At 68.8% G+C, this 55,267-nt stretch carries 54 protein-coding genes (1 of these 54 cut by a window edge); 30 read left to right on the top strand and 24 right to left on the bottom strand.

The genetic code is table 11. The annotated features are described in order from the left end of the window. The 4 genes from mch to fae form a co-directional block, all read left to right on the top strand. Window positions 1–193: the 3' portion of a methenyltetrahydromethanopterin cyclohydrolase gene (gene mch / locus J2851_RS30245; protein ID WP_209771229.1), read on the top strand. 797 nt of this gene lie to the left of the window's left edge; only the last 193 of its 990 coding nucleotides appear in the window; the start codon falls outside the window, past its left edge; the stop codon is at window positions 191–193. Next, entirely contained in the window at window positions 183–1,088 is a 906-nt protein-coding gene (locus J2851_RS30240; RefSeq protein WP_209771227.1) for an ATP-grasp domain-containing protein, read from the top strand. The genes mch and J2851_RS30240 overlap by 11 nt, the downstream gene beginning before the upstream one ends. Next, complete coding sequence (locus J2851_RS30235; RefSeq protein WP_209771225.1) at window positions 1,085–1,948, top strand: triphosphoribosyl-dephospho-CoA synthase; 864 nt, start codon at window positions 1,085–1,087, stop codon at window positions 1,946–1,948. Before J2851_RS30240 ends, J2851_RS30235 begins: the two co-directional genes overlap by 4 nt. Before the next feature lie 74 nt (window positions 1,949–2,022). Further along, window positions 2,023–2,550, top strand: a complete 528-nt coding sequence (fae, locus tag J2851_RS30230; protein ID WP_281416110.1) for a formaldehyde-activating enzyme — start codon at window positions 2,023–2,025, stop codon at window positions 2,548–2,550. 5 nt (window positions 2,551–2,555) lie between these two features. Here the strand turns inward: fae and J2851_RS30225 are convergent, their stop codons facing one another. Continuing rightward, the gene (locus tag J2851_RS30225) at window positions 2,556–3,257 is read right to left on the bottom strand and encodes a HisA/HisF-related TIM barrel protein (RefSeq protein ID WP_209771223.1); all 702 of its coding nucleotides are present in this window, start codon (window positions 3,255–3,257) and stop codon (window positions 2,556–2,558) included. A gap of 35 nt (window positions 3,258–3,292) precedes the next feature. On the opposite strand from J2851_RS30225, the gene J2851_RS30220 reads away from it, so the two are divergent. From J2851_RS30220 to J2851_RS30205, 4 genes are all read left to right on the top strand, one after another. Then, complete coding sequence (locus J2851_RS30220) at window positions 3,293–4,291, top strand: ATP-grasp domain-containing protein (RefSeq protein ID WP_209771221.1); 999 nt, start codon at window positions 3,293–3,295, stop codon at window positions 4,289–4,291. A gap of 3 nt (window positions 4,292–4,294) precedes the next feature. Beyond that, window positions 4,295–5,356: a hydantoinase/oxoprolinase family protein gene (locus tag J2851_RS30215; RefSeq protein WP_246501037.1), complete on the top strand. Its 1,062-nt coding sequence runs from the start codon at window positions 4,295–4,297 to the stop codon at window positions 5,354–5,356. A gap of 109 nt (window positions 5,357–5,465) precedes the next feature. Next, the gene (locus tag J2851_RS30210) at window positions 5,466–6,410 is read left to right on the top strand and encodes a quinoprotein relay system zinc metallohydrolase 2 (protein WP_246501036.1); all 945 of its coding nucleotides are present in this window, start codon (window positions 5,466–5,468) and stop codon (window positions 6,408–6,410) included. Between the two features lie 14 nt (window positions 6,411–6,424). Further along, entirely contained in the window at window positions 6,425–7,258 is an 834-nt protein-coding gene (locus J2851_RS30205; RefSeq protein ID WP_209771217.1) for a quinoprotein dehydrogenase-associated SoxYZ-like carrier, read from the top strand. Between the two features lie 27 nt (window positions 7,259–7,285). Here J2851_RS30205 and J2851_RS30200 read toward each other — a convergent pair whose 3' ends face one another. Beyond that, entirely contained in the window at window positions 7,286–7,627 is a 342-nt protein-coding gene (locus J2851_RS30200) for a hypothetical protein (RefSeq protein ID WP_209771215.1), read from the bottom strand. Window positions 7,628–8,078: 451 nt separating this feature from the next. Here J2851_RS30200 and pqqA point away from each other — a divergent pair, with 451 nt between their 5' ends. The 3 genes from pqqA to J2851_RS30185 all read left to right on the top strand — a co-directional run bounded on the left by pqqA (window position 8,079) and on the right by J2851_RS30185 (window position 10,619). Continuing rightward, window positions 8,079–8,192, top strand: a complete 114-nt coding sequence (pqqA, locus tag J2851_RS30195) for a pyrroloquinoline quinone precursor peptide PqqA (RefSeq protein ID WP_246501035.1) — start codon at window positions 8,079–8,081, stop codon at window positions 8,190–8,192. Window positions 8,193–8,264: 72 nt separating this feature from the next. Then, window positions 8,265–9,350, top strand: a complete 1,086-nt coding sequence (pqqE, locus tag J2851_RS30190; protein ID WP_209771212.1) for a pyrroloquinoline quinone biosynthesis protein PqqE — start codon at window positions 8,265–8,267, stop codon at window positions 9,348–9,350. Between the two features lie 81 nt (window positions 9,351–9,431). Beyond that, window positions 9,432–10,619 carry an ABC transporter substrate-binding protein gene (locus J2851_RS30185; protein ID WP_209771209.1) on the top strand — a complete coding sequence of 396 codons (1,188 nt, stop codon included), beginning with the start codon at window positions 9,432–9,434 and terminating at the stop codon, window positions 10,617–10,619. A 2-nt stretch (window positions 10,620–10,621) separates the two neighbouring features. Here the strand turns inward: J2851_RS30185 and J2851_RS30180 are convergent, their stop codons facing one another. Both J2851_RS30180 and J2851_RS30175 read right to left on the bottom strand, forming a co-directional pair. After that, window positions 10,622–11,410, bottom strand: a complete 789-nt coding sequence (locus tag J2851_RS30180; RefSeq protein ID WP_246501034.1) for a RibD family protein — start codon at window positions 11,408–11,410, stop codon at window positions 10,622–10,624. A gap of 120 nt (window positions 11,411–11,530) precedes the next feature. After that, window positions 11,531–11,998, bottom strand: a complete 468-nt coding sequence (locus tag J2851_RS30175) for an Rrf2 family transcriptional regulator (protein ID WP_209771204.1) — start codon at window positions 11,996–11,998, stop codon at window positions 11,531–11,533. Between the two features lie 201 nt (window positions 11,999–12,199). Here J2851_RS30175 and J2851_RS30170 point away from each other — a divergent pair, with 201 nt between their 5' ends. Beyond that, window positions 12,200–13,276: an alkene reductase gene (locus J2851_RS30170; protein WP_209771201.1), complete on the top strand. Its 1,077-nt coding sequence runs from the start codon at window positions 12,200–12,202 to the stop codon at window positions 13,274–13,276. Between the two features lie 46 nt (window positions 13,277–13,322). Here the strand turns inward: J2851_RS30170 and J2851_RS30165 are convergent, their stop codons facing one another. Next, entirely contained in the window at window positions 13,323–13,751 is a 429-nt protein-coding gene (locus tag J2851_RS30165; protein ID WP_209771197.1) for a VOC family protein, read from the bottom strand. A 122-nt stretch (window positions 13,752–13,873) separates the two neighbouring features. Here J2851_RS30165 and gcvA point away from each other — a divergent pair, with 122 nt between their 5' ends. Then, the gene (gene gcvA / locus J2851_RS30160; RefSeq protein WP_246501033.1) at window positions 13,874–14,776 is read left to right on the top strand and encodes a transcriptional regulator GcvA; all 903 of its coding nucleotides are present in this window, start codon (window positions 13,874–13,876) and stop codon (window positions 14,774–14,776) included. 511 nt (window positions 14,777–15,287) lie between these two features. On the opposite strand, the gene J2851_RS30155 is transcribed toward gcvA, so the two are convergent. Beyond that, window positions 15,288–16,220 carry a dihydrodipicolinate synthase family protein gene (locus tag J2851_RS30155; RefSeq protein WP_307420621.1) on the bottom strand — a complete coding sequence of 311 codons (933 nt, stop codon included), beginning with the start codon at window positions 16,218–16,220 and terminating at the stop codon, window positions 15,288–15,290. Window positions 16,221–16,366: 146 nt separating this feature from the next. On the opposite strand from J2851_RS30155, the gene J2851_RS30150 reads away from it, so the two are divergent. From J2851_RS30150 to J2851_RS30125, 6 genes are all read left to right on the top strand, one after another. Further along, window positions 16,367–17,377, top strand: a complete 1,011-nt coding sequence (locus J2851_RS30150; protein ID WP_209771194.1) for a LysR family transcriptional regulator — start codon at window positions 16,367–16,369, stop codon at window positions 17,375–17,377. 90 nt (window positions 17,378–17,467) lie between these two features. Next, window positions 17,468–18,541, top strand: coding sequence for a multiple monosaccharide ABC transporter substrate-binding protein (chvE, locus tag J2851_RS30145; protein ID WP_209771191.1), 1,074 nt, complete (start codon window positions 17,468–17,470; stop codon window positions 18,539–18,541). Window positions 18,542–18,708: 167 nt separating this feature from the next. After that, window positions 18,709–20,292 (top strand): multiple monosaccharide ABC transporter ATP-binding protein, encoded by a 1,584-nt coding sequence (gene mmsA, locus J2851_RS30140; RefSeq protein ID WP_209771188.1) that lies wholly within the window; start codon window positions 18,709–18,711, stop codon window positions 20,290–20,292. Further along, window positions 20,289–21,500 (top strand): multiple monosaccharide ABC transporter permease, encoded by a 1,212-nt coding sequence (mmsB, locus tag J2851_RS30135; protein WP_209771185.1) that lies wholly within the window; start codon window positions 20,289–20,291, stop codon window positions 21,498–21,500. The genes mmsA and mmsB overlap by 4 nt, the downstream gene beginning before the upstream one ends. 8 nt (window positions 21,501–21,508) lie before the next feature. Then, complete coding sequence (locus J2851_RS30130; protein WP_209771184.1) at window positions 21,509–22,462, top strand: Gfo/Idh/MocA family protein; 954 nt, start codon at window positions 21,509–21,511, stop codon at window positions 22,460–22,462. Between the two features lie 65 nt (window positions 22,463–22,527). Then, on the top strand, window positions 22,528–24,354 hold the full coding sequence (locus J2851_RS30125; RefSeq protein WP_209771182.1) for an IlvD/Edd family dehydratase: 1,827 nt from the start codon (window positions 22,528–22,530) through the stop codon (window positions 24,352–24,354). 74 nt (window positions 24,355–24,428) lie between these two features. Here J2851_RS30125 and J2851_RS30120 read toward each other — a convergent pair whose 3' ends face one another. From J2851_RS30120 to J2851_RS30095, 6 genes are all read right to left on the bottom strand, one after another. Continuing rightward, window positions 24,429–25,052: a cysteine hydrolase family protein gene (locus J2851_RS30120; RefSeq protein ID WP_209771180.1), complete on the bottom strand. Its 624-nt coding sequence runs from the start codon at window positions 25,050–25,052 to the stop codon at window positions 24,429–24,431. Between the two features lie 33 nt (window positions 25,053–25,085). Then, the gene (locus J2851_RS30115) at window positions 25,086–25,616 is read right to left on the bottom strand and encodes a hypothetical protein (RefSeq protein WP_209771178.1); all 531 of its coding nucleotides are present in this window, start codon (window positions 25,614–25,616) and stop codon (window positions 25,086–25,088) included. Between the two features lie 38 nt (window positions 25,617–25,654). Next, window positions 25,655–26,704 (bottom strand): alpha/beta fold hydrolase, encoded by a 1,050-nt coding sequence (locus tag J2851_RS30110; protein WP_209771176.1) that lies wholly within the window; start codon window positions 26,702–26,704, stop codon window positions 25,655–25,657. Between the two features lie 51 nt (window positions 26,705–26,755). Further along, window positions 26,756–28,075 (bottom strand): epoxide hydrolase family protein, encoded by a 1,320-nt coding sequence (locus tag J2851_RS30105; protein ID WP_209771174.1) that lies wholly within the window; start codon window positions 28,073–28,075, stop codon window positions 26,756–26,758. Between the two features lie 115 nt (window positions 28,076–28,190). Then, complete coding sequence (locus J2851_RS30100) at window positions 28,191–28,610, bottom strand: organic hydroperoxide resistance protein (RefSeq protein WP_209771171.1); 420 nt, start codon at window positions 28,608–28,610, stop codon at window positions 28,191–28,193. A 381-nt stretch (window positions 28,611–28,991) separates the two neighbouring features. Then, the gene (locus J2851_RS30095; RefSeq protein WP_209771169.1) at window positions 28,992–32,558 is read right to left on the bottom strand and encodes a DEAD/DEAH box helicase; all 3,567 of its coding nucleotides are present in this window, start codon (window positions 32,556–32,558) and stop codon (window positions 28,992–28,994) included. Window positions 32,559–32,873: 315 nt separating this feature from the next. On the opposite strand from J2851_RS30095, the gene J2851_RS30090 reads away from it, so the two are divergent. Next, entirely contained in the window at window positions 32,874–33,371 is a 498-nt protein-coding gene (locus tag J2851_RS30090) for a hypothetical protein (protein WP_209771167.1), read from the top strand. Between the two features lie 52 nt (window positions 33,372–33,423). On the opposite strand, the gene J2851_RS30085 is transcribed toward J2851_RS30090, so the two are convergent. The 4 genes from J2851_RS30085 to J2851_RS30070 all read right to left on the bottom strand — a co-directional run bounded on the left by J2851_RS30085 (window position 33,424) and on the right by J2851_RS30070 (window position 36,540). After that, window positions 33,424–34,428 carry a c-type cytochrome gene (locus tag J2851_RS30085; RefSeq protein WP_209771165.1) on the bottom strand — a complete coding sequence of 335 codons (1,005 nt, stop codon included), beginning with the start codon at window positions 34,426–34,428 and terminating at the stop codon, window positions 33,424–33,426. Window positions 34,429–34,485: 57 nt separating this feature from the next. Next, entirely contained in the window at window positions 34,486–35,781 is a 1,296-nt protein-coding gene (locus J2851_RS30080; protein ID WP_209771164.1) for an NAD(P)/FAD-dependent oxidoreductase, read from the bottom strand. 211 nt (window positions 35,782–35,992) lie between these two features. Next, on the bottom strand, window positions 35,993–36,196 hold the full coding sequence (locus tag J2851_RS30075; protein ID WP_209771161.1) for a YgaP family membrane protein: 204 nt from the start codon (window positions 36,194–36,196) through the stop codon (window positions 35,993–35,995). Beyond that, complete coding sequence (locus J2851_RS30070) at window positions 36,193–36,540, bottom strand: ArsR/SmtB family transcription factor (protein ID WP_209771159.1); 348 nt, start codon at window positions 36,538–36,540, stop codon at window positions 36,193–36,195. Before J2851_RS30070 ends, J2851_RS30075 begins: the two co-directional genes overlap by 4 nt. Window positions 36,541–36,653: 113 nt before the next feature. Here J2851_RS30070 and J2851_RS30065 point away from each other — a divergent pair, with 113 nt between their 5' ends. From J2851_RS30065 to J2851_RS30055, 3 genes are read left to right on the top strand one after another with little or no spacing between them, the layout of a single operon-like run. Continuing rightward, on the top strand, window positions 36,654–37,718 hold the full coding sequence (locus tag J2851_RS30065) for an efflux RND transporter periplasmic adaptor subunit (protein WP_209771157.1): 1,065 nt from the start codon (window positions 36,654–36,656) through the stop codon (window positions 37,716–37,718). A gap of 13 nt (window positions 37,719–37,731) precedes the next feature. Next, window positions 37,732–41,040, top strand: a complete 3,309-nt coding sequence (locus J2851_RS30060) for an efflux RND transporter permease subunit (RefSeq protein ID WP_209771155.1) — start codon at window positions 37,732–37,734, stop codon at window positions 41,038–41,040. 54 nt (window positions 41,041–41,094) lie between these two features. Beyond that, window positions 41,095–41,418 (top strand): rhodanese-like domain-containing protein, encoded by a 324-nt coding sequence (locus tag J2851_RS30055; RefSeq protein WP_246501032.1) that lies wholly within the window; start codon window positions 41,095–41,097, stop codon window positions 41,416–41,418. A 112-nt stretch (window positions 41,419–41,530) separates the two neighbouring features. On the opposite strand, the gene J2851_RS30050 is transcribed toward J2851_RS30055, so the two are convergent. Continuing rightward, entirely contained in the window at window positions 41,531–42,394 is an 864-nt protein-coding gene (locus J2851_RS30050; protein ID WP_209771152.1) for an MBL fold metallo-hydrolase, read from the bottom strand. 103 nt (window positions 42,395–42,497) lie between these two features. On the opposite strand from J2851_RS30050, the gene J2851_RS30045 reads away from it, so the two are divergent. Continuing rightward, window positions 42,498–42,833 (top strand): ArsR/SmtB family transcription factor, encoded by a 336-nt coding sequence (locus J2851_RS30045; RefSeq protein WP_246501031.1) that lies wholly within the window; start codon window positions 42,498–42,500, stop codon window positions 42,831–42,833. A gap of 7 nt (window positions 42,834–42,840) precedes the next feature. Then, window positions 42,841–43,617 carry a sulfite exporter TauE/SafE family protein gene (locus J2851_RS30040; RefSeq protein ID WP_209771150.1) on the top strand — a complete coding sequence of 259 codons (777 nt, stop codon included), beginning with the start codon at window positions 42,841–42,843 and terminating at the stop codon, window positions 43,615–43,617. Between the two features lie 131 nt (window positions 43,618–43,748). Here J2851_RS30040 and J2851_RS30035 read toward each other — a convergent pair whose 3' ends face one another. From J2851_RS30035 to J2851_RS30025, 3 genes are all read right to left on the bottom strand, one after another. Then, complete coding sequence (locus J2851_RS30035) at window positions 43,749–44,963, bottom strand: zinc-dependent alcohol dehydrogenase (RefSeq protein WP_209771148.1); 1,215 nt, start codon at window positions 44,961–44,963, stop codon at window positions 43,749–43,751. A gap of 128 nt (window positions 44,964–45,091) precedes the next feature. Continuing rightward, a complete protein-coding gene (locus tag J2851_RS30030) occupies window positions 45,092–45,403 on the bottom strand; it encodes a hypothetical protein (protein WP_209771145.1) in 312 nt (103 codons plus the stop codon). Beyond that, complete coding sequence (locus tag J2851_RS30025; RefSeq protein WP_209771142.1) at window positions 45,400–45,522, bottom strand: DUF3008 family protein; 123 nt, start codon at window positions 45,520–45,522, stop codon at window positions 45,400–45,402. The genes J2851_RS30030 and J2851_RS30025 overlap by 4 nt, the downstream gene beginning before the upstream one ends. Before the next feature lie 121 nt (window positions 45,523–45,643). Between J2851_RS30025 and J2851_RS30020 the strand changes: the two genes are divergently transcribed. The 3 genes from J2851_RS30020 to J2851_RS30010 all read left to right on the top strand — a co-directional run bounded on the left by J2851_RS30020 (window position 45,644) and on the right by J2851_RS30010 (window position 48,136). Further along, a complete protein-coding gene (locus J2851_RS30020) occupies window positions 45,644–45,931 on the top strand; it encodes a hypothetical protein (protein ID WP_209771139.1) in 288 nt (95 codons plus the stop codon). Continuing rightward, the gene (locus J2851_RS30015; protein WP_209771137.1) at window positions 45,921–46,988 is read left to right on the top strand and encodes an NAD(P)H-dependent oxidoreductase; all 1,068 of its coding nucleotides are present in this window, start codon (window positions 45,921–45,923) and stop codon (window positions 46,986–46,988) included. Before J2851_RS30020 ends, J2851_RS30015 begins: the two co-directional genes overlap by 11 nt. Before the next feature lie 299 nt (window positions 46,989–47,287). Continuing rightward, window positions 47,288–48,136, top strand: a complete 849-nt coding sequence (locus J2851_RS30010; protein WP_209771135.1) for an isocitrate lyase/PEP mutase family protein — start codon at window positions 47,288–47,290, stop codon at window positions 48,134–48,136. Between the two features lie 216 nt (window positions 48,137–48,352). Here the strand turns inward: J2851_RS30010 and J2851_RS30005 are convergent, their stop codons facing one another. Beyond that, a complete protein-coding gene (locus J2851_RS30005) occupies window positions 48,353–48,808 on the bottom strand; it encodes a carboxymuconolactone decarboxylase family protein (RefSeq protein WP_209771133.1) in 456 nt (151 codons plus the stop codon). Between the two features lie 199 nt (window positions 48,809–49,007). On the opposite strand from J2851_RS30005, the gene sigJ reads away from it, so the two are divergent. Together sigJ and J2851_RS29995 are read left to right on the top strand one after the other, a co-directional pair. Beyond that, window positions 49,008–49,916: an RNA polymerase sigma factor SigJ gene (gene sigJ / locus J2851_RS30000; protein ID WP_246501030.1), complete on the top strand. Its 909-nt coding sequence runs from the start codon at window positions 49,008–49,010 to the stop codon at window positions 49,914–49,916. Between the two features lie 310 nt (window positions 49,917–50,226). Then, the gene (locus J2851_RS29995) at window positions 50,227–50,796 is read left to right on the top strand and encodes a DUF305 domain-containing protein (RefSeq protein WP_246501029.1); all 570 of its coding nucleotides are present in this window, start codon (window positions 50,227–50,229) and stop codon (window positions 50,794–50,796) included. A gap of 166 nt (window positions 50,797–50,962) precedes the next feature. On the opposite strand, the gene J2851_RS29990 is transcribed toward J2851_RS29995, so the two are convergent. From J2851_RS29990 to J2851_RS29980, 3 genes are read right to left on the bottom strand one after another with little or no spacing between them, the layout of a single operon-like run. After that, the gene (locus J2851_RS29990; protein WP_209771131.1) at window positions 50,963–53,251 is read right to left on the bottom strand and encodes a xanthine dehydrogenase family protein molybdopterin-binding subunit; all 2,289 of its coding nucleotides are present in this window, start codon (window positions 53,249–53,251) and stop codon (window positions 50,963–50,965) included. Beyond that, window positions 53,248–54,240 carry an FAD binding domain-containing protein gene (locus J2851_RS29985; RefSeq protein ID WP_209771129.1) on the bottom strand — a complete coding sequence of 331 codons (993 nt, stop codon included), beginning with the start codon at window positions 54,238–54,240 and terminating at the stop codon, window positions 53,248–53,250. The genes J2851_RS29990 and J2851_RS29985 overlap by 4 nt, the downstream gene beginning before the upstream one ends. Then, complete coding sequence (locus J2851_RS29980) at window positions 54,237–54,761, bottom strand: (2Fe-2S)-binding protein (protein ID WP_209771127.1); 525 nt, start codon at window positions 54,759–54,761, stop codon at window positions 54,237–54,239. Before J2851_RS29980 ends, J2851_RS29985 begins: the two co-directional genes overlap by 4 nt. Window positions 54,762–55,267 lie beyond the last annotated feature (506 nt).

Below are 55,267 nucleotides of genomic sequence, written 5' to 3'. Positions count from 1 at the left end.
CTCCGCCTCCCGCGACCACGGGCGCCCCTTCGCGGAGGTCTTCGCGGCCGTGAAGGGCGACTTCTACGCCATCGACTCCATGCTGTTCAGCCCGGCCCGCGTGATCGTCACCGCCATCGACAGCGGGCGGAGCTTCCACGGCGGGGCGCTGACGCCGGATTTGGTGGAGCGCTCGTTCCGCGATGTCCGGTGAGCGCACCGCCCTGATCCTCACCGAACGGCCGGACTGGCACACGCCGCGCCTCGTCCGGGCTATCGAGGCGCGCGGCCTGCCCTGCCGCTGCGTCTCGCCGCGGCGCTGCGGGATTGCCGCCGGCTACACCGCCACGGGGCTGCTGATCCCCGGCTTCGAGGACGAGCTTCCGGCCGGCGTGTTCGTCCGCGCGGTGGGCCAGGGCAGTTTCGAGCAGGTGACCCTGCGCCTGGGCGTGCTCCACGCGCTGCGCGAGTTTGGGGTTCCCGTCTACAACGACGCGCGGGCCATCGAGCGCTGCGTGGACAAGAGCATGACCAGCCTCCTCCTCGCCCGAGCCGGCCTGCCGACCCCGCCCGCGCTCGCGACACAAGACGCCGAGCCGGCGCGGCGCATCCTGGAGGACACGCCCGAGCAGGTCCTGAAGCCGCTGTTCGGCGCGCAGGGGCGCGGCCTGCTGCGGCTGGACGGGCCGGAGGCGTTGCCCGACGCCGACAGCGTGGCCGGGGTCTACTACCTCCAGCCCTTCATCCCGCCGCGGCAGGAGGGCGCGTGGCGGGACCGGCGGGTGTTCGTGGCCGGCGGGCGGGCGGTCGCCGCGATGACCCGGCACGGCCGGACCTGGGTCACCAACGTCCACCAGGGTGCGGCCTGCGAAGCCGCCCCCGCCGACGACGAGGCCGCAAGCCTCGCCGTCCGCGCCGCGCGGGCGGTCGGGGCCGGCTACGCCGGGGTCGACCTGATCCAGGACCGGGCGGGGCGCTGGCTGGTGCTGGAGGTCAACAGCATGCCAGCGTGGCAGGGGCTGCAACGCGTCAGCGCGGTGGACATCGCCGACGCCCTGGCCGCCGACTTCGTGGAGCGGGTGAACACGCATGATCAGCCACATAAATGACTGACTGGGCGCCCATCCCCCCTGACCGCGGGTCCGGCATCGCCGGCGCCTACCGCGCCGCCTGCCACCTGGAACTGCGCGCGCTGAAGCCCGGCAACGTCCACATCCACGCGGACGGGCACGGCATGACCGTTAGCCAGTTCCTGGCCAGCGCCGACGCCACCGCGCCGATCCTCGCCCGGCCGGGCTTGAGCGTCGGAGAACGGATTTTCGAGGCGGTCGCCGCCACGCGGGCGGCCGTCGGCTGCAACACCAACCTCGGCATCCTGCTGCTCGCCGCACCCCTGGCCCAGGCTGCCCTGACCGGCGGCGGTCCGTTGCGCGACCGGCTGGGCCGTGTCCTCGCCGACCTGACGGTGGAGGACGCGGAGCTGACCTTCCGGGCCATCGCGCTGGCCGAACCCGCCGGACTGGGCCGGGTGGAGGGGGCGGACGTGCACGCCCCGGCGACGGTGACCCTCCTCGCCGCCATGCGGGAGGCGCAGGACCGCGACCGGATCGCCCGGCAATACGCGACGGACTTCGCCGACCTGTTCGAGACGGGCGTGCCGCGCCTCCGGTACTGGCTGAAGGCCGCGGCGAGTTACGAAGAGGCCACGGAACGGCTGTACCTGTTTTTTCTCTCCACCGTGCTCGACAGCCATGTAGCCCGCAAGTACGGGTTAGAGCGCGCTGAATGGTTACGCGGACGGGCATCGGAATTGAGTGAAAACGTGGCCCCGGATCGTGCATTCACGCTAACGCGTTCGCGCTTGGGGGAACTGGACCGGGAACTCAAATACAATGGCGTCAATCCGGGGACGACCGCGGATATTGTTGTGGGCTGCCTGCTTGCGCACTGGCTCATGCAATCGCCATAGCAGTCCATAATAACGGGGGCTCGTCGAGAAAGACGCGCTGCACAAATAACGTCTGAAAGCTAGGGAGAAAGGACATGCCGATGTGGGGAGGACAATCCACCAAGATCAACCGCGTGCTTGTCGGCGAGTCGCTGGTCGGTGATGGGAACGAGGTCGCCCACATCGACCTGATCATGGGGCCGCGCGGCAGCGCCGTGGAAACGGCCTTCTGCAACGCGTTGACCAACAACAAGGACGGCTTCACGTCCCTTCTCGCCGTGGTCGCGCCCAACCTGATGTGCAAGCCGGCCACCATCCTGTTCAACAAGGTGACGATCAAGGGCGCGGAGCAGGCGGTGCAGATGTTCGGCCCCGCCCAGCACGCCGTCGCCAAGGCCGTGGCCGACTGCGTGGCGGAAGGCACGATCCCGCAGGAGGAGATCGACAACATCTTCATCTGCGTCGGCGTCTTCATCCATTGGGAGGCCAAGGACAACGCCAAGATCCAGGACTACAACTACCGCGCCACGAAGGAGGCCATCGAACGCGCGGTCGCCAGCTTCCCCAGCGCGCAGGACCTTATGAGCCAGAAGGACAAGGTGAAGCACCCCTTCGCCGCGTGATCCCTTCACAGCGCCTGCAAATCCGCGCGGCCGATGCGGCCGTCGTGCAGCGCCGTTGCCACCAGGGCACCGGCGCTGCCCCGCGCGGCCAGCGCCATCAAGTCGCCGCCGTCGCGCACGCCGCCGGCGGCGAACACCGCCGCTTGCGGCTTGGCCCGGGCGATGTCGGCGAGGCGATCCCAGTCCGGTCCCTCGCCGGATCCGACGCGGGCGAGCGTCATGGCGATGACCCGCCGCGGCCACAGGTCGGTGCGGTCCAGCAGTTCGGGCGGCCCGACGAAGCGGTCGCGAAAGTCGAGCGAGAGAACGGTGCGCGCCCACGCGGCCTCGGCCCTCAACCGTTCCAGTTCCTCGATCCCCGACAGGCTCTCGCTGCCAATCACCGCGTCGCCGATGCCCGACGCGACGAAGCCGCGCACCGCGTCCGCGCTGCGGAAACCGGCGTCGACCCAGAATCCGGTTTCCGGATACGCCGCGCGCAGCCGCGCCAGCGCGGACCGGTTGTCCCCCGTCCCTTCGATGGCGTCGAGATCGGCCACATAGACGACCCGGAACGGGTGCAGGCCGAGGAGGCCGCCGACCACCGCAACCGGGTCGTTGCCGCTGCACAGGGGCGAGCGCAGCGGCGGGTACCGGCCCCGGTCGCCGCGCCGGGCGTGCACCACGCCGCCATCCCGCAGATCGATCACCGGAACGACTTGGAACACCTCTTCCTCCTCTGGCTTCCCATCGGGCGGACACCATGCGCATCCTGGTCTGTGAGTTCGTGACCGGTGGCGGCATGCCCCCGGACGCCCCGATCCCCGCCAGCCTCGCCCGCGAGGGCGACCTGATGCTCCGCGCGCTGGTTGGCGACCTGCTGGAGGTCCCCGGCGTGGAGGTGACGGTCACGCGCGATGCCCGCCTTCCGCCAATGCACCCACCCGTGCGCAGCATAACCATCGACGACCCCCGGACGTCCTGGGCCCATTGGGAGGATCTCGCCCGGGAAGCAGACGCCGTCTGGCCCATCGCGCCGGAGACGGAGGGTGCGCTGGAGCGCTTCAGCCGCATGGTCGAATCCGCCGGGCGCCGCCTGCTCAACAGCGCGGCCGACGCGGTGGCCGTCGCGTCCAGCAAGGCGGCGACCGCCGCCGCCCTGTCCGCCGCCGGGCTGCCCGTCGTGCCGGGCTGGCCGGTCGGCGGCCTTGGTGCGGACGGACCACGGGGTGACGGCCCGTGGGTGGTCAAGCCCGACGACGGGGCGGGGTGCGTCGACACCCGGCTGATCCGCGACCGCAGCGAATGGACAGCGTGGCTGGAAGAGGCCGACCGCGCCGGCTTCGTGGCGCAGCCCTTCCAGCCCGGCACGCCCGCCAGCCTGTCGATGCTGTGCCGCGACGGGCGGGCCTGGCTGCTGACCGTCAACCGCCAGGACGTCTGCCTGTCCGGCCGGTTCTTCGCCTATGGCGGGGGAATTGTCGGCGGGATGCCAACAACGCCGCCCCTGGCCGACCTCGCCCGGGGGGTCGCGGCGGCGCTGCCCGGCCTGTTCGGCTATGTCGGGGTGGATGTCATCGCTGGACCGGACGGCCCGACGATCCTGGAGGTCAACCCGCGCCTCACCAGCTCCTACGTGGGCCTGCGGCGCGCGACCGGACTGAACATCGCCGCCGCGGTGCTGGACCTGGCGCGCGATCCGCCTGTCCCGCCGTCGCCGCTGGAGCGGGTCGAACCCGTTCATCTGAACCTTGAGGGCTGACGCATGGAACGCGGCGGATTGATCGGGCTGGGATTGATCGGTCTGGACATCGGCGGCGCCCACCTGAAGGCGGCGCTGTTCGACGAGGCGGGGACGCTGCGGGACCTCGACCAATGGCCTTGCCCGCTCTGGCAAGGCCTCGACCGGCTGGAGGCGGCCATCGCGACGGCGCTCGACCGCTGGGGCAGGCCGCAGCGCGTCGCCGCGACCATGACCGGCGAACTGGCGGACCTGTTCGACGACCGGGCGGACGGTGTCCGCCGCATCGCCGCGACGCTGCGGACCGCCCTGCCCGGCGCGACCCTCGCCGTCTTCGCCGGCCCCCGCGGGCTGGTGCCGGTCGAGGCCGTCGCGGACTGCGCGGACGCTGTGGCCTCGGCCAACTGGTACGCAACGGCGCTGGTGGCCGCCGAGGCCGGGGACGGAGTCCTGGTCGATGTCGGCAGCACGACGACCGACATCGTCCCGCTCGTCGGCGGCGGCCCGCGCCACGCCGGCTATTCCGACGCGGAGCGGCTGGAGAGCGGAGAGCTGGTCTACACGGGCCTTGTGCGCACCCCGGTCATGGCCGTGGCCCGCGCCGTTCCCCACGCCGGACGTTGGCGCACGCTGATGGCGGAGCTGTTCGCGACCATGGCCGACGTGCACCGCCTGACGGGAACGCTGCCGGACGGCGCCGACCAGCACCCGACGGCGGACGGGCGCGACCACGGCGACATGGCCAGCGCGCGGCGGCTGCTGCGCATGGTGGGCGACGACCTGGGGCCGGACGGCCTTCCAGCGGCGCGCCGGCTCGCCCGCCATCTCGCCGAACGCCAGCTTCGGCAGATCGAGGACGCGCTCGACCAGGTTCTGTCGCGGGGCGGGGCGGCGGACGCTCCTCCGCTCGTCGGTGCCGGGGTCGGCCGCGGCCTGGTGCGCCGGCTGGCGGAGCGCCGGGCCCTGCCCTACCGGGACTTCGAGGCGCACCTGCCCATCGCGCCGGACCTGCGGGAGCGCGTCGGCTGGTTCGCGCCGGCCGTCAGCGTGGGCTGGCTGGCCCTGCACCGCGCTTCCCCGACCTGAGATCCCGCAAAGCCCAGGCGGTTGCGCCGCACAAACACTTTTGCTCGGTTGCCGCGCCCTTTGGTGCCGCCCCATACTCGCGGGAATGGACAAAGCGCGGGAACGGACGATGGCGGGCGCGACCCTGCTGGGCGTCTGGCTGTTGGGCGTCTGGCTGGCCTGGGCGCCGTCGGCGGCGGCCGACACATTGCCCGTGACCGAGGTCGCCCCCGGGGTCTTCGTGCATGCGGGCCTTCACGAGGAAACCGACGCGGCCAACGCCGGCGACATCGCCAATTGCGGGTTCATCGTGGGGGACGACGCCGTCGCGGTGATCGACACCGGCGGATCCCCGGCGGTCGGCCGGCGGCTGCGCGAGGCCATCCGCGCCCGCACCAACCGGCCGATCCGCTACGTCGTCAACACCCACATGCACCCGGACCATGCGCTGGGCAACGCGGCCTTCCTGGCGGACCAGCTGGAGGCGGGCCAGCCGGACTTCGTGGCGCACCGCAACTTCCAGGCGGCGCTGATGGGGCGCGGCAGCCACTACCTTCACGCCTTCGACGCCGCGGTCGGCCCGGAGGCCGCTGCGGAGGTGCGGATCGTGCCGCCGACGGTCACCGTGGCCGACCGGCTGGAACTGGACCTGGGCCGGCGCGTGGTGGAACTGGTGGCGCGGCCGGTGGCGCACACGGACAACGACCTGACGGTGTTCGACCGGCAGACGGCGACGCTCTGGACCGGCGACCTGTTGTTCATGGAGCGGGCGCCGGCCATCGACGGCTCGGTGCTCGGCTGGCTCCGCCTGCTCGACGGCTTGGCGGCGGAGCCCGCGGCGCGCGTCGTCCCCGGCCACGGCCCGCCCTCGGCCCCTTGGCCGGAAGCGGCAACCGACCTGCGCCGGTATCTGGACCGGGTGGTGACCGGCGTCCGTGCGATCCAGTCCGCGCACGGCACCATCCAGCAGGCGGTCGACACGGTCGCCGCCGACGAGGCGCCGCGCTGGCGGCTGTTCGACGCGTACAACCCGCGCAACGTGACGGCGGCCTTCGCCGAACTGGAATGGGAATGAAACGGGAGGATCCAATGACGACACCGCAGCGGAGCTTGGGCCTTCGGGCCGGCACGGGTATGGCGCTGGTGGGGGCGGCATGGCTGTGCCTCGGCGCCGGCACTGCGCTGGCAGCCCCTCAGGACGAGCGCTGGGACATGCTGCGCGACATGTATTTCTCCGGACGGGCGGTCGAGGACGCCGGACCGCTCCTCAGCCTGGAGGCGCCGACGCGCGCCAACGACGCCGCCCTCGTGCCGATCCGGATCGCGACGGCTCCCGGCGCCGATGTCCAGGTGAACGCGGTCCACCTCATCGTCGACCAGAATCCGGTGCCGATGGCCGCGACCTTCCGGTTTGCCGAGGGTGGCAGCCCGCAGTCGGTCGAGACCCGCGTGCGCGTCAACGCCTACACCAACGTCACCGCCGTCGCGGAGACCAGCGACGGGCGGCTGCTCCGCACCGTGCGCTTCGTCAAGGCGTCCGGGGGCTGTTCGGCGCCGGCCCTGAAAAACGCGCAGCTGGCCGTGGCCCGCATGGGCAAGATGAAGCTGAACCTGCCCGACACCATTGTCGCCGGCAAGCCGGTGACCGCGCAGCTGCTGATCAGCCACCCCAACTACACCGGGATGCAGTACGACCAGCTGAACTACTATTTCATTCCCGCCCACTATGTGAAGACCATCGACATCCGCTACAACGGGACGCCCGTGCTCTCCGTGCAGTCCGACATCTCGTTGAGCGAGGATCCCAGCGTGCATTTCTCCCTGGTGCCGGACGAGCAGGGCACGCTTGAGGTCACGGCCGAGGATTCGAACGGACGCGTCTTCAAGGACAGCTGGCCGATCAAGGCCCTTCCGGGATCGTAGGCGGACAGGGCGGCAAAGCCCGAATGGTCAGAAGCACTTCAGGTCGGCGGCGACCTGGATCTGCCGGAACTCGTCCAGCAGATCCTTGACCCACCCCACACCGCGCATGAGGGAGGCGCGCTCGCCGGGCATGTCCTGCAACGTCCGTGCGGTCTCCATCGCCACGTAGCTGTCGTAGGGGAAATGCGCGGCGATCTCGTCGATGCTGCACGAGCATTTGCGCATGACGTCCGGCCCCTGGCCGTTGGACATCATGCAGCCGAGAACGTAATCGACGCGGGCGTAGGTGGGATACCCGTCGTCGGCGCGCGCCGTACTGAGGCCGGCCAGGAACGCGGCCAGCGCAACCGGAACAACAATTCTCGTCATGGGCCTCGTCATCGGTAGAGTCCACGCTGTTCTGCCCAAATCCTCCGGTCATGGTGTGGCGATCCAACGATCCGCCTCAAGCACGCATTCGGAGACGGCCGGAGGGATGGCGCAACGCCGACCTGGGATGCGCATTACCCCGGCGTCTCCGAGGAGGAGGAGCGAAGCCCGCGAGTCCCGACCATTTTAGCGCTGGATCGCCACCCCCGGAATCGTCAACGATGAGCGAGGCACAAGACTAAAACAAAGTAAGCATTCGCCTTTGATTCGATGTCCACGCGGAATCAGCGCGGTATCTTTTTAATTTTTCCAATTACAAACCGGCGAAAACGGCATATTTGCTTTTGCAATGCAGCAATTCTATCCGTATTTTCCATGACGCTACCCATAAGTATCATGGTCGCGCCAGGGTCGCGCCGATAGGCTTCCTTCAAGAGGGCCGAAACCGCAGATGGTCCTCGGCATCCATCGGAGGGAGCGCACCATGAAGACCTGGCGCAAACCGAAAATTCGCGAGATCGCCGTCGGCACCGAAATCAACGCCTACGCCTGCGCCCAGCTGTAACGGCGCACAGGGCGGCAGCGGGGTCGAACCGGCCCGCTGCCGCCGCATGCGCCACGGAGGACTCCCCACGTCATGACGGCGCCCGAGCCGCCCTATGCCGTTCTGGCCGAACTGACCCACCGCTGCCCGCTGGCCTGCCCCTACTGCTCCAACCCGCTGGAGTTGGAAACCAGGGCCGGCGAACTGGACACCGACAGCTGGAAGCGCGTGCTGATTGAGGCTGCCGAGATCGGGGTCCTGCAAGTCCATTTCTCCGGCGGGGAGCCCTGCGCCCGCACCGACCTGGAAGCGCTGGTGGAACACGCCACGCAGGCCGGGCTGTACACGAACCTCATCACCTCGGCCGTCACGCTCGACCGCCGCCGGCTGGACCGGCTGAAGGCGGCGGGCCTCCAGCACGTGCAGATCAGCTTTCAGGACACGCGTCCGGAGGGGAACGACCGCGTCGCCGGCTTCCCCGGCGCCCATGAGCGCAAGCGCCGCGCCGCCCGCGACGTGGTCGCGGCGGGCTTGGCGCTGACGGTGAACGCCGTGGTGCACCGGCACAACATCGACCACGCGGACGAGTTCTTCGACCTCGCCCTCGACCTGGGCGCCGGCCGCATCGAGGTGGCCAACGTGCAATATTACGGCTGGGGGCTGCTGAACCGCGCGGCGCTCATGCCGACGCGCGACCAGCTGCTGCGCATGGACGCCGTGGTCCGCGAGCGGATCCCCGGCCTCAAGGGGCGGCTGGTGGTCGACTACGTCGTTCCCGACTATTACGCCCACCGGCCGAAGGCCTGCATGGGCGGGTGGGGGCGCCGCTTCATCAACATCACGCCGTCCGGCAAGGTCCTGCCCTGCCACGCCGCCGAGACGATCCCCGGCCTGGCGTTCGAGACGGTGCGCGACCGCCCCCTCGGCGCCATCTGGCGCGATTCGCCGGCCTTCGAGCGGTTCCGCGGAACCGGCTGGATGCCGCCGCCCTGCCGCGACTGCGACCGCCGGGAGATCGACTGGGGCGGCTGCCGCTGCCAGGCGCTCGCCCTGTCCGGGGACGCGGCGGCCACCGATCCCGTGTGCGAGCTGGCGACGGACCACGCGCAGGTCGCGGCGCTTGCGGAGCGCGAGGCAGCGCGCAGCGACGAGCCGTTCGTGTATCGGCGGCATTCGTAGCAGCACCAAGATCGCCGGAAGGAAAACATTACCGTTTTCGCGTATCATCGCGTCGAACCTGTGATGAAGAGGGCGACCGCGATGACCAAGCCGACGATGATGAAAGCCGCCGCCCTTGCGTTGGCCCTGTCTGTTTCGGCGGTCGCGACGGCGGCGGCCGATGTCGTCAAGGTCGGGATCATCGGCCCCTTCTCCGGCCCCTACGCCCTGTTCGGCCGCAGCTTCCAGGCCGGCATCGGCGCCTACACGGCAGCGCACGGCGATCGCGCCGGCCCGCACGAGGTGAAATTCATCTACCGCGATCTCGACGCGCCCAACCCCGCACGGGCAAAGGCCATCGCGCAGGAGCTGATCGTCAAGGACGACGTCCGCTATCTCGGCGGCCTGTACTTCACGCCGGACGCCCTGGCCATCGCCCCACTCCTGGGGGAGGCGAAGGTGCCGCTCGTCGTGTTCAACGCCGCGGCCTCGGCGATCACCGAGAAGAGCCCCCACATCGTCCGCACGTCCTTCACGATCTGGCAGAACACCGTGCCGGCCGCGCAGGCCGCCGTCCGGACGCTCGGCGCGAAGAAAGCGGCGATCGTGGTCAGCGACTACGCGCCGGGCCTGGACGCGGAGAAAGCCTTCAAGACCACCTTCGAATCGCTGGGCGGCACGATCGCCGACAGCGTCCGGGTGCCGCTGACCGCCACCGACTTCGCCCCGGTGATGCAGCGGATCGGCGACTCCGGCGCCGACCTGACCTTCGCCTTCCTGCCGACCGGCCCCGCGACCTTCGCCTTCGTGAAGGCCTTCCACGAGACCGGCCTGAAGGCGCGTGGCGTCAAGCTGCTGACCACCGGCGACGTGGTGCCCGAACCGGACCTGCCGGCGCTGGGCGACGCCGGCCTGGGCGTCTACTCCACCTACCACTACGCCTCGTCGCACGAGTCGGCGGAGAACAAGGAGTTCCTGGCGAACGTCGAGAAGGCCGGCGGGCGGGCCGAGGAGGTCACCATGGCCACGGTCGGCGCCTACGACGGGGCGCGCCTGATCTACGCCATGATTGAGCGCAACGGCGCCGCCCGCGATCCCGAACAGGCGCTGGCCGCGGTCAAGGGCGCCAGCTGGATCAGCCCGCGCGGTCCGGTCAGCATCGATCCCCAATCGCGGCACATCCGCCAGACCGTCTATCTGAGGGTCGTCACCAAGGACGGTTCGCAGTACGTCAACAAGGAGCTGGACGCCTACCCGGACCAGCCCGACCACGGCTTCGGCGTCCGCTGACGTTACGCGGGGCGCTGCGGCTCGAACCGGGCGAACCACTGGCCCGCGCCGTCCGGCGCCGCGGAATCGTAATGGAGCGACGACAGGCGCAGGCGGCCGGCATCCCCCAACCCCGGCCCCTCCGTCATGGTGTGGAAGCTCTCCCCACCCAGCAGGCGATGCGCAACGGTGAGGTAGAGCCGCGACAGCACCCCGTCCCGCAGCATGGTCGACAGCATGCGCGGGCCGGCCAGCAGATACAGGCTGCGGAAGCCCAGCGCGCCCAGTTCCCGGACCAGCGGCGCCCCTTCCACCGACGCGCCGTCGCCGGCGACGACGACCGGGTATCCGCGTGCCCGCAGCGCCTCCACCCGGTCGGGCGGCGCCTGCCGGCCCGTCGCGATCAGCACCCGCTGCGATGCCCGCGCCAGGGAGTCCGGGATGGGGAAGTCGAGGCTCGCGCTAGCGATCACCACGGCGGGCTGGGGGGCCAAGCCGTTCTCCTGCCGCCAGCGCCCGAGATCGCGTCCCGCGTCCTGTGTCCCGATTTGCAGGACGTCGTCGAGCCGGCCCGCCGCCAGATCGCGCAAGTAACCGCCGTGGGTGATGAGGCAGTCCGCCTGCGCCTGCAATTCGAGGAAGAGGCGGAAGTCGTTCCCGCTGGTGATCTCGACCGGCAGGTGGCTTGTCCCGGCCTGCGGATCCCGCAGGGCGATGCGCCCGTCCAGGCTGCCGACGAAGCTTGCGTACACGAAGGGCGCCGCCGCGCTGCCCAGCCGGTGCACGGCGTCCCTCAGACACAGCCCCGCCAACGGGACGTCTGCCGGCGGTCCGGGAAAGAGCCTCAACACGCTTGCGGCCATCCCCGATGATAGCACCGCCGTCCCGGCCGCGAAGGGCGCGAATGGGGTGTTGGTTCGTCCGGAAACGCTCTATCCGTCGGCGCCGGGCCTGGCCTCCGGTCCCGGTTGCCCCGATTCCAGGGTGTTCCGCAGCACATCCTCGATGGACGTGGCGGCCAGGGATTTTCGAAGGGCTTCGTCGATCGAGCCGTAGACGGCGCCGAGGGCCGGCCTGATGCCCCGGCCAACCGGGCAGTTCTGGCTGGGCGTCGAGGGGTGCAGGGCGAAGGTGGTCCCCTCCTCCAGGGCGTCGAAGACATCCAGCAGGGTGATCGCGTCGGCGCTCCGGCTCAGGCGCCAGCCGGCGTTCGCACCGCGGTAGCTTTCCACAAGGCCGGCCTTCGCCAGAAGCCCGAGGATCCGGCGGATCACGACCGGGTTGGTGTTGACGCTCCGCGCGATGCGGTCCGACGTCATCGGGGCCGGACTCTTCCGCGCGACCAGCGCCATCCAGGCGAGGATGTGGGTTGCCACCGTCAAGCGGCTGTTGGCGCTCATACAAACGACCCCCGTCCGCAGGCTTGAATGTAACAATGTTGGTTTTGTTCAAGCCTGTCAACGCAGGTCGGCCATGTCACGGCAGGGCGGAGGGAGGCTTGCGATCTGCCCCCGGTCCGGTTATATCGTAACAGCAATGGTTACATCCATGGTGGTCGCCGGCCAAGGCAAGGCCCACCAGCGCTAAGGAAATCCAAACCGATGCCCAGCCTTTTCGATCCCGTCCGGATCGGCGCGCTCGAATTGCCGAACCGGATCATCATGGCCCCGTTGACCCGCATGCGCGCCTTCAACGAGCGCAGTCCCGGCGCCATTCACGCGAAGCACTACGCCCAGCGCGCCAGCGCGGGCCTGATCATTTCCGAGGCGACGTCGGTGTCGCCGCAGGGCGTCGGCTACCCCAACACGCCCGGCATCTGGTCCGAGGCGCAGATCGCCGGGTGGACGGAAGTGACGTCGGCGGTCCACGCCGCGGGCGGCCTCATCGTTTCCCAGCTCTGGCACGTCGGCCGGGTGTCGGACCCGGTCCTTCTCGACGGCAAGCTGCCGGTGGCCCCCAGCGCCATCGCGCCGGAGGGCCATGTCAACATCCTCCGGCCGCAGCGCCCCTACGTCGTGCCGCGGGCGCTGGAGACGGAGGAAATCGCCGGCATCGTCGAGGACTTCCGCGTGGGCGCCGCCAACGCCCTGCGGGCCGGCTTCGACGGCGTGGAGCTGCATGGCGCCAACGGCTATCTGTTCGACCAGTTCCTGCACGACGGCTCGAACAAGCGGACGGACCGCTACGGCGGCTCGATCGAGAACCGGGCCCGCTTCCTGCTGGAGGCGGTGGACGCCCTGCTGACCGTCTGGCCGGCGGATCGGATCGGCGTGCACCTCAACCTGATGTCCAGTTCCTACTCGATGCAGGATTCTGACCCCCGCGCGCTTTTCTCCTACGTCGCGGAGCAGCTCGACGCCCGGAAGCTCGCCTTCATCTTCGCCCGCGAGTCGCTTGAGTTGGGCGACCGGCGGATCGGGCTGGACGTCCGGCGCCTGTTCAAAGGCGCCTACATCGTCAACGAAGGGCTGACCAAGGAGAGCGCGGAGCAGGCCATCGCGCGCGGCGAGGCGGACGCCGCGGCGTTCGGGCGCCCCTACATCGCCAATGCCGACCTCGTCGAGCGGTTCCGGCGCAACGCGCCGCTCAACGCGGTCAACGCCGAGACGATCTACAGCGCCGACGAGACCGGCTACAACGACTACCCGCTGCTCGGCGAAACCGTGGCGGCGGAGTGACCAGCGCAGCGGTACGGCCGGGGCGATCCCCCGGCCGTGCGCGGCGTTACTTCGCGAAGAGCTGCGACATGTCCGCGAAGGCCTTGAACTCCAGCGCGTTGCCGGCGGGGTCGAGGAAGAACATGGTCGCCTGCTCCCCCACCTGGCCCTTGAAGCGGATGTAGGGCTCGATCACGAATTTGATCCCCGCCCCGCGCAGCCGCTCGGCCAGCGCGTGCCACTGGTCCATCTCCAGCACCACGCCGAAATGCGGGACCGGCACGTCGTGGCCGTCCACCGGGTTGTGGTGCAGGTTGTCCTCGTTCGCAGCACCCGGCTTCAGATGGGCCACGATCTGGTGGCCGAACAGGTCGAAGTCGATCCACTGGTCGGAGCTGCGCCCCTCCGGGCAGCCGAGCACGGTCCCGTAGAAGTGCCGCGCGGCGGCGAGGTCGTTGACCGGGAAGGCGATGTGGAATGGCGTCACGTTCGTCATGGAACATCCCTGCTGTGCGGTGCTGGGCGGGTGCCTGCGTGGCGGCCCCGACTGTTGGGATCTAAGAAGGTTCGTGCACGCTTGACAAACGAGAAATGCGGCGCGTTCCATGAGGAAAACTCATGGAAAGCCACATGGACGAGCGCCGCCTGCCGTCGCTGAACGGGATCCGCAGCTTCGTGGCCGCCGCACGGCATCTCAGCTTCACGGCGGCGGCTCGCGAATTGAACGTCACCCAGGGCGCGGTCAGCCGCTCCGTCCAGGCGCTGGAGGCGGAGCTGGGCGTGCCTCTGTTCCGCCGCGAGGGGCGCGCCATCGCGCTGACCCCGGCCGGAGCGGTCTTCTACCCACAGGTCGCCGACGCGCTCGGCCGCATCGCCGCGGCCTCGCAATCCGTGCGGCGGCTTGAAGAGGGCGGCGTCCTGTCGATCAGCCTGTTGCCGACCTTCGCCCTGCGCTGGCTGGTGCCGCGGCTGCACCGCTTCCAGCACGCCCACCCCGACATCCTGGTGGACGTGTCCACCTCCGAACACACCGTCGATTTCGTGGCCGAGCCGATCGACCTTGCCCTGCGCTACGGCTTCGGCCCATGGCCGGGCGCCGAGGCGACCCTGTTCATGAGGGAGGAGATGGGGATCTTCTGCGCCCCCGCCCTGCCCCGCCAAGCCCCCCTCGCCTCCCCCGCCGACCTGCCCGCCCACCGGCTGCTGGTGCACACCACGCGGCCGGAAGCCTGGCCCGACTTCTTCGCCGCGCACGGCATGGCACCGCCGGACACCGGGCAATCGCCCGGTTTCGAGCATTTCTTCATGATCACGGAGGCCGCGGCCCTGGGCATGGGGGTGGCGCTCCTGCCGGTCTTCCTGGTGCGCGACGAGCTGGCGAGCGGACGGCTGGTCCAGCCGTTCCCCCACACCCTGCGGCCGGCGAAGGCCTATTACCTGCTGCACGGGCCGGGCCGGGGCCGGTCGCGCAAGATCGCACTGTTCATGGACTGGCTGCTGCAGGAGGCCGCGTCGGGCTGACCGCCCCCTTCGACGTGAGTTCCTCGGCCCCATCGGCTGTGGCGAAGAATTGCCATTGCACGAGGAACCGGAACCGCCTAGATGCCGGTCGCCGCCCGCACCGGACCCCGCCGCACGTTCCGCCATGCCCCAGATTCCCACCCCACCCCTGGCGGCGAAGAAAAGCCGGAACAACCGCCGGCCCCCGCGGCTGCCTGCGGACGGCCGCCATGGCGGGTGGTTGCGCAGCCGTTTATCGCTGCTGCGCGCCCTGGCCAGCCGGAACGTGCGCGACAACGACGACGCACTGCGCAGCATCGCGCCGGTGCCTTTCCCGGCCGGGGCTTCGGGCTTTTCGGGCAGGGCCGTCTGGCTGTCGTTGATCATCAGATCTCCAGCGGGCCGGCGCCGCGGCAATGGAGGAGGGGGGTGTCCAGCAGCATGAAGGCCAGGTTCGGATCGGTCGCCTTCATCAGCCGCTCGACCGCCACCTTCGATGGTCGTGGCGGCGACGGAGGCCGGGAGCCCGCCCTCAGCGCGCCCAGCGCAGGACCAGCGGGTCGAGGCGGCGGGCGGCGTCGAGCAGGCCGGCGCGGCTGGCCGGGTGCGGGTCCGACAGCGGGTGGCGCACGGCGTCGCAGGCGATGATGCCGCCCTCCTTCATCAGGATCTTGGCGGTGACGAGGCCGCACTGGCGGTTCTCGTGGTTGATCAGCGGCAGCCAGCGCCCGTAGGCCGCCACCGCCGCCTCGCGGTCGCCGGCCAGGAATGGATCGATGATCTGGCGGATGCCGTCGGGATAGCCGCCGCCCGTCATGGCGCCGGTGGCCCCGGCGTCCAGGTCGGCCAGCAGGGTGATCGCCTCCTCGCCGTCCCAGGGCCCCTCGACGGCGCCGCCGCCCAGCTCGATCAGCCGGCGCAGCTTGGCGGCGGCCTGCGGCACCTCGACCTTGAAGTAGGAGACGTTGGCGATCTCCAGCGCCATGCGGGCCAGCAGCTCCGCGGGCAGCGGGGTGCCGCTGACCGGCGCGTCCTGGATCATGATCGGGATGTCGATGGCGTCGGACACCCGCTGGAAGAACGAGATGATGCCGGCCTCGGGCACGCGGATGGTGGCGCCGTGGTAGGGCGGCATGACCATCACCATGGCGGCCCCCATCTCCTGGGCGCGGCGGCTGCGCGCGGCGCAGGCGGCGGTGCTGAAATGGGTGGTGGTGACGATGACCGGCACCCGGCCGGCGACGTGATTGAGGATGGTCTCCATCAGCAGCTCGCGCTCGGCGTCGGTCAGCACAAACTGCTCGGAGAAGTTGGCGAGGATGCACAGGCCGTTCGAGCCCGCGTCGATCATGAAGTCGACGCAGCGCTTCTGCCCGGCAAGGTCCAGGTCCCCCGTCTCGGTGAAGATGGTGGGGACGACGGGGAACACTCCCCGGTAGGGACGGGCGCTGGGGGGCATGGCCATGGGATCCATCTCGCGCTGTGCCGCGCTGAATTTTGTTGACCAAGCCAACGATAAGGGGCGTCCTGATAATCGTCCAATACGAATATCGGCGTCGGCGATATGGAAATTCGTATGTCGGCGGCGCCGTCCGAACGGAGGCCCCACCCGTGACCGCGCAACGGTTTCCGCCCAACTGGTTCCTGAAGGCCCGGCTGAAGCTCCGCCATCTCCAGCTGTTCGCCGCGCTGGACGAGCAGCGCAACCTGCACCGCGCCGCCGCCAGCCTCAACATGTCGCAGCCGGCTGCGTCGAAGCTGCTGGGCGACCTGGAGGAGGCGCTGGGCATCGCGCTGTTCGAGCGCCACGGCCGCGGCGTCGAGCCGAACTGGTACGGCAACCTGATGATCCGCCACGCCCGGACGATCCTCAGCGAGTTGCAGGAGGCGGGAGAGGAGCTGAACACCCTGCTGGCGGGGCACAGCGGCAGCGTGTCCGTCGGAACGGTGATGGCGCCCGCGGTGGAACTGGTGGTGCCGGTGATCAACGCGCTGACCCGCGAGCACCCGGGCCTCAAGATCGCCGTGGCGGTGGAGACCAGCGACGTGCTGGCCGACCGGGTCCAGCAAGGCGCGATGGATTTCGCGATCGGCCGCCTGCCCGGCCACGTCGATGCGTCGACCTTCGAATACCAAGAAATCAGCAGCGAGGAGCTGTGCTTCGTCTGCCGCGACGGCCACCCGTTGCTGCGGCTTGGCCGCGCGCTGACCGCGGCCGACCTGGTGGACGCGACCTGGATCCTTCAGCCGGCGGGAAGCCTGCTGCGCAGCCGGGTGGAGGCGCTGTTCCGCGCCGAGGGGGTGTCGCCGCCGCGCAAGGTGATCGAAAGCGCCTCCCCCGTCATCTCCATGGCCATGGTGGCGGAGAACGACTCGGTCACCGTGTTCGCCCGCGCGCTCGCCCGGGTGTTCTCCCCCAACGGCTGCTGCACCATCATGCCATTCCACAAGCGCTTCAGCGTCGAGCCCTACGGCATCTTCTGGCTGAAGGACCGCCCGATGTCGCCGGGCGTCTGCACGGTCCTGTCCGCGCTGCGGGCAGCGTCCGACCAGAAGATGCGCCACCCCGATCCGTCCACCGATACCGAAATGGATATGGATCATGCCGATATTCGTATTTGACAGTTATGGAGTAACAGCTGATTGCTAGACACATAAATGATTGCGTTACCGGTCATTCCCGGTGCCGTGAAAGGGGGAGGGAGTCCGTCCATGTCTTCATTCATGACCAAGCTGGCCGGGATGGCCATCGGTCTGCTGGCAATCGCCGCCGTCGCCGCCCCGGCTGCGGCGCAGGACAAGGGTCTGGTGGGCATCGCCATGCCGACCAAGTCCTCGGCGCGCTGGATCGATGACGGCAACAACATCGTCAAGTACTTCCAGGCCAAGGGCTACAAGACCGACCTGCAATACGCCGAGGACGACATCCCCAACCAGCTCGCCCAGATCGAAAACATGGTCACCAAGAACGCCAAGGTCCTGGTGATCGCCTCCATCGACGGCACGACGCTGACTGACGTGTTGCAGCAGGCCAAGGACCGCGGCGTCAAGGTCATCGCCTACGACCGGCTGATCCGCGGCTCGGAGAACGTGGACTACTACACGACCTTCGACAACTTCCAGGTCGGCGTCCTGCAAGGGAGCTACATCGTCGACGCGCTGGGCCTGAAGGACGGCAAGGGCCCCTTCAACATCGAGCTGTTCGGCGGCTCCCCCGACGACAACAACGCCTACTTCTTCTACAACGGCGCCATGTCGGTGCTTCAGCCCTACATCGACAGCGGCAAGCTGACGGTGGCGAGCGGGCAGATGGGCATGGACAAGGTTTCCACCCTGCGCTGGGACGGCGCCACCGCCCAGGCGCGCATGGACAACCTGCTGAGCGCCTATTACGGCAACAAGCGCATCGACGCCGTGCTGTCGCCCTACGACGGCTTGAGCATCGGCATCATCTCCTCGCTGAAGGGGGTGGGCTACGGCTCCCCGTCGCAGCCGATGCCGGTGGTGACCGGCCAGGACGCGGAGGTGCCCTCGGTCAAGTCGATCCTGGCGGGCGAGCAGCGCTCCACCGTCTTCAAGGACACGCGCGAACTCGCCAAGGTCACCGTCGACATGGTCGACGCGCTGATGAACGGCGGCACGCCCCAGGTCAACGACACCAAGACCTACGACAACGGCAAGAAGGTCGTCCCGGCCCACCTGCTGAAGCCCGTCACCGTGGACGCGTCCAACTGGAAGGCCGTCCTGGTCGACAGCGGCTACTACAAGGAGAGCCAGATCCGATAGCTTCCTTCCGCCTTCGGGGAAGCACGTTTCCATTCACAAAGCAAACGTCATCCCCGCGAAGGCGGGGATCCAGGGCTTTGCACAACGCGCACCCATGGAAGGTTCTGGATCCCCGCCTTCGCGGGGATGACGGATGTTGAATTTCCAAAAAGCTCCAAGGGAGCAAAATGGACACCAACCTCGACATGCCCATCCTCGCGATGAAAGGCATCAGCAAGACGTTCCCGGGCGTCAAGGCGCTGGACAACGTCAACCTGTCGGTCCGTCAGGGCGAGATCCACGCGCTGATCGGCGAGAACGGTGCCGGCAAGTCGACGCTGATGAAGGTGCTGAGCGGCGTCTACCCGCACGGCAGCTTTGAGGGCGACATCCGCTTCCGCGGGGAGCCGGTCGCCTTCCGCGGCATCGCCGACAGCGAGCGGCTGGGCATCATCATCATCCACCAGGAGCTGGCGCTCGTCCCCTTGCTGTCGATCACCGAGAACCTGTTCCTCGGCAACGAGCAGGCGACACGCGGCGTCATCGACTGGGACGCCTCCACGCTCAGGGCGCGGGAGCTGCTGCGCATGGTCGGGCTGCACGACCCGCCGGAAACGCTGATCACCGACATCGGCGTCGGCAAGCAGCAACTGGTGGAGATCGCCAAGGCCCTGTCCAAGGAGGTCAAGCTGCTGATCCTGGACGAGCCGACCGCGAGCCTGAACGAAAGCGACAGCGACGCCCTGCTCGACCTGCTGCTGCAATTCAAGGCGCGCGGCATCTCCTCCATCCTCATCTCGCACAAGCTGAACGAGATCGCCAAGGTCGCCGACCGGGTGACCATCCTGCGCGACGGCACCACGGTGGAAACGCTGGACTGCCGCGACGCCGCCATCAGCCAGGACCGCATCATCAAGGGCATGGTCGGGCGCGAGCTGTCGGACCGCTACCCCCGGCGGACCACCGTGCCCGGCGAGGTGCTGTTCGAGGTGAAGGGCTGGAACGCCGACCACCCGGCCCACCCCGGCCGCCGCGTGGTCCGGGACGTCAACCTGACGGTCCGCCGCGGCGAGGTGGTGGGCATCGCCGGCCTCATGGGCGCCGGCCGCACGGAGTTCGCCATGAGCCTGTTCGGCCGCTCCTACGGCCGCAACATCCGCGGGCAAGCCTTCCTCAACGGGCGGGAGATCGACGTCTCCACCATCAGCCGGGCCATGGAGAACGGACTCGCCTACGCGACGGAGGACCGCAAGCAGCTGGGCCTCGTGCTCGACAACGACATCCGCCACAACATCACGCTGGCGAACCTCAAAGGCGTGGCGAAGCGCGGCGTCATCGACCACGAGCGCGAGATCCAGGTGGCGGAGGACTTCCGCCGCCGGCTGCGCATCCGCTGCTCCGGCGTGTTGCAGGAGGCGGTGAACCTGTCCGGCGGCAACCAGCAGAAGGTCGTGCTCAGCAAATGGCTGTTCGCCGACCCGCAGGTGTTGATCCTGGACGAGCCGACGCGCGGCATCGACGTCGGCGCCAAGTACGAGATCTACACCATCATCAACCAGTTGGCGGCCGAAGGGCGGGGCGTCGTCCTGATCTCGTCGGAGATGCCGGAGCTGCTGGGCGTCGCCGACCGCATCTACGTGATGAACGCCGGAGAAATGGTCGCGGAGATGCCGGCGGCCGAAGCCAGCCAGGAAAAGATCATGCGGGCGATCATGCGCACCGGAGAGACGCTGATGTCCGGGGAGGGGCCCAACATGAGTGCTGTGTCATGAGTGCCGAGATCAACCTGCCGGCGCGCAGTACGCGGCAGTCCGTCGGGCGGTTCGTGAAGTCGCACATGCGCGACTACGGCATGCTGCTGTCGCTGGTCGCCATCGTCCTGTTCTTCCAGTACATGACCGACGGCACGCTGTTGCAGCCGCTGAACCTGACGAACCTCGTTCTCCAGAACAGCTACATCGTCATCATGGCGCTGGGCATGCTGCTGGTGATCGTCGCCGGGCACATCGACCTGTCGGTGGGCTCCGTCGTCGCCTTCATCGGCGCGCTGGCGGCCATCCTGATGGTGCGGCTCCACCTGGATTTCGTCACCACCACCCTGCTGTGCCTGATGGCGGGGGCGGCGATCGGGGCGGTGCAGGGCTTCTGGGTCGCCTACCTGCGCATTCCGTCCTTCATCGTGACGCTGGCCGGCATGCTGGTCTTCCGCGGCCTGTGCCTGATCCTGCTGGCCGGCCAGTCGGTCGGCCCCTTCCCGGTGGAGTTCCAGCGTCTCAGCTCCGGCTTCATCCCGGACTTCCTGGCGATGGACGTCTTCAACGTCGGCAAGTTCCACATCACCAGCCTGCTGCTGTGCGGGGCGCTGGCCTTCGCGCTGGTGGTGCTGAACCTCGCCACGCGTCGGCGCCGCCTGGCCGTGGGCATCGAGCAGGAGCCGCTGGCGCTGTTCGCGGTGAAGAACCTCGCGCTGGCGGCGGTGCTGGTCTATGTGGGCCAGCTGATGGCCTCCTACCGCGGCCTGCCCAACGTGCTGATCATCATGAGCGTGCTGATCGCGCTCTACGGCTTCGTGACGCGCAACAGCACGGTGGGGCGGCGGGTCTACGCGCTGGGCGGCAACGAGAAGGCGGCACGGCTGTCGGGCATCGACACGCGGCGGCTCAGCTTCTACACCTTCGTCAACATGGGCGTGCTGGCGGCGCTGGCCGGGCTGATCTTTGCCGCGCGGCTGAACACGGCGACGCCGAAGGCCGGCGTGTCGTTCGAGCTGGACGTGATCGCCGCCTGCTTCATCGGCGGCGCCTCCGCGTCGGGCGGGGTGGGCCGGGTGACCGGTGCTGTGATCGGCGCCTTCATCATGGGCGTGATGAACAACGGCATGTCGATCCTGGGCATCGGCATCGACTGGCAGCAGGTCATCAAGGGCATGGTCCTGCTCGCCGCCGTCACCATCGACGTCTACAACAAGAACAAGGCGTGAGGGCCGTCATGGACCGCCCTACTCTCGCCATCGTTGGATTGGGCAAGATCGCCCGCGACCAGCACGTCCCGGCCATCGCCGCCACCGGCCTGTTCCGGCTGGCCGCGGTGGTCAGCCCGGACGGCGCCACCCTGGAAGGCACCGCGCATGGCGACGTGCCGACCTTCCGCAGCCAGGCGGAGATGCTGGCAGCATGTCCCGGCCTGGACGCGGTGGCGCTCTGCACCCCGCCCGCCGTCCGCCACGGCTTGGCCGTGGAGGCGCTGCGCGCCGGCAAGCATGTGCTGATCGAGAAGCCGCCGGCCGCCACCCTGACGGAGCTGCGCGTCCTCATCGACGAGGCCGAAACCGCCGGTCGCACGCTGTTCGCCGCCTGGCACTCGCGCTTCAACGCGGCGGTGGAGGAGACGCGGCGGCGGCTGGCCGGCGCCGCCGTCCGCCACGTCGCCATCACCTGGAAGGAGGACGTGCGGCGCTGGCATCCGGGCCAGGACTGGATCTTCGCGGCCGGCGGCTTCGGCGTCTTCGATCCGGGCATCAACGCCCTGTCGATCCTGACCGACATCCTGCCGGGCCCCGTCGTCGTCCGCGCCGCCGAGCTGCTGGTCCCCGCCAACCGCGACACGCCCATCGCCGCGACGCTGACCATGGAAGGTGCGGCGGGCTCCGCCGTCGGGACCGTGACGGCGGCGTTCGACTTCCTCCAGCAGGGGGAGCAGACCTGGTCCATCGCGATCGAAACGGACGGCGGACGGCTGGACCTGACCCACGGCGGCACGCGGCTGAGGGTGGACGGGAAGCCCGTGCTGGCCGAACCCGACAGCGAATACCAGCGCATCTACCGCCACTTCCACCACCTGATCGCCGACGCCTCCACCGATGTGGACGGCCGCCCACTGCAACTGGTCGCCGACGCCTTCCTGGTCGGCCGCTGGCGCACCACCGACGCCTTCCACTGGTAACGCCCCACATGAACCCGGCGCCGGCCGCCACGCGACCCGCGTCCCCAACCTGAACTGGTGCCGACATGTCCGAAACGAAGCCCACCTCCCCTCTGCATGAGTCCGGTTCGGGCCGGCGGCTGCGCTCGCGCGCGTGGTTCGACAACCCCGCCAACCCCGACATGACCGCGCTCTATCTGGAGCGCTACCTGAACTTCGGCCTGACGCGGGAGGAGTTGCAGTCCGGCGCGCCGATCATCGGCATCGCGCAGACGGGATCCGACCTCAGCCCCTGCAACCGGCACCATCTGGTGCTGGCCGAACGGCTGCGCGAAGGCATCCGCACCGCCGGCGGCATCGCCATCGAGTTTCCCGTCCACCCGATCCAGGAGACCGGCAAGCGCCCGACCGCCTCCATCGACCGCAACCTCGCCTATCTGGGCTTGGTGGAGGTGCTGCACGGCTACCCGCTCGACGGTGTGGTGCTGACCATCGGCTGCGACAAGACCACCCCCGCCTGCCTGATGGCGGCGGCCACCGTGAACATCCCCGCCATCGCCCTGTCGGTCGGCCCCATGCTGAACGGCTGGTTCCGCGGCGTACGCACGGGATCGGGCACCATCGTGTGGAAGGCGCGCGAGCTGATGGCGGCCGGCGAGATCGACTACCAGGGCTTCATCGAGCTGGTGGCCTCGTCCGCCCCCTCGACCGGCTACTGCAACACGATGGGAACGGCCTCCACCATGAACTCGCTGGCGGAGGTGCTGGGCATGCAGCTTCCGGGATCCGCCTCCATCCCCGCCCCTTACCGCGAGCGCCAGCAGGCCGCTTACGAGACCGGCAAGCGCATCGTCGAGATGGTCCGCCAGGACATCAAGCCGTCGGACATCCTGACCCGCGACGCCTTCCTCAACGCCATCGTCGTGAACTCCGCCATCGGCGGATCCACGAACGCGCCCATCCACATCAACGCCATCGCCAAGCACATCGGCGTCCCGCTGACGATTGAGGACTGGCAGACCCACGGGCTGGGCGTGCCGCTGCTGGTCAACCTCCAGCCGGCCGGCGAGTATCTGGGCGAGGACTTCCACCGCGCCGGCGGCGTGCCCGCCGTGGTGGCGCAGCTGATGAGCAAGGGCCTGATCCGGGAGGAGGCCCCCAACGTCAACGGCCGGACCATCGGCGAGAACTGCCGCCACCAGCCGATCCTCGACACGCGGGTGATCTTCCCCATCGACCAGCCGCTGAAGATCAACGCCGGCTTCGTGGTGCTGCGCGGCAACCTGTTCAACGCCGCCATCATGAAGACCAGCGTCATCTCCGAGGAGTTCCGCGCGCGCTACCTGTCAAATCCGCAGGACCCCGAGGCGTTCGAAGGCAAGGTCGTCGTCTTCGACGGGCCGGAGGACTACCATCACCGCATCGACGACCCGGATCTGGGCATCGACGCCTACACCATCCTGGTGATCCGCGGCGCCGGCCCCATCGGCTATCCGGGGGCGGCGGAGGTGGTCAACATGCGGCCGCCCGCCACTCTCATCAAGCAGGGCGTCCATTCCCTGCCCTGCATCGGCGACGGCCGCCAGTCCGGCACGTCGGGTTCGCCCTCCATCCTCAACGCGGCGCCGGAGGCGGCGGCGGGCGGCGGGCTGGCCCTGCTGCGCAGCGGCGACCGGGTGCGCATCGACCTGCGCCGCGGCAGCGCCGACATCCTGATTTCCGACGAGGAGCTGGCCGCCCGCCGCGCCGCGCTGGACGCCGCAGGCGGCTACCCCGCCCCGCCGTCGCAGACCCCCTGGCAGGAGATCCAGCGCGGCATCGTCGACCAACTCGACGAAGGCATGGTGCTGAAGCCCGCCGTCAAGTACCAGCGCGTCGCCCAGACCATGGGCATCCCGCGCGACAATCATTGAAGCGAGGGCATTGAAGCGGATTTCCGGCCGGTCTCGATGCGTGCGGCGACGAGCGCATCGAGACCGGGCTTAGATCACACCCTCAGCGCGTCGATGATCTCCTTCGCGGTCACGATGTTGCTGGCGTAATTCGGCATGTTGATCTCAAGCGCGGCGTGCATCATCTCGTCCGAATAGTCCGCGACGGCGTCCTTGACGACCGTGACGTCGTAGCCAAGCTCCGCGGCGAAGCGGACGGTCGCTTCGATGCAGGTGTGCGCGACCAGCCCGATGACGATGAGCCGATGAATGCCGTGCTTCTTGAGCTGCACGTCCAGATCGGTGTTGGCGAAACCGCTGGAGCACCAGTGTTCGCTGACGACGATTTCACCGGCCACCGGTACGAATTCATCGCGGAACTCGCCGCCCCAGGTGCCGAACTCGAAGCTCCTGCGTTTCCACGCGGCCTTCTGGATCGGGGCGATGTACGTCCACGACTCGTAGTCACCGGGACGGTAGCGGTGATGCATGGCGAAGAAGACCCGGAGCTTCGCGTCGCGCGCCGCGGTCAGGACCTGCTGCATGTGCGGAACGCAGTTGTTCGCCTCCGCCACGGCCTTGATGCGGGGCCAGATCTTGCCGCCTTCGGAAATGAAATCGTTGTAGGGGTCGACCACCAGCAGGGCGGTGATGTCCTTCTCGTAGTGAAGCTGCGTCATGGGGCACTCCCTTGCGGCGGCACGGCCGCGTGATCACCGGTCTTTCCTGAGCGCGGCCCGCTCGATGCTGGCGGCGAACAAGGGCGTCTCCCCCTGGTTGTGGGCAATGGACGCGGGCTGGCGCTGGGCACGGAACTGATCGAAGGGGATGCCTTGCCGGGCAAGGAACGTCATCATCTCCTCGGTTGCGTAGGACCGGACGCGGTTGGTGAACTCGCACTTTCCCTTGGCGACCTCCTTGACGCTCAACTCCCAGGTCACATGGATGCTCGTCCGTCCGGACGGCGTGTACACGTCCGAGTCCGAATCGAGGATCAGGTGGTCCTTGTCGCCGAGCGTCTCCACGTAATGCTGCACCATCAAACTGCCGCCGATGATCTCCACATTGATCGACATCCGCCTGCCGTCCGGCGCCGTCGTGAATCCAGCGGCGATGTGCGCCGGTGAACAGCCCCTGTATTCGCTCTCAGGCAAGGTGAAGCACCATTGCGGAATGTCGATCGTGTCGATCGGCGCGTTGATCACCGACGTGAAGCTCGAATCGACGATTTGATTGTCGGTCATGTCTTGTCTCCTGTGGGAACGTCCCATCGTGGCGTCGTTCAAAAGCGGCCGGCATCGATCACCGCCTCGGCGAAGGCCCGCGGCGCTTCCTGGGGCAGGTTGTGCCCCACGCCGCCGTCGATGACGCGATGCGCGTATTTGCCCGGGAATTTCTTGGCGTAGGCGCCGGCGTCCGGGTGGGGGGCGCCATTGGCATCGCCTTCCATGGTGATGGTCGGCACGGTGATGACCGGCCCTGCGGCGAGCCGCTTTTCCAGGTCGTCGTACGCCGGTTCGCCCGCGGCCAAGCCAAGCCGCCAGCGGTAATTGTGGATGACGATGCCGACGTGGTCCGGGTTGTCGAAAGCCGCCGCCGTGCGGTCGAACGTGGCGTCGTCGAACGTCCATTTCGGCGAGGCGAGCTGCCAGATGAGCTTGGCGAAATCGCGCCGGTAGCGATCGTAGCCGGCCCGGCCGCGCTCCGTGGCGAAATAGAACTGATACCACCATTCAAGCTCGGCCCTGGGGGGCAGCGGCGTCTTGCCGGCGTCCTGGCTGCCGATCAGATAGCCGCTCACCGACACCATGGCCTTGCAACGCTCCGGCCAGAGCGCCGCGACGATGTTGGCGGTCCGCGCCCCCCAATCGAAACCGGCGAGCGTCGCCTTTTCGATCCCGAGGGCATCCATCAACGCGACGGTGTCCATGGCGAGCGCCGACGGCTGGCCGTTCCGGATCGCTTCGCTCGAGCGAAAGCGTGTCGAGCCATAGCCGCGCAGGTAAGGCACGATCACCCGATGGCCCGCGGACGCCAGCAACGGCGCAACCTCGGCAAAGCTGTGAATGTCGTAGGGCCAGCCATGCAGAAGGATGACCGCGGGGCCGCCGGCCGGACCAGCCTCGGCGTAGCCGACATTCAGCAGGCCGGCGTCGATCTGCTTCAGCGGACCGAACGACATGTTCGTCCCCGGCCTGGCCGGACGCGGGCCCGGGGATCCGCCACTGGATTGCGCCCCGGCCGACCCGGTCATGAAGAGTTCGGCAGCGGCGACGGTCATGGCCGCGGTGCGCAAGAAGCGGCGGCGATCATGGTTGTCAGTTTGGGCCATTTCCCTCTCCCAATTCAGTCCGAACCGACGATGCGGCCGGACTCCCCGCGGTCAGCGCAGCGACCGGAAGGACGCCCGGACCTCCTGGGTGAAGAGGTCGGGCTGTTCCCAGGCGGCGAAGTGGCCGCCCTTGTCGAGCCGGTTGTAGTGGATCAGCTTGGGGTAGGCCTGTTCGGCCCAGCTCTTCGGCGCCTGGTAGATCTCGTCGGGGAAGGCGCTGACGGCGACGGGGATCGTGATGCCGCGGACGTCGAAGAAGCCACCCTTCGCCACCTGCGCGGTGTCCCAGTAGAGGCGCGCCGAAGAAATCGCCGTGTTCGTCAGCCAGTAGAGGGTGATGTTGTCGAGCACGTCGTCCCGCGTCAGCCCTTCCGCCTGCCCGTCGAAGACGCGGGCGATCATCCGATAGCTGCGGATGTCGTGGTCGAGCATCCAGGCCGCGAGGCCGACCGGCGAGTCGACCAGCCCGTACAGCGTCTGCGGGCGGTTGTTCATCTCGATCGCGTAGCCCAGCCCCTTCTTGTAGAAGTCGTCGAGCTGGTCCCAGGCGCGCTTTTCCTCGGACGACAGGCCGGCCGGCGGGGGGCCGCCGACGGCGAGCGCCTTCGAAACGTTGGCCGGCACCGTGGCCGCCATGTTGGTGTGAATGCCCAGCAGGCCCGGCGGTTGCTGCAGGGCCATGATCTCCGAGACGGCGTTGCCCCAATCGCCGCCCTGCGCGACGTAGCGGGTGTAGCCGAGGCGCTGCATCAGCGTCGCCCAGGCCCGCGCGATCCGGTCGGGCGTCCATCCCGGCTCCGTCGGCTTGCCGGAGAAGCCGTAGCCCGGCAGCGACGGAATCACGAGGTGGAAGGCATCCGACGCGCTGCCGCCGTGGGCCGTGGGGTTCGTCAGCGGGTCGATGATCTTCATCTGCTCGATGATCGAGCCGGGCCACCCGTGGGTGACGATCATCGGCAGCGCGTTCCCGTGCTTCGACCGGACGTGGATGAAGTGGATGGGAAGGCCGTCGATCTCCGTGACGAACTGCGGCAGGGCGTTCAGCCGCGCTTCGACCTTTCGCCAGTCGTGGCTGGTCTGCCAGTATTGCGCGAGCTTCTGCATGGTCGCCAGCCGCACGCCTTGGGAGTCGTCCTTGACGGTCTCCGGGTCCGGCCATCGGGTCGCGGCGATGCGCCGGCGAAGGTCGGTGAGCGCCTCGTCCGGAACCTCGACGTGGAAAGGACGGATCGCGGCGTTCTCCATCGCGGCGTCCGCTGGATTGGCCGGTGCGTTGGACGCCGCGCCCAACGGCGTGGGAAGCACGGTGACGACGGCCGCGGCGGCCAGGGCAGACAGCAGCACGGCGGCTGGGGTGGTGGCGAAGGGCATCCTCAGTCTCCTTGGTGGACAAGCGAGCGTGAGTGCCGGCGAACGGGTTCGCCGAGGATGGGCGTCCATCGAAAGCCGGGAGCACCGTCCGGTTTTCACCGGATGGAGCGGTGCGTCAGGCCACCGTGATCGCGACGTCGATGTTGCCGCGGGTGGCGCGCGAGTAGGGACAGAGGCGGTCCGCTTCGTCGACCAGGGACTGGGCGACGTCATGGGGCAGCCCCGGCAGGCTGACATGGAGCCGGGCGCCCAGGGTGTAGGCCCCGCCGATCAGGCTGAGATCGACCTCTGCGTCGATCGCCATCCCGGCCGGAAGGGAGACCTTCTGCTTGCGCGCGGCGAGGCCGATGGCGCTTTCGAAACAGGAGGACCAACCGGCCGCGAAGAGCTGTTCCGGATTGGTGCCGGGGCCGGGCGTGCCGGGCTGGGACAGCCGGATGTCGAGGCGGCCGTCGGAACTGCGCGCGGCGCCGCCCTCCCGGCCCCCCGTCGTGTGGACATGGGCGGTGTACAGCAGCTTGTCGGCTTGGCTCATCGCAACCCTCCCGCTGACGTTCGCTGGTGGCGCTGGCCCGATCGCTCGGTGTCCGATCGCTCGGGCGAGGGACATACCAGCACCGCAACGCGGGCCCGATCCATAGGACCAAGGTGTCGGCGATACCTTCGCATGATCCCGAACCCGATTGACGTGCACGTGGGATCCCGCGTCCGGTTGCGCCGAACCCATGTGGGCATGAGCCAGGTACATACGGCGCTTTTCAGTTTCCGGGTCTACTCCGGGTCGGAGCCGGGGACGGGCTCCCCTCAAGGCATGCGGTCGTGTGCCAGCGGTGACGCCGGATGATTGAGCACAAACGAATTGCGCGCAGGCCACGCCTCCGCTTCGCCGGACGTGCCGGGGCGTCAGGCATCGGTGTCAGGCGTCGATGGGCGCCAGCAGGAAGTCCACATCCTCGGCGGTGAGCAGGCGCTCCGCACCGCCCGCCTCGTCGTAGACGGCCTCGCCCAGCTGGCGCTTGCGCTCCTGCAGCTGGACCATGCGCTCCTCCACCGTGCCCATGGTCACCAGCTTGTAGACGAACACCGGCTTCTCCTGGCCGATGCGGTGGGCGCGGTCGGTCGCCTGGGCCTCCACGGCCGGGTTCCACCAGGGGTCGTAGTGGATCACCGTGTCGGCCGCCGTCAGGTTCAGCCCCGTCCCGCCGGCTTTCAGGCTGATCAGGAACAACGGCGCCTCGCCGGCCTGGAACCGCCGCACCGGGGTGTCGCGGTCGCGCGTCTCGCCGGTCAACTCCACGAAGGGAACCCCCTGCCGTTCCAGTTCCGGCTTGATCAGGTCCAGCATCGAGGTGAACTGCGAGAACAGCAGGATGCGCCGCCCGTCCTCCAACAACTCCGGCAGCATCTCCAAGAGCCGCTCCAGCTTCGCCGAGGCCGCCCCCTTCGCCACACGCGTGCGCGCGCTCTCCAGCTTCACCAGCCGCGGGTCGCAGCACACCTGCCGCAGCTTCAGCAGCGCGTCCAGGATGGTGATGTGGCTGCGCGCCAGCCCCTTGCGCGCCACCTCCTCCCGCACCCGCTTGTCCATGGCCAGGCGGATCGTCTCGTACAGGTCGCGCTGGGCGGCGTGCGGCTCCACCGTCTCCACGATCTCCGTCTTGGGCGGCAGCTCGGAGGCCACCTCCTCCTTCGTGCGGCGCAGCAGGAAGGGGCGCACCCGCCGGGCCAGGACGCGCTGCCGGTCGGCGTCGCCACGCTTCTCGATGGGCGTGCGGAACTGCCGGCGGAAGCCGGTGCGGTCGCCCAGCAGCGGCGGCACGGCGAGCGCGAACAGCGACCACAGCTCGTCCAGGTTGTTCTCGACCGGCGTGCCGGTCAGGCACAGCCGCTGCCGCGCCTCCAGCGCCTGGGCCGCCTTGGTCGCCTGCGCGGCGGGGTTCTTCAGGTATTGCGCCTCGTCGAAGATCGCCAGATGCCAGGGCTGCGCCTCCAGCGCCTCGCGGTCGCGCGGCAGCAGTGCGTAGGAGGTCACCACCAGATCGTGGTCGCCGAGCGCGCCGTGCGCCGCCTTGCGCTGCGGCCCGTGCAGCACCAGCGTCCGCAGCCCCGGCGCGAAGCGCTGCACCTCGGCCCGCCAGTTGCCCAGCACGCTGGTCGGCGCCACCAGCAGGCTGGGCCGGTCGAGCCGCCCGGCCTCCTTCTCGGCCAGCAGGTGGGCCAGCGCCTGCACCGTCTTGCCCAGCCCCATGTCGTCGGCCAGGATGCCGCCGAAGCCGTGCGCGGCCAGGAACTGCAGCCAGTCCAGCCCGGCCTTCTGGTAGGGCCGCAGGGTCGCCCGCAGGCCCTCCGGCACCGTTGCGGCCGGCACGCCGCCGGTCGCGCGCAGGGCCTGGGCCATGCGCCGCACCGCGTCGGCGCCCAGCAGCGGGATGCCGACGGCCCCGGCGGCGGCCTCCAGCGCGGCGAGGTCGCCCAGGTGCGTCCGCCCGATCCGCAGGCCCGCACCGGCCCCGCCGTCCGGCTGCAGGCCGAACAGCTCCATCAGCACGCCGATCAGCGGGCGCAGGCGCCCGACCTCCAGCGGCAGGAAGCGGGTGTCGTCCACCTGGACGAACAGCACACCGTCCGGCGCCACCATCTCCAGCACCGCGTCGAGCCCGCGCGGCGGGCCGGTCTCGTCGCTGCCGCCGTTGTTGAAGGCCGCGTCGGCGGGGTCGAATTCGGCGGGGTAGAATTCGTCGGGGTAGAATTCGGCGGGGTCGAAGCGGCCCAGCGCCTCGATGACGGTGCGCAGCACGGGCAGCAGGTCGATGCGCTCGCCCCCGACCTCCACGCCCAACGACAGGCCGAACCAGTCGATGCCCGTGCCGTCACCGATCTCCAAGGCCCAGTCCGCTGGCGCGTCCAGAACCTGGTATGGGAAGTCCGGGTCGATTTCCACGCCCCAGCCTTCGGCACGCAGGGCCGACAAGCCTGTGTGGACCAGCTCCAGCCAGACGGATCGTTCCGCCAGCGCGTCGCCGGACGCCACGAACAGCGCCTTCTGCACCGGCGGACCGCCCCCGACGCTGAGCGGCATCGGATTGGGAACGAGATCGGCCTTGCGCAGGCGCTGCGCGGCCTTCGCCTCCTCCTTCGGCTGGCGGTCGGCCGTGACCAGGACGCCGTCCTCCATCCATTGCAGCGGCGTCGCCGGCCCGTTCGAGGCGACGCGCGTGGCGGCGTAGTCGAACGACAGCTCCGCAACGGGCACGCCGGTCGCCGTGGCGGAGCCGTAGGCGCCCGCCCCGTAGCCGTAGCCATAGCGGTGGTCATAGCCGTAGCCGTGCCGGGCGAGCCGCAGGCGCAGCCGCGGCCGGGGCGCCACGCGCCGGGTTTCCGTGCGGGTCGGCGGGTCCGGCAGGACCGGCAGCCGGTCGCCGAGCCGCCCCGCCGCCGCGCGAAAAGCGGCGACCTCGCTGGGCGGCAGCGGCGGCGCGCCCAGCAGCGTGGCGGCCACGTTCGGCGCCAGGCCCGTATCGATGGGGCCGCATTCTCCGCTGTCCGGGTCGAGGAAGAGGAGCGGCACGGTCGGCAGCGCGATGGCCGAGGGCGCCTCCAGCGCGATGGCGAAGCGCTGCCGCCCGGTGGAGTCGTGGTCCCAGCGCGGGGTCCCCGGCCGCGCCGGGCCGGCGCGCAGGGGCCGGCCGGTCCGGAAGTCGCCCCAGTGCAGGCGCCCGCTGCGCAGCATTCGCTCGATCAGCCAGGGAGCCCATTCCGCGGCCAGCGCAAAGCTGTTGGGGGTGGCATAGTCCGACGTTCGCGCCGCGACGGACAGGATGGCGCGGTCCGACGGGATGATGAATTTCGCCGCCGGCATGTTGCTCAATTGATGCCAGTCGTAGGTTTTGGCGTCGTTGGCGAAGCCGCCGTCCTTGCGCAGCGAGACCGACAGGACGCGCAGCGCCAGCCGGCGCCCGCCGTCGGTTCCCTCCTCCAGCCCCAGCACGTAGAGCAGGCGCTTGCGCACCGTCTCGGGGTAGGTGTCGCCGGCGTCGCGCGCCGCCGCCTCGTCCAGCCGGAACAGCAGCGCTTGCAGCGGGGCCGACAGTGCCGGCACCGGCGTCGGTGGGGCAGACGGGGCGAACTCGGCCGAAGAGTGGGAGGGGGGCCGGGCGGTGCGGTCGGCCGCCGTATCGTTCGGCTTCGTGTCCTGCCGCCGTGCCCAGGCGATCACGGCGGCGGCGACGTGCTTGCAGTTGTAGCCGACCGGGCAGTCGCACCCGCCGTCCACCAGCTGGACGGCGTCGCCCTTGACCGTCACGTCGATGTCCTGCTCGTAGGGCCGGCGCTCCGACCCCTGGACGCTGGCGGTGAGGGACAGGACACCCTTTCCGCGGGCGACCACGTCGAGCGTGACGACACGGCGTTCCCGCTCATAGCGCTGCCCACGCTCGAACGAGCCGGCGTCGAAGAAGCGGCGCAGGGACGACAGGGCGATCACGCGAGCTTTCTCCCAACGATACGGAACAGATCGGGGGCGCAGTATCGAACGTTCCCGCAGGGCGGACAAGCCCGGTTCCAAGGCACAGCCAGCGGTGATCCCCGAACGCGGCCGGCTGGCGCCTTCACGGCGCCCCCCAACCGTACCGAGACAGACGGTTTGTCCGGCCGCCGCCGCCAGAACCCTGCGTGCGGAAGGGGTACTGTCCGATGATGAAATGTGCCATGCTGCCCGATGCCGTGCAGCCGCTGTGGAAATGCTCCGGCAGCGGCCGCCCGCTGTCGGCTGATGCTTTGCTCTTCAAGGAGACGCAGCATGAGAACGGTTTTGGCGCTGGCGTTCTTCGTGCCTGGGCTCATTCTCGCGGGGCCGGGCAAGGCGACCGACCTGCACCGTTTCTGGGAGCAGACGTGTGGGGACTGCCACCCCCATGCCGGTGCCTTCGCCCAACGGTTCCTGACCGTGAAGAATGGGAAATTGCAGGGCGGTCATCACAAGGATGACCTGCTCGTCTTCCTGAACCACCATTATCTGCCGCAGGACCTCGTCCAGCCGATGTACGAGATGCTGCTCGCTCAGGCGAGCACGCCGCCGCGTTTCAAGGAACGGTGTGGGCGCTGCCACGAAACCGCGGCCGATCTGGCGCGTGAGTCCCTGGTCGTCCGTGACGGGGTGCTGCAAAGCCGCGAAAGCGGCCGTCCGGTCGCCGAATTCCTGCCGCGCCACGCGAAGCTGGGCCTGACGCCGGAGGAAACGGCGTTCTTCGTCGACCTGCTGACGCGCGTCGAACGCGAGGTCCATTCCGGCGGCTGAAAAGGGTGGCGGGGGAGCCCGAAAGCTCCTCCGCTGAAAGGGGCCGGACCGATCACTGCGCCGCCTGCCGCAACTCCTTCAGCTTGGCGCGGATCGGGTCGTAGGGGCCGTACTTGTGCTGCTCCGCCGGGAAGCCGTCCGCGAACGGCGGGAACGGCATGTCCACGGGCTTGCGCAGGCGGTTCGGGAAGTCCGTCTCCACACCCTCCTTGTGGGGGCGCGGCTGGCTGTTGACGAAAGCGATGACGTCGTAGGCGTCCTCGTCCGACAGCACCGGCGCCTCATGGGCCGTGCCCAACGGCATGTTGCTGTGGACGAAGGCCGCCGCGGTCAGGCCGCGGTACATGCCCGCACCGTCGTTGTAGCTGTCCGAGCCCCACAGCGGCGGGAACTGATAGCCCGCGCCGTCGCCGACCTGCCCCTTGCGCACGCCCTGGCCGTCTGGCTGATGGCAGGCGGCGCAGACCTCAGCGTAGACCTGTTTCCCGCGTTCCGGGTTGGCCGCGCGCGCCGGTTCCTTGATCGCCTTGGTGCCGGCGCCCTCGATCTTCGCCCCGACCGGAATGCCGGTGGACAGCCACTTCATGTAGGCGACGAACGCCTTCATCTCGGTGCCGTCCAAGGGCAAAGCCTTGCCGTTCATGCTTCGCTGCATGCAGCCGTTGACGCGCTCCTCGATGGTGCTGATGCCGTCCTCGCGCGCCCGGTACATCGGGAACACCGCGTGCACGCCGGTCCACGGCATGGCGTAGGGCTGGGTCCCGGCGTTCAGGTGGCAGCTTTGGCAGGCCAGGTTGTTGCCGGAGTAGCGCTTGGCCGGGTCGGCGGCCTCCGGGCCCAGATGCTTGTGGGTCTCGGTCGTCAGGGCGTAGCCGTATTTGATGAGCGTGCCGAGGTCGTCGTCCTTCACCGTCGCCAGATCCGGCGGCGTCCACTTGGTCAGGTCGATGGTCTGTGACGGCGGCTCCGCAGCCTGCGCCGTGCGCGACGGCGGGTGGATGGTCGCGCCGATGGCCAGAACGGCCAGCGCACCGATCAGCACCTTGATGGGCTTCATAGGGGGTGCCCTTTCGTAAACCTGACGTCTCCACAGCTGATTTCAAACGACGAGCGATCACACGTCGGTCGTCTCCGGGCTCGGCTCCTGGACGCGCTTCAGGCCAAGCAGTTTGAGCACGTAGCGCTCGTACACCGGCTCACTGATGCCTTTGCGGACCTTGCGCAGGAAGTAGCGCTCGAACCCCACCTTGGCGAGGTGCACCCAGCGCCCGTGCGCCGCCCAGTTGACGTTGCGCGGCGGGATCTGCGGCATGGCGACGAAGGCGACGCCGCTGTCGCCGAAGTCGGCCAGGCACAGGGCGTTCCAGGTCGGCTCCTCGGTTGGTTCCGTCCCGTCGAGCAGGGCGCGGATGTTGCGGGCCGTGGCGGTGACCATGGTCTCGATCATGTAGCCGGTCTTGGGCACGCCGACCGGCACGGGCGTCTTCTCGACCGGCGGGATGGCGATGCACACGCCAACGCCGAAGACGTTGCGGTGTGTCGGGTTGCGCTGGTGCTTGTCGGTCAGCACGAAGCCGCGCGGGTTGACCAGCCCCTCCACGCCGCGCAGCGCGCCGATGCCGCGGAAGGCGGGCAGCATCATGGTCAGACGGCTTTCGATGACGTGCTTCGCCTTCTCCTGGCCGTCCTCGCCGAATTCGGTGACGTGCACCGCCTCGGGCTCGAAGCGGTCGGTGCGGGCGTTGACGATCCACCTGATGTGCCGCTCGCGCAGCGCGGATTCCAGCAGGCCCTTGGTGTCCCCCACCCCGCCGAGCCCGAGATGGCCGATGTAGGGCTCCGAGGTGACGAAGGTGATCGGCACCTTGTGGCGGATCTTGCGGCGGCGCAGGTCGGCGTCGGCGATCATCGCGAACTCGTAGGCCGGACCGAAGCAGGAGGCCCCCTGCACGGCGCCGATCACGAGCGGGCCGGGGTTGCGGCAGAACTCTTCCCAGCGCTTGGCGGCCTCCACCGCGTGATCGACATGGCAGATGGAGATGGTGTTGGCCTGCGGGCCGAACCCCTCGATCTCGTCGAAGGCCAGTTCCGGGCCGGTGGCGATCACCAGCTGGTCGTAGCCGAGGCGGGAGCCGTCGTTCAGCTCCAGCGCGTTTTCTTCGGGCAACACGCGGCGACAGCCGACCGGTCTGAAGGCGATGCCCTTGCGGGCGAAGGGCTCGGCGAGCGGGACGGTTATGTCCTCCCGCCTGCGCCAGCCCACGGCCACCCAGGGGTTGGACGGCACGAACTGGAAATGGTCGGTGTTGGAGACGACGGTGATCCGGTCCTCCGGCCGCGTCAGGTCCTTCATCTCGTAGGCCATCGGAATGCCGCCGATGCCTGCCCCAAGGACGACGATGTGCGCCATGATCGTTTCCTCTCCTTGGCAGGGCCTTGTTCTCGGACGCCGTTCCCGGATGCCCGGCGGCCCTTGCGTTCTGTGGTGGGAGTGCGCGCGGGCGACCGCTTCCCGGGCCGTCCCCAGCGGAGGCCATGCCTTCCGCGTCGATGGTCACCGTACTTTATTAGGAAAGACTAATGAATGGCGCAGAGGAGGTACCGATCGTGGGGCCGCGCCTTCAGGGGAAGGCAACCCCGGGCCGGGCGCCCAGCCGCTTGAGGATCATCGCCAGCGGACAGAAGCCGGTGAAGGCGGCCTGGAGCAGGTTGGCGCCGACGAAGGCGGCCAGCCACAGCCACTGTGGGCTGTGCAGCTGCGACAGGGCCAGACTCAGCAGGACCACGGTCCCGGCGAAGGCCATCACGATGCGGTCGATGCTCATGTCGATGTCTCCCGGTGCAAGGGTTGACTTGAGGGCGGACGCGCGGCTGGCGAACGGTCGCAGTACAGCCCCGCCAGCACCTCGATCACGGCCGCCGCTTCGGCGCTGGCCAGCGCGTAGAAGATGGTATGGCCCTCGCGTCGGGTCTGCACGAGGCCCTCGGCGCGCAGCTTGGCCAAGTGCTGCGACAAGGCCGACTGGCTGAGCCCAACCGTGTCCACGAGGGCGCCAACGCACATCTCCCCGCGTGCCAGGAGGCAGAGGATGGAAAGGCGCCGTTCGTTGGCCAGCGCCTTCAGCAGGCGCGCCGCCGAACGGATGGGGCGGCCATCCAATTCATTCATTGACACTAAATTAGCTTGTTCTAAATTAACGGTCAAGAGGCGCCCATTCATCTCGTCTCGGGCATCTCGTCCCAGGCATCCCGTCCCAGGCATCCCGTCCAAGGTGGCCCGTCATGCCCCGTCGAACCGCACCCCTTGCTTTGGTCGCGACACTCCTGCTCGCCGCCGTTCCGCTGTCCTGGGCGCGCGCCCAGGCTAAGGCAGACGCCGACCGCCTCACGGTGCAGCCCCGCCCGGTCGAGGATCTGAAGGCCGTCTTCGCCACCGTGGAAAGCGTCCACGAGACGCTGGCGCGCACCCGCATCGGCGGCACCATCGCCGACCTGAAGGCGAAGGAAGGCGACAAGGTCGCCATGGGCCAGGTCGTCGCCACCGTGCGCGACCCCAAGCTGCCGCTGCAATTGGCGGCGCTCGACGCGCGCATCCAGGCCCTTCAGGCGCAGCAGCACCAGGCTGAACTCGAACTTGACCGCGCCCGCCAGCTGCGGGCGAGCGGTACCGGCACGCAGCAGCGGCTCGACGACGCACAGTCTGCGGTCGACGTGGCGCGCGCCCAGATCGCCGCCATGAAGGCGGAGCGCGCGGTGGTGGACCAGCAGCTGCGCGAGGGCGAGGTGTTCGCGCCCGCCAACGGCCGCATCCTCCAGGTCAAGGTGATCGACGGCGCGGTGGTGATGCCCGGCGAGCCGGTGGCGAGCATCGCGACCGAGACCTACGTGCTGCGCCTGCACCTGCCCGAACGGCACGCCCGCTTCATGCACGAGGGCGACCCGGTGCTGGTCGGCGACCGCGGGCTCGCCCCGGCCACGCCGCCGGGCGGAGAGGCGGCGCAGGAACCAAAGGCGCTGGACCTGAAGCGCGGCACCGTCCGTCAGGTCTATCCGGAGATGGCCGGCGGCCAGGTGGTCGCCGACGCCACTGTGACCGGGCTCGGTGACTTCTTCGTGGGCGAGCGCGTGCGCGTCTACGTCGCCACCGGCACGCGGGAGGCCTTCGTCATTCCGCCCGACTATGTGCTGCGCCGCTTCGGCACCGACTTCGTGCGGCTGGCCGACGGGACGGAGGCGCCGGTCCAGGTCGGCGGCCCGATTCCCAAGGTCGGCGACCAGTCCGGCGGGATCGAGGTGCTGTCCGGCCTGAAGCCCGGCGACGTGATCGTGCGTCCGGCCGGCGCGTGAAGGAGAGCGTGCGATGAAGCTCGGCCTGTCCGGGGTGCTGACGCGGACCTTCATCCGCTCCCCCCTCACCCCGCTTCTGCTGCTGGCCTCGCTGGTGGTCGGCACGGTCGCCCTGCTCTCCCTGCCGCGGGAGGAGGAACCGCAGATCAGCGTGCCCATGGTGGACATCCTGGTCCGCGCCGACGGGCTGAAGGCGGACGACGCCGTCGAACTCGTCACCAAGCCGCTGGAGGAGATCGTCAAGGGCATCGACGGGGTCGAGCACACCTACAGCCAGACCCTGGACGACCGCGTGGTCGTCACCGCCCGCTTCCTGGTCGGCACCTCGTCCGACGACGCGATCCTGCGCGTGCACGAGAAGGTGCGCGCCAACATGAACCGCATCCCGCTCGGCATTCCGGAGCCGCTGATCGTCGGGCGCGGCATCAACGACGTGGCGATCCTGACCCTGACGCTGGCCCCCAAGCCGGAAGCGGCCTCGCGCTGGACCGACACCGCGCTCTACGGCGTCGCGGACGAGTTGCTCGCGCAACTGGTGCAGGTGGAGGACGTCGGCCGCAGCTTCATCGTCGGCGGCCGCCCCGACCAGATCCGGGTGGAGCCCGATCCGGAGCGTCTGGCGCTGTTCGGGGTCACGCTGAACCAGCTCGTCGACAAGGTGAAGAACGCCAACCGCTCCTTCATCGTCGGCTCGGTGCGAAGCAACGGCGGCAGCCTGCCGGTGGTGGCCGGGCAGACGCTCCAGGGCACGGCGGACATCGGCCTGCTGCTGGTGACCACGCGGGACGGCCGCCCGGTCTACGTCAAGGATGTGGCCGACATCGTGGTCGGCGCTCGGCCGGACGAGAGCACGGCCTGGAACCTGCTGCCCGATGGCCAGAATAAGGCGGGGGGCAGCCTGGTCCGCACGCCCGCGGTCACCGTCGCTATCGCCAAGCGCGCCGGCGCCAACGCCGTGACCATCGCGGAGCGCGTGCTGGACCGCGTCCACGCCATCGAGCGGGAATCGCTGCCCAAGGACCTGACGCTGACCGTCACCCGCAACTACGGCGAGACGGCGAACGAGAAGGTCAACGAGCTGCTGTTCCACCTGGCGCTCGCCACCGCGACCATCGTTGCGCTGATCGTGCTGGCGATCGGCTGGCGCGAGGGCATCGTGACGCTGATCGTCATCCCGACGACCATCCTGCTGACCATGTTCGCGTCCTGGCTGATGGGCTACACCATCAACCGCGTCAGCCTGTTCGCGCTGATCTTCTCCATCGGCATCCTGGTGGACGACGCCATCGTGGTGGTGGAGAACATTGACCGCCACTGGTCCATGCGCGACGGCCGCAACAAGGTCCAGGCCGCCATCGAGGCGGTCGCGGAGGTCGGCAACCCGACCATCGTCGCCACCCTGACGGTCATCGCGGCGCTGCTGCCGATGATGTTCGTGTCCGGCCTGATGGGCCCCTACATGAGCCCGATCCCGGCCAACGCGTCGGCCGCCATGCTCTTCAGCTTCTTCGTCGCCATGGTGCTGACGCCCTGGCTGATGGTGAAGCTGCGGCCGGGCGAGGCGCCCGCGGGGCATGAGGACGGCCACAGCCACGGCCAGCACGGCGGCGGCGTGCTGGGGCGCCTGTACCTCTCGGTCGCGCGCCCGGTGATCCGCAGCAAGCGTAGGGCCTGGACGTTCCTGCTGGTGGTCGGCGTGGCGACGCTGGCCTCCACGGCGCTGTTCTACACCAAGGACGTGGCGGTCAAGCTGCTGCCCTTCGACAACAAATCGGAACTCCAGGTCGTCGTCGACCTGCCGCGTGGCGCCGCACCGGAGGATACGGAGCGCGTCCTGCTGGCCGCCGCGCAGAAGATCGCCGATCTGCCGGAACTGGCGAGCGTCCAGGCCTATGGCGGCACCGCCTCGCCCTTCAACTTCAACGGCCTGGTGCGCCATTACTACCTGCGCGACCAGCCGGAGCAAGGCGACCTCCAGGTCAACCTCGCCCCCAAGGGCGAGCGCAGCCGGAGCAGCCACGACATCGCGCTCGACATCCGGGCGCGGCTGAAGGACCTGCCCGTCCCCGACGGGACCTCCATCAAGGTCGTCGAGGTGCCGCCCGGCCCGCCCGTGCTCTCCACCCTCCTGGTCGAGGTCTATGGTCCCGACGCCGAGACGCGGCGCAAGGCGACGCGCGTCGTCCAGGACGCCTTCCGCAGCGTGGATTTCATCGTCGACGTGGACGACACCGTCCGTCCGCCCGGCGAGCGGCTGCGCTTCGCGCTTGACCGCGAGAGCCTGGAGTTCCACGGCGTGGAGGAGCAGGCGGTCTACGACACGCTGCAGGCGCTGGTCGGCGGCGTGCCGGTCGGCTACTCGCACCGCGGGGCCGGGCGCAACCCCATCGAGATTTCGGTGCGGCTGCCGAAATCCGGCCTGTTCCTGTCCGAACGCATCCTGGCGACGCCGGTGCCCGGCGCGCGCGGCACGGTGGAACTGGGCGATCTGGTCACCATGGCGCGGGAGCCTGCGTCCTACCCGCTGTTCCGCCGCAACGGCCGCTTCGCCGAAATGGTCATGGCCGATCTCGCCGGCCGGTTCGAGGCGCCGATCTACGGCATGCTGGCGGTGCAGGACCGGCTGAAGCAGATCGACTGGAAGGCCGCCGGCTTTGACCGCGAGCCCGAGTTCCTGCTGCACGGCCAGCCCGACGACCAGAGCAAGCCCGCGCTGCTGTGGGAGGGCGAGTGGGAGATCACCTACGTCACCTTCCGCGACATGGGGGCGGCCTTCGCGGTGGCGATCCTGGGCATCTACCTGCTGGTGGTCGGGCAGTTCGGCAGCTTCAAGCTGCCGCTGGTGATCCTGGTGCCGGTGCCGCTGACGCTGATCGGCATCGTGCTGGGCCACTGGCTGTTCGGGGCGGCCTTCACCGCCACCTCGATGATCGGCTTCATCGCGCTGGCGGGCATCATCGTGCGCAACTCCATCCTGCTGGTGGACTTCATCCGCCACCTGCGGGAGCGCGGGCTGCCGCTGCGCGAGGCCGTGCTGGAGGCGGGCGCCATCCGCTTCAAGCCGATCCTGCTGACGGCGGTCGCCGCGATGATCGGCGCCGCCTTCATCCTGACCGACCCCATCTTCCAGGGGCTGGCGATCTCGCTGCTGTTCGGCCTGCTGAGTTCGACGCTGCTGACCGTTCTGGTCATCCCGGCGATCTACATCGTGCTGCGCGGCGACGCCCCTGCCCCGCCAGCCCGACCCGCGCGCCCCGCGGAACCCGAACGTCCGCCGGTCACGCCCGCGCGCAGCGGCCAATTCGTCGAAACCCAAGGGTAAACCATGATGAAAACGCTTCTTCGCCTATTCGGCATCAATCGGAGTTCCGGCACCATGAACGCTCAGATCAAGACCGTCGATCCCGCCACCGTCATGGGCTGGCTGAAGGAGGGCACGGCGACCATCGTCGACGTCCGCGAAGCGCACGAGCACCGCGCCGCCCACATCCCCGGCGCCATCCTCGTGCCGCTGTCGCAGTTCGACCCGAGCCGCGTGCCGGTGGAGCCCGGCAAGCACCTCGTCTTCCACTGCCAGAGCGGGCGGCGCTGCGGCCCGGCCTCGGCCAGGATGGCGGAGAGCGGCTACACCGGCGAAATCAACCGCCTGAACGGCGGCATGAGCGCCTGGCAGGCGGCCTCCGGCCCGGTCGAACGCTAAAGCGGATTTCCATCATTTGCCGGCCGGGCTTCGGCCGCATGTGCGGCCGGCACCGAAGCGCTCCGGGCAATAGCCGCAGCCTCCACCGGTCACCTCGAAGAGAGCGCCGCGGTCAGAGCGCGTCGATTGGGATCTTCAGGTAGCGTTTGCCGTTCTCCTCGGGTGGAGGCAGCTGCCCGGCCCGCACGTTCACCTGCACCGAGGGCAGGATCAGCTTCGGCACGTCCAGGGTCCGGTCGCGGGCCGTGCGGAGCGCGACGAACTCGTCCTCGGCCACGCCGTCCCGGACGTGCACGTTGCGCGCCCGTTGCTCGGCGACCGTGCTCTCCCAGGCGTACTCGTCCCGCCCGGGTGCTTTGTAATCATGGCCGGTGAAGACCCGCGTCGCGGGCGGCAGGGCCAGGATGCGCCGGATCGAGCGGTACAGGGCGTGGGCGTCGCCGCCCGGGAAGTCGCAGCGCGCCGTGCCGTAGTCGGGCTGGAACAGGGTGTCGCCGACGAAAGCCGCGTCGCCCACGACGTAGGTCATGTCCGCCGGGGTGTGACCGGGCGTGTGAATGGCCTGCGCCTCCAACCGGCCGATGCGGAACCGTTCGCCGTCGGCGAACAGATGGTCGAACTGGCGCCCGTCGGCCACGAAGCCCGGTTCCATGTTGAACAGGGCGCGGAAGACCTTCTGGACCTCACGGATATGCTCGCCGATGCCGATGCGGCCGCCGACCCGTTCCTTCAGGTAGGGCGCCGCCGACAGGTGATCGGCGTGGATGTGCGTCTCCAGGATCCACTCGACCGTGAGGCCGCGCTCACGCACCAGCGCGACCATGCGGTCGGCCGAAGCGGTCGCGGTACGACCGGACTTCAGATCGAAGTCGAGCACGCTGTCGACCAGGGCCGCGGCCCGGGTGGCGGGATCGACGACGACATAGCTGACGGTGTTGGTCGCTTCGTCGAACAGCGGCATGACGTCGGGTTTCATGGAGACCTCCTGGCTGGCCCGCTGAGAGGGCGTTCCTGGTACCGCTTGAACAGGTGGTCCAACTTAATATATTAGTCAATACTGATTTACGGAGTTGGACGTTATGCCGGGCGCGCTGGACGATCTGCTGATGAAGCCCGCCGAGTTGGAAGCCCGTGCCGCGGAGGCCGAGGCGTTCCTGCGCTCGCTCGCGAGCCGCCATCGCCTGATGATTCTGTGCTCGCTGCTCGAGGGCGAGATGCCGGTGGGTGAACTCGTCCGGCGCCTCGGCCTCTCCCAGTCCAACCTGTCCCAGCATCTCGCGAAGCTGCGCGAGGAGGGACTCGTGGCGACCCGCCGGGACGGCACGGCCATCTTCTACCGCATCGGCTCAGACCGGGTTCGCCCCATCCTCGTCGAGCTCTACCGTCAGTTCTGCAACACCGGGCGCCACGAGTAACCCCAGGATGTCCGAGTTCCTCACGGTCCTGTCCGGCTCCCTGGTCGGCTTCTCCCTCGGCCTGATCGGGGGCGGCGGCTCGATCCTCGCCGTGCCGCTGCTGCTCTATGTCGTGGGAGTGCCCGATCCCCACGTGGCCATCGGCACCAGTGCCCTGGCGGTCGCCGCCAACGCCTTCGCCAACCTGGCCCAGCACGCCCGGGCCGGGACGGTGAAGTGGCCGTGCGCGGCCACCTTCGCCGCGTCCGGTGTGGTCGGCGCGTTCGCCGGGTCGAGCCTTGGCAAGGCTGTCGACGGCGAAAGCCTGTTGTTCCTGTTCGCGCTGGTGATGGTCGTGGTCGGGGTCTCCATGCTTCGGAGCCGGGGAAACGAGGGCGACCCGACGGTGCGCATCGACAAGACGATCGCGGTGCGCCTGATCGGCATCGGTTTCCTGACCGGAGCGGTGTCAGGCTTCTTCGGCATCGGCGGTGGCTTCCTGATCGTCCCCGGCCTCCTGCTCGGCAGCGGCATGGCGGTGCTCAACGCCATCGGCTCGTCGCTGTTCTCGGTGGGGGCCTTCGGCTTGACCACGGCGGCCAACTACGCGCTCTCGGGTCTGGTCGATTGGACGGTCGCCGGACTGTTCATCGCCGGTGGCGTGGTCGGCGGCTTCGCAGGCATGAGGGCCGCGGTCGGGTTGTCCACGCGCAAGGGCGCGCTGACCCAGGTCTTCGCGGGCGTGCTGTTCGCGGTGGCCGCCTACATGCTGTACCGGAACGCGGGCGCCCTGAGCCTTTTCTGAGGCGCCTTCGCCGGAACGGACGACACGTGTCGGCCCGGAGCGGAACGCCCGCCGCCGGGCCGATCGGTGCCAGGAAGGGCCTATCCGGCGGGCTTTCTTCCAGGCGCGGTTCCGCCGCCGTGTTTTTGTCCCTACACCCCCGGCACCAGCTCGACCTTGACCCAGCCGGGCTTGCGCAGGTCGAACTGCTTGTAGGCCTCCAGCACGTTGGTCATCGGTTCGACGTGCGAGAGCACCTGAAGCGGGTCCACCTCGCCCGACGCGACCATGGCGACCAGTTCGGGCAGGTACTTGCGATGGTTGCAGTTGCCGGAATTGATCGTCAGGTTCTTGTTCATCACCGCGCCGATCGGGAAGAATCGGTGCGTTTGCGGATAGACGCCGATGATGGACAGGGTCCCGGCCTTGGCCAGGGATTCCACCGCCCAGGTCGACACCAGCGAGGGGGCGTCGCCCGGCTTCCACTGGTCGCCCTGCGGGTTGGTCTGCGGCGCGATCTGCTGAAGCTCCTGCTGGAACTGCTGGGCCTGCTTTTCCAATTGCGCGGCGGCCGGGCCGGACTTCGGCCGTTCGGCGTCCACCCCCACCGCGTCGATGGCGCGGTCGGGCCCGATGCCGCCGGTCAGGTCGCGGATCGCCTGGATCGGATCCTCCTCGTTGAAGTTGACCACCTCGGCGCCCAAGGCCCGTGCCCGGTCCAGGCGCGAGGGATGGCCATCCACCGCGATGATGCGCGACGCGCCCATCTGGCGCGCGCTGAGGATCGCGAACAGCCCGACCGGCCCGCAACCCCACACGGCGACGATGTCGCCGTCCTTGATCTCGGCCAGATGCGCGCCGAAGAAGCCGGTCGGGTAGATGTCGGAGAGCAGGATCGCCTGGTCGTCGGTGACGCCGTCCGGCAGCTTGACGAGGCCGACGTTGGCGTAGGGCACGCGGACGTATTCGGCCTGCAGGCCGTCGAAGGGACCGGTCATCTCCGGCCCGCCGAAGAAGGCCGTACCGGCCTGCGGGCCGTTGGGGTTGGCGGTGTCGCACTGCGCGAAGTAGCCGGAGCGGCAGTAGTTGCACGAGCCGCAGCCGATGGTCGAGGGGATCACCACGCGGTCGCCGCGCTTCAGGTTGCGCACCATGGGGCCGACCTCCTCGACGACGCCCACGCCCTCGTGACCCAGGATGGTGCCGGGCTTCATGCCGGGCAGCGTGCCGCGGATCATGTGCAGGTCGGTGCCGCAGATGGCGCTTGCCGTGATGCGGACGATGGCGTCGGTGGGGGCTTGGATCTTGGGTTCGGGCACGTCGTCGACACGGATGTCGCCGACGCCGTGGAACACGACGGCTTTCATGGGGAGGCTCCCTGCAGGGGACGCGCGCGGGCGCGCCGGGCGGCGGTTCGTCCACCATGGCAACCGGAGGGGATCGAAGCGGTTCCCTCACCCTGCGGCGTATGCCGGCCGTTGCCTTCGGCCGGGCCTCACCCGTTGGACCAGCGCCGCCGCAGCGCCGCCCACTTCTGTTCCAGCCAGATCATGGCCCGCCCGACCGGCTTTCGCAGGAAGGGAACGTCCTGCGCAATGAGCAGCAGCCCAAGCGGCAGCATCTCGATGCCGAGCACCGGCAGGAACCACAGCGTGCTGCCGATGATGAACAGCACCCCCAGCGGGATGCGGATCCAGCGCGCTTTCGGATCGCGGAGCCAGCGTATGGCGCGGGCGACACGGTCGGGCGCCTGGTCCTCCAACCCGTCGTAGGCGCGGTCGAGCGTCTTCTGGCCCTTGTCCGTCATAGGTGGCCTGTGCCAATGGCCGTGACGCCCCGGAGGGTCGATTCCGGTTTGTCGCCGCGCTTGGCCGCGAGCGCCGCACCCGCCGCCATTTGCTGCTTCTTCGATTCCGCCTTGGCCATCGCACCGCTCCGAGGATTTCGGGGACAGCCTGTACCAACAGGATTGCACGGCCATGGTGCCGCGATGTCTCGCAGGACGCGCTGTTGACGCCGCATCCCTCCCTCGCCGCAGGAGCCGCCCATGCCCCGCAACGCGTCCGAAATCCTGGTGGACACGCTCGTCGAATGGGGCCGGAAGATGGTCTTCGGCCTGCCCGGCGACGTTCATCCGCTGAACGGGCTCTATGACGCCAAGCTGGACCGCACGCCGGTGCCGGCGATCACTGGCCTCCAGTGCGACCTGCGTGACGTACCGGCGGCCAGGGAAGATCCTGGTGATGAAGAACGACGCCCTCGGCCAGATCAAGCGGGAGCGGATGATGTTCCTCGGCAGCATCCAGGAGTCCTGACGGTGCGCCATGCGGCCTGACGATACGAACGGACACAAGGCGCCCGGCGAGCGTCCGCTGCGCATTCTGGTGATCGCCGGCTCCGACCGGCGCCAGTACAACTGCCCCGGCGTGGACAGCAAGGCACGCGCTTTGGCGCTCAGGATGGAACGGCGCCTTCCCCAGGATATCGAGATCGACGTGGAGGATCTCGGCAACCTCTACGGCCGCGCCCGCATCCAGAGCTGCAACGCCTGCGCCTCGACCTCCATGGCGCTGTGCGTCTGGCCGTGCAACTGCTACGGCAAGGACGACAAGGCCGAACCCGACCTGATGTGGGACCTCGACCTCTACGCCCGGCTTGACCTGGCGGACGCCTGGGCGATCATCGGGCCGATCAACTGGTACGGCCCGACCAGCAACCTGAAGCTCATGTTCGACCGGCTGGTCTGCGCCAACGGCGGCAACCCGCGCGAGGACCTGATCGACCACAAGGACCCGGAGAAGGCCATGGCGCTGGAGCGCAGCCCGGAGTGGGAGGCGCTCAGCCGGAACCACCTGGAGGGCCGGACCGCCGCCTTCTTCTGCTACGGCGACGAGGGCGGCGACGAGATTGCCCCCGACGGCCGGCCGAAGAAGCTGCGGCACCCGGCATGGTTCGACCCGGCCGAGGAGCCGTTCGGGAACGAGCGCGACGCCTACCGGTCACTGGTCTGGCAATGCCGCTACAGCGGGATCGAGGTGCCGGACCGGCTGTGGGCGCACGCGACGACCGGCAAGGGCAAACCCTATTCCGAGGATCAGGCCGAGCACATGGTCGCGGACTCCGCCTTCATGGCGGCCTTCGACAGCTGGGTGGACGCGGTCGCGGCGCATGTCCGCACCAAGGGAGCGGTGCCGCCTGGCGAGCACCGCGCCTTCGGCCATGATGCGCCCGGCCATCGGCTGGCCGATCTCCGGCTGAAATGGCGGGAGTTGCGCATGCAGGCCGGCAAGCCGCCTCCCGGCTCCTCTCCCGCCGAGCAGCAGGCGCGTGGGCTCAACGCGGACACCGGCTGGGATCCCAAGGCCTCCGAAGGCGACAAACGCCGTCGGTGATCCCGCCCGGGCCGGCCCATGCCGCCCTCAGGGCAGGCGCTCGATGCGGATCGGCAGATCGCGGACGCGCCGGCCGGTGGCGTGGAACACGGCGTTGGCGATGGCGGGTTGCGGATGCATCCGCCTGGAAGACCCATTGGCGGGTGAACGCCACTGGCGGCCTACGGGCTTTCCGTAAAATTCAGTGTCAGCAGCCAGGCCAATTTTGCACCCACCATAGCGAGAAAATGCCGCATTGCGCGGCGCCAAGTGCATCCTCATCACTGTCCGGCCACGATACCCCACCGGAGTTCCCACAGATGCAGGCCAAGAGTAAGACCCTGAAGGCACGCCTCGCACAGAAGCCGACACTGGTGGTGCCCGACGCCTATGACGCACTGAGCGCAAGATTGATTGAGCGCGCCGGGTTCGAGGCTGTCCAGTGTTCGGGCTACTCCATGGCGATCGCACAGGGCTACGCCGCGGAAACCAATCTCTCCTACAGCGAGAACCTCGAAGCGACGCGGCGCATCGTCAACGCCGTGACGGTCCCGGTCATGGCGGACGGCGAAGACGGTTTCGGCGATAAGGCCAAGCTTGAGCAGGTCGTCCGCGAGTTCATCGGCATCGGTGCCGCCGGAATCAACTTGGAGGATCAGGTGCTCGGCCGGTGGGGCGTGGCGCGCGCCGTAGTCGATGCCGACGAGATGGTCGAGAAGTTGCGCGTTGCCATGCAGGTGCGGCAGGCATCCCCGAATCCCGACTTCGTGCTCAACGCCCGTACCGACGCTCTGGCGACCGCTGCCGACCGGAGCGCGGGCCTGGAGGAGGCAGTCCGGCGCGCGAACCAGTATCTGGCCGCAGGCGCTGACCTTGCCTTCGTCACTGGTGTGCGCACGTTGGAAGAAGCACGCTTCCTGAAGGAACGCATTGATGGACCACTGACCCTCGCCACGGGCTTGGCCTACAATCTGCGCGAAATGCCGGTGGCTGACTTGGTTGAACTCGGACTGGCGCGCGTCAGCCTGCCCACCGTGCTCGTCACTGCCGTAGCTCAGGCAGTGGCGGACACGTTGGCAGCACTCCGCGTCTCCGGGACGCTTGATGGCACGGCCGGAGATCAGGCAATGGCGGGGGTGGCCACGATTGCTGGCTTAGCTGCGCGCTGAGGGCAGCCGAGAGTCGCAGAACGGCCTTTCCGGAAGACGGTGGGCCTCGGCCTCCTCGTCCCCATCTGGTGCGGATGGCACGGCCGCTACTGCGATCATCTGCCCTTCTACCGCCAGGCGCAGATCCTGGCGTGCGGTGTGGACTGAAGGATTGGGCCAGTGTCTCGCAGCCCGACGCTCACAGCCATGGGTTGGATCCTGAATGGTGGAAGCGGATCAGGCCTTGGCCTTGACCGGGAGCCGAAAGGGCGCGCCCAGCCGGTTGAACGCGTTCATGGCCGCAATCGCGATCGTGAGGTCCACGAGATCCTTGGGCGCGAAAGCCGCGCTTGCGGCCGCATAGGCTTCGTCGGAGGCGTGCGTCTCGCTGACGAGCGTGACTTCCTCCGCCCACGCGAGCGCGGCGCGGTACTTGTCGGGAAACAGGTGGGGCACCTCGGCCCAGACCGGAACGAGGGCAACCTTCTCGAACGGCATCGTGTCCAGGAGGTCCCGGGTGTGCAGGTCGATGCAGTGCGCGCAGCCGTTGATCTGCGAAACCCGCAGAAAGACGAGGTGGATCAGTTCGTGGGGTAGGTCGGTGCCCGTGGTGATGTAGTGGTGGATGCCGAAAAGGGCCTTTGCACCCTGCGGCGCCACCTCGTTCCAGACCAGCCGTTTGTTCTCGCTCATGACATGTCCTTATGTTCAGAACGCCGGAGATCGACGTTCGAAGCCATGACGGGCCAAGCGGTCAGGGTGTGACATGCCACTCAGCATTTCCGTTCGAAGCGGCCGATGTCACATCCGGGCACGTCCGATCGTCTTGTCCCCGGGTTCGGGATGCGCGAGCGAAGGGAAAGCGGATATGGTCGGCGAGGGAACGGGGCGGATGGAGGCGATGGACGATCGGCGGACCGCCGAATTCGAGGCGGAGCGCAGGCGACTGACACGCCTGGCCTACCGGATGACGGGCTCGCTCACCGAGGCGGAGGACGTCGTGCAGGACGCATGGCTGCGGTGGGTTGGGGTGGAGGGTGGCATCGATTCGCCTCCCGCCTATCTAACCCGCATCGTCACACGCCTGTGCCTCGACCGACGCCGCGCCGCGCGGGCGCGGCGGGAAACCTACGTCGGACCCTGGCTGCCAGATCCTCTCGTGGGTCCCGTGGAGCCGGACGAAACGGTCGCCGACGACGTCACGGTCACGTTGATGCTGGTCCTCGAGCGTCTGTCGCCTCTGGAGCGGGCCGCTTTCCTTCTCCATGACGTCTTCGACGTGCCGCTGACCGAAGTGGCCATCACCCTCGACCGCGAGCCGGCCGCGGTTCGTCAACTCGCAGCGCGCGCCCGCAAGCACGTGCAGGCCGCACGTCCCCGCTTCAACGTCGAACCCGCGGATGCGGACCGGATCACGCGTGCCTTCTTCGCCGCGGCGCGCGACGGGGACGTGGCGGCGCTTTCGGCGCTGCTGGCAAGGAATGTCGAGATCCACACCGATGGCGGCGGCAAGATCCTTGCCTTCCGCAATGTCATCCAGGGCGTCGAGCGGGCCCTGCGCCTTTTTGCCGGGCAGCGGCGCAAGAATGCCGTACCGCCGACGCTGCTTCGTGTCGTCACCATCGACGGCCTGCCAGGCTACGTCAGCCTCGATCGAAGCGGCGTGCTTCAGACAACCGCGCTCGACATCCGCGAGGACGGGATCGCCGCGATCTACATCGTCAAAAACCCGGACAAGCTGTCTCACTTGGCGGCAGAAGTGGAGTTTCCAAAACGCACCGCGCCGATACCACCAACCTGATGGGCTCTGTTGCAAACTTCGGTGAACCCACAAGGCGTGGGGTGGCGACCAGGCGCTCACCTCGCCAGCTGTTGTGGTCCGCCGAGACTTTGCAACAGAGCCGTCAACGCCTGATCCGGTGCGATCACGCTCCGCTTACTCTGCTTCGATCCCTACACCTGATACGCAGCCAGTCTTAATCAGTCCCTCTCATTCTCGCTCGGGCGGTTTCCGTGGAGCGGCGTGCCACGACAATGGGAAGCCGCGCGGGAACAATAATGAAGGAGATTTGTTCCCCCTCATCGAACAGGATGAGGCATAGGAAACCACAATGGCACACGAGCGAGATCACCATAAGCACATGATGACAATGGGCTGGGGACGGTTCGTGGCGATGATTGCAACCTCAACCTTCATTATGTTCTTTTTGATGTACCAGCTTGTTTATTCACTCGATCACGCCCTGTTCAGCGTAAACCGGATGATCTCCTCGCTCGTTATGGGGTGTGTCATGACCATCGTAATGCTGGGCTTCATGTGGCCGATGTACAGGGGCATGGTCACTAAGATCGCCGTACTGGTCGGAGCCGTGGTGGCCGGAGGTGCACTCCTCTACGTGAACCGCAGTCAGAGCCTGATCGACGATGTCAGCTTCATGAAGTCGATGATCCCGCACCACTCCATCGCCATCAATAACGCGAGCAACGCGAGCATCAGCGACCCCCGCGTGCGTAAGCTCGCGGACAAGATCATCGAATCACAGGTCCGCGAGATCGCTGAAATGAAGCTGCTCATTGACGGCATTGGTAACGATGGCAAGCGCGGGAGTCAGCCCCTTCCTGCCCGACCGGCTCAGGTCACGCCCGATATGGAGCAGCAGATACGAGAGGCGGTTCAATAGCGCCGTCGAGCCAGCGGACCGTGTCGGCTTCCGACGGAGCATGCCACTCTCGCTTGGCTTCTAAGTAGAAAGGGGCAACACCTGGAGTAATGTTGCAGGCCATGCGGCCCGCGACACCGACCGGCGCATGGAGGACGTCCCCGCGCGCCGGCCGGCCTTCCCGCGATCAGCCGCGGCCACCAGCCAGTCCGCTCAGGATCTTGTCCACGGTGATCGGCAGGTCGCGCACCCTAACGCCGGTCGCGTGAAAAATGGCGTTCGATATGGCCGCCGGGACGCCGACGATGCCGATCTCCCCCACGCCTTTGGCGCCCAGCGGGTTGACGAGGTCGTCGTGCTCCTCGACGAAGATCACGTCGATGTCGTGGACGTCCGCGTTCACGGGGATGTGGTACTCGGCGATGTCGTGATTGACGTAGCGGCCGAGGGTGTGGTCGGTGAGGGTTTCCTCTTCCAGAGCCATGCCGATGCCCCAGACCACCGCGCCCATGATCTGGCTCGCCGCCGTCTTGGGATTGATGATCCGTCCGGCGGCGACGGCGCTGACGACGCGCGTGACCTGGACCGTGCCCAGGTCCTCGTCCACCCGCACCTCCGCGAAGACGGCCGAGTGGGTGGCCAGCGTGTGGCGGGACCGCGCCAGATAGTAGGGGATCGAGCGCGCCTCCTCCTCGATGGTCAGCAGGCCGGCGGCCCGCATCACCGCGGTGATGGAGACGCGCCGCGACGGGTCCGCCCTGGCCGCCAGATGGCCGTCGGCGAGGATCACCTCCTCGTTCCCGATCCCGGCCAGCGGCCCGTCGTCCATTTTGATGGCAAGCCCGACCAGCCGGTCGCGCACCCGGTCGCAGGCCGCCTTCACCGCGGAGCCCACCGACGACACGGTCCACGATCCGCCTTCGATGGGGGCCATGGGCAGCGAGGAATCGCCGAGATGGAACGCCACGTCGTCCAGCGGCAGGCCCAGGATGTCGGCGGCGATCTGCGTCATCACCGTGTAGGTGCCGGTGCCGATGTCGGCCGTGGCGCTGCCGACCACGAGCTTCCCGTCGATGCCCAGCTTGGCCTTGGCCACCGCCTGGCCCTGCATGGCGTCCCAGACGCCGGCGGCCATGCCCCAGCCGATCAGCTGCCGGCCGTCCCGCATGGACCGCGGCGTCGGGTTGCGCCCGGCCCAGCCGAACCGCTCCGCCCCTTGCGCGAAGCAGGCGCGCAGTTCCTTGCTGGAAAAGGGATTGCCGGTGTTCGGGTCGACGTCCGTGTAGTTCTTCAGCCGCAGCTCAATGGGGTCCATGCCGAGCTTGTGGGCCAGCTCGTCCATCGCGATCTCGATGGCGGGAACGCCGGTGGCCGCGCCGGGAGCGCGCTGGTCCAGCGGCGTGTGCACGTCGAGCCGGCACAGCTTGTAATCCAGCCGGACATTGTCGCACTTGTACTGCTGGCCCGACCAGTTGACGACGACCTCGACGTAGTTCTCGTTCTGCGAGCTTTCCTGCACGGCCTCGTGGATCAGCGCCGTCAGCGTGCCGTCCCTGGAGGCGCCCAGCGCCACCCGCTGGATCGTTTCCGGCCGGTGCCCGAAGCTGAACATCTGCGGGCGCGACAGCTCGACCCGCACGGAGCGCTTGAGCTGCGTCGCCGCCAGCACCGCCATGAACAGCTGGTGCTGCGGGCGCAAGCCGGAGCCGAAGGCGCCGCCGACGAAGGGCGACAGCACGCGCACGCCGGACTTCGGCAGGTCGAAGACGTTGCAGATCCAGGTGTGGCTGTTCTGCGCGCCCTGCGTCTTGTCGTAGACGGTGAGCGTCCCGTCCTCGTGGTGGACGACGGTCGAGGCGTGCATCTCCATGGGATTGTGATGCTCGGTGGCCTGGGTGAACTCCAGGTCCACGGTCATCTCGGCCTCGGCCAGCGCCTTGTCGGCGTCGCCGCGCGGCTTCGGCGGCGGCTCGAACCCGCCCTTGTCCTTGCCGGGCGTGTAGGTGTCGTCGCGGTGGGCGTGCAGGTCGGTGCGATGCGGCGCCGCCTCGTACTCGACCTCGACCAGACGGGCGGCGTAGCGGGCCAGCTCGAAGCTGTCGGCCACCACCAGCGCCACCGGCTGCAGGGAATGGATGATTTCCGCGTCGTAGAGCGGCCGGAAGGGGGAGCCCTTGGGCGCGTCCTCGTCCTTCCATTTGCGGTCGAACCAGGCGAGGCTCGGGCGGTTCTCGTGGGTGAAGACGTGCAGCACGCCGGGCAGGGCCAGCGCCGCGCTGGCGTCGATGCGCGTGATGCGCCCCCGGGCGATGGTGCTGGACACGATGTAGCCGTGGGCGAGGCCGGGCGTGCTGAACTCCGCCGCGTACTTGGCGCCGCCGGTCACCTTCAGCCGGCCGTCGACGCGGCGGGCGGGCCGGCCGATGTGGGCGCCCGGCTCGGTCAGGACGTCGGGGATGCTCGGTTTGGCGATCATGGATGCTCCACTCCGGCGGCCTCCGCCAGGGCGCGCAGGATCGCGCGCTCGGCAAGCTCAATCTTGAAGGCGTTGTGCTCGAACCCCTTGGCGTCGCGCAGGATCGCCCGGGCGGCGGGGGCGAAGCTCCCGGCCAGCGCCGGCTTGCCGACCAGCATCGCCTCGGCCTGTTCGTCCCGCCACGGCTTGTGGGCGACACCGCCCAGCGCCAGCCGCGCCGCGCGGACGGTGCCGTCCTCGATCTCCAGCGCGGCGGCGACCGACACCAGCGCGAAGGCGTAGGAGGCGCGGTCGCGGACCTTGAGGTAGGTGGAGTGCCGGGCAAAACCCTGCGGCGGCAGGTCGATGGCGGTGATGATCTCGTCCGCGGCGAGCGTCGTGTCGAGGTGCGGCGTGTCACCGGGCAGGCGGTGGAACGCGGCGAAGGGGATGGCACGCCCGCCCTTCGGTCCGAGGACCTGAACGGTGGCGTCCAGCGCCGCCAGGGCGACGCACATGTCCGACGGGTGGGTGGCGATGCAGTGCTCGCTGGCGCCCAGGATCGCGTGGATGCGGTTCACACCGGTGATGGCCCCGCAGCCGGAGCCCGGCTCGCGCTTGTTGCAGGCTGTGCCGCTGTCGTAGAAGTAGTAGCAGCGGGTGCGCTGCAGCAGGTTGCCGCCGTTGGTCGCCATGTTGCGCAACTGCGCCGAGGCGCCGGCGAGAATGGCCTTGGACAGCATGGGATAGCGCGTCTGCACCCGGTCGTCGTAGGCGGTGTCCGCGTTGCGGGCGAGCGCGCCGAGGCGCAGGCCGCCATCGGGCGTCTCCTCGATCTGGTCGAGCGGCAGGCGGGAGATGTCGACCAGATGGGCCGGGCGCATCGCGTCCGCCTTCATCAGGTCGAGCAGGTTGGTGCCGCCGGCGACGGGCCGTGCGCCCGGGGTGCCGGTCAGGATGCGCACGGCCTCGTCCAGCGTGCCGGCGCGGCTGTAGGTGAACGCCCTCATCCCTCGTCGGCCTCCATCACCTGCCGGATGGCCGCCACGATGTTGGGATAGGCGCCACAACGGCAGAGATTGCCGCTCATCAGCTCGCGGATCTCGTCGGCGGTCTTCGCCTTGCCCTCGCTGAGCAGCCCGACGGCCGAACAGATCTGGCCCGGGGTGCAGTAGCCGCACTGGAAGGCGTCGTGCTCGATGAACGCCTCCTGCAGCGGGTGCAACGTTTCGCCGCGCGCCAGGCCCTCGATGGTCGTCACCGCGCGCCCGTCCTGCATCACCGCGAGCGTAAGGCACGCGTTGATGCGCCGGCCGTCCACCAGCACGGTGCAGGCGCCGCACTGGCCATGATCGCAGCCCTTCTTCGTTCCGGTCAGGTCCAGATGGAGGCGCAGGGCGTCCAGCAGGCTGGTCCAGGGGGCAACGCGGAGCGTCCGTTCGACCCCATTGACCGTCAGCGTAACCGGAAGCTCTTCCGGCGGTGGGGCCGGTGCGGCGGCAACGGACGCACGTCCGGTTGACTGTGGCATGGAAACTCCTGGGGCGGGGTGAACCGACCGGGCCGCGCGCCGGCCACGGGACGCCGTGGGCCGGCACGGAAGCGCCGACCGACCCGAGGTCCAACAGAACCAACAAAACAGGGCCGGGCGCGTTCCAAGGCGCTTGGCGATGCCGTCGGTGCTCTCCCGTCCGGCGGTGGTCGAGACATGCAGAGGGCTGCCTCTGGCTCCCGACCTTCGCAGGGGTCATCGAGTGCGGCCGTGCGCGGCTGGCGGCGGCTCAAGCGAACGCCGGTGATCCTCGTGCATGGGCTCGTGATCTCCAGCCGCTCCATGGAACCCTTGGCCGACCTTCTGCGCCGCCATGCGCGTCCGCAACTCGTTCGGTCGCCAGATCCTGGACGAACGTCCAGAGGCGGTCAGTCGGACGCGCACAGACATCCAGGGCTATCGCATTTGGCGCCAAATCCCTCTCCCGTCCCGGGAGAGGGTGGCCCGAAGGGCCGGGTGAGGGTGCCGACAAGGATCAAGTCGCT

This window comes from Azospirillum rugosum (genome assembly GCF_017876155.1).
In the GTDB taxonomy this organism is placed as follows: domain Bacteria; phylum Pseudomonadota; class Alphaproteobacteria; order Azospirillales; family Azospirillaceae; genus Azospirillum; species Azospirillum rugosum.
The sequence above is the reverse complement of the archived record's forward strand: the minus strand, read 5'-3'. Positions and strand labels throughout refer to the sequence as shown.

Excerpts from the sequence above, each read along its gene's own strand:
- mmsB (WP_209771185.1), top strand. The coding sequence starts at position 20,289 with ATGAGTGCCGAGATCAACCTGCCGGCGCGCAGTACGCGGCAGTCCGTC.
- J2851_RS30130 (WP_209771184.1), top strand. The coding sequence starts at position 21,509 with ATGGACCGCCCTACTCTCGCCATCGTTGGATTGGGCAAGATCGCCCGC.
- J2851_RS30100 (WP_209771171.1), bottom strand. The coding sequence starts at position 28,610 with ATGAGCCAAGCCGACAAGCTGCTGTACACCGCCCATGTCCACACGACG.
- gcvA (WP_246501033.1), top strand. The coding sequence starts at position 13,874 with ATGGAAAGCCACATGGACGAGCGCCGCCTGCCGTCGCTGAACGGGATC.
- J2851_RS30175 (WP_209771204.1), bottom strand. The coding sequence starts at position 11,998 with ATGAGCGCCAACAGCCGCTTGACGGTGGCAACCCACATCCTCGCCTGG.
- J2851_RS30115 (WP_209771178.1), bottom strand. The coding sequence starts at position 25,616 with ATGACCGACAATCAAATCGTCGATTCGAGCTTCACGTCGGTGATCAAC.
- J2851_RS30005 (WP_209771133.1), bottom strand. The coding sequence starts at position 48,808 with ATGAGCGAGAACAAACGGCTGGTCTGGAACGAGGTGGCGCCGCAGGGT.
- J2851_RS30185 (WP_209771209.1), top strand. The coding sequence starts at position 9,432 with ATGACCAAGCCGACGATGATGAAAGCCGCCGCCCTTGCGTTGGCCCTG.
- J2851_RS29995 (WP_246501029.1), top strand. The coding sequence starts at position 50,227 with ATGGCACACGAGCGAGATCACCATAAGCACATGATGACAATGGGCTGG.
- J2851_RS30240 (WP_209771227.1), top strand. The coding sequence starts at position 183 with ATGTCCGGTGAGCGCACCGCCCTGATCCTCACCGAACGGCCGGACTGG.
- J2851_RS30050 (WP_209771152.1), bottom strand. The coding sequence starts at position 42,394 with ATGAAACCCGACGTCATGCCGCTGTTCGACGAAGCGACCAACACCGTC.
- J2851_RS30025 (WP_209771142.1), bottom strand. The coding sequence starts at position 45,522 with ATGGCCAAGGCGGAATCGAAGAAGCAGCAAATGGCGGCGGGTGCGGCG.
- J2851_RS30035 (WP_209771148.1), bottom strand. The coding sequence starts at position 44,963 with ATGAAAGCCGTCGTGTTCCACGGCGTCGGCGACATCCGTGTCGACGAC.
- J2851_RS30155 (WP_307420621.1), bottom strand. The coding sequence starts at position 16,220 with ATGGCCATGCCCCCCAGCGCCCGTCCCTACCGGGGAGTGTTCCCCGTC.
- J2851_RS30085 (WP_209771165.1), bottom strand. The coding sequence starts at position 34,428 with ATGAAGCCCATCAAGGTGCTGATCGGTGCGCTGGCCGTTCTGGCCATC.
- J2851_RS30205 (WP_209771217.1), top strand. The coding sequence starts at position 6,425 with ATGACGACACCGCAGCGGAGCTTGGGCCTTCGGGCCGGCACGGGTATG.
- J2851_RS30040 (WP_209771150.1), top strand. The coding sequence starts at position 42,841 with ATGTCCGAGTTCCTCACGGTCCTGTCCGGCTCCCTGGTCGGCTTCTCC.
- J2851_RS30055 (WP_246501032.1), top strand. The coding sequence starts at position 41,095 with ATGAACGCTCAGATCAAGACCGTCGATCCCGCCACCGTCATGGGCTGG.
- J2851_RS30110 (WP_209771176.1), bottom strand. The coding sequence starts at position 26,704 with ATGGCCCAAACTGACAACCATGATCGCCGCCGCTTCTTGCGCACCGCG.
- J2851_RS30165 (WP_209771197.1), bottom strand. The coding sequence starts at position 13,751 with ATGACGAACGTGACGCCATTCCACATCGCCTTCCCGGTCAACGACCTC.
- J2851_RS30030 (WP_209771145.1), bottom strand. The coding sequence starts at position 45,403 with ATGACGGACAAGGGCCAGAAGACGCTCGACCGCGCCTACGACGGGTTG.
- J2851_RS30120 (WP_209771180.1), bottom strand. The coding sequence starts at position 25,052 with ATGACGCAGCTTCACTACGAGAAGGACATCACCGCCCTGCTGGTGGTC.
- J2851_RS30090 (WP_209771167.1), top strand. The coding sequence starts at position 32,874 with ATGAGAACGGTTTTGGCGCTGGCGTTCTTCGTGCCTGGGCTCATTCTC.
- J2851_RS29990 (WP_209771131.1), bottom strand. The coding sequence starts at position 53,251 with ATGATCGCCAAACCGAGCATCCCCGACGTCCTGACCGAGCCGGGCGCC.
- J2851_RS30200 (WP_209771215.1), bottom strand. The coding sequence starts at position 7,627 with ATGACGAGAATTGTTGTTCCGGTTGCGCTGGCCGCGTTCCTGGCCGGC.
- J2851_RS30235 (WP_209771225.1), top strand. The coding sequence starts at position 1,085 with ATGACTGACTGGGCGCCCATCCCCCCTGACCGCGGGTCCGGCATCGCC.
- J2851_RS30125 (WP_209771182.1), top strand. The coding sequence starts at position 22,528 with ATGTCCGAAACGAAGCCCACCTCCCCTCTGCATGAGTCCGGTTCGGGC.
- J2851_RS30105 (WP_209771174.1), bottom strand. The coding sequence starts at position 28,075 with ATGCCCTTCGCCACCACCCCAGCCGCCGTGCTGCTGTCTGCCCTGGCC.
- chvE (WP_209771191.1), top strand. The coding sequence starts at position 17,468 with ATGTCTTCATTCATGACCAAGCTGGCCGGGATGGCCATCGGTCTGCTG.
- J2851_RS30060 (WP_209771155.1), top strand. The coding sequence starts at position 37,732 with ATGAAGCTCGGCCTGTCCGGGGTGCTGACGCGGACCTTCATCCGCTCC.
- J2851_RS30015 (WP_209771137.1), top strand. The coding sequence starts at position 45,921 with ATGCGGCCTGACGATACGAACGGACACAAGGCGCCCGGCGAGCGTCCG.
- J2851_RS30020 (WP_209771139.1), top strand. The coding sequence starts at position 45,644 with ATGCCCCGCAACGCGTCCGAAATCCTGGTGGACACGCTCGTCGAATGG.
- mmsA (WP_209771188.1), top strand. The coding sequence starts at position 18,709 with ATGGACACCAACCTCGACATGCCCATCCTCGCGATGAAAGGCATCAGC.
- pqqE (WP_209771212.1), top strand. The coding sequence starts at position 8,265 with ATGACGGCGCCCGAGCCGCCCTATGCCGTTCTGGCCGAACTGACCCAC.
- J2851_RS30080 (WP_209771164.1), bottom strand. The coding sequence starts at position 35,781 with ATGGCGCACATCGTCGTCCTTGGGGCAGGCATCGGCGGCATTCCGATG.
- J2851_RS29980 (WP_209771127.1), bottom strand. The coding sequence starts at position 54,761 with ATGCCACAGTCAACCGGACGTGCGTCCGTTGCCGCCGCACCGGCCCCA.
- J2851_RS30045 (WP_246501031.1), top strand. The coding sequence starts at position 42,498 with ATGCCGGGCGCGCTGGACGATCTGCTGATGAAGCCCGCCGAGTTGGAA.
- J2851_RS30170 (WP_209771201.1), top strand. The coding sequence starts at position 12,200 with ATGCCCAGCCTTTTCGATCCCGTCCGGATCGGCGCGCTCGAATTGCCG.
- J2851_RS30070 (WP_209771159.1), bottom strand. The coding sequence starts at position 36,540 with ATGAATGAATTGGATGGCCGCCCCATCCGTTCGGCGGCGCGCCTGCTG.
- fae (WP_281416110.1), top strand. The coding sequence starts at position 2,023 with ATGCCGATGTGGGGAGGACAATCCACCAAGATCAACCGCGTGCTTGTC.
- sigJ (WP_246501030.1), top strand. The coding sequence starts at position 49,008 with ATGGAGGCGATGGACGATCGGCGGACCGCCGAATTCGAGGCGGAGCGC.
- J2851_RS30220 (WP_209771221.1), top strand. The coding sequence starts at position 3,293 with ATGCGCATCCTGGTCTGTGAGTTCGTGACCGGTGGCGGCATGCCCCCG.
- J2851_RS30065 (WP_209771157.1), top strand. The coding sequence starts at position 36,654 with ATGCCCCGTCGAACCGCACCCCTTGCTTTGGTCGCGACACTCCTGCTC.
- J2851_RS30010 (WP_209771135.1), top strand. The coding sequence starts at position 47,288 with ATGCAGGCCAAGAGTAAGACCCTGAAGGCACGCCTCGCACAGAAGCCG.
- J2851_RS30075 (WP_209771161.1), bottom strand. The coding sequence starts at position 36,196 with ATGAGCATCGACCGCATCGTGATGGCCTTCGCCGGGACCGTGGTCCTG.
- J2851_RS30215 (WP_246501037.1), top strand. The coding sequence starts at position 4,295 with ATGGAACGCGGCGGATTGATCGGGCTGGGATTGATCGGTCTGGACATC.
- pqqA (WP_246501035.1), top strand. The coding sequence starts at position 8,079 with ATGGTCCTCGGCATCCATCGGAGGGAGCGCACCATGAAGACCTGGCGC.
- J2851_RS29985 (WP_209771129.1), bottom strand. The coding sequence starts at position 54,240 with ATGAGGGCGTTCACCTACAGCCGCGCCGGCACGCTGGACGAGGCCGTG.
- J2851_RS30210 (WP_246501036.1), top strand. The coding sequence starts at position 5,466 with ATGGCGGGCGCGACCCTGCTGGGCGTCTGGCTGTTGGGCGTCTGGCTG.